This is a genomic window from Kocuria aegyptia (genome assembly GCF_039530085.1).
Taxonomy (GTDB): Bacteria; Actinomycetota; Actinomycetes; order Actinomycetales; family Micrococcaceae; genus Kocuria; species Kocuria aegyptia.
Map to the genome: position 1 here is coordinate 56,796 of NZ_BAAAOA010000019.1, position 56,583 is coordinate 113,378.

A 56,583-nucleotide genomic window follows, 5' to 3' on the forward strand; every position below is an offset into this window, starting at 1 on the left:
CGCGTGGATCGCCGCCAGCAGCCGCCCGAGCTGCACGGCGAGCGTGGGGGGCGGTTCGGCGCTCGGCACGTGCCGGTGGTGCTCGGGGTCGGGTTCGGCGGCCATGCGGGCGAGCGCGTCGATGTCCAGCGGGGCGCCCTCGATGTGGGAGTGCACGAAGGCGTGCAGGTCCCCGTGCGCCACGGAGCCCGCGGCGGTGGGGACCAGGAACGGGAGCCGGGACCGGACGGCCGGGGTGAAGGAGCGGAGCACGAGGTGCTCGGTCTCCAGGCGCACGCTCGCCTCGGGGCTCAACGGGGCACGCACGCGCCAGCGCCGGCCGGAGGCGTCGAGGACCACGGCGGAGCGGAAGTCGGCGTCGTCGTCGGGGGAGGGCCCCACGGCCACGGGCGCGAGTCCGGGGACGCCTGCGGCGGCGACGGCGGCCAGGTGCTCGAGGGACGTGCTCACGGCGTCCACCCTACAAGAGGCCACGCCGGGGGCACGGCAGCCGTCCCCACCCGCCCGGCCCGTGGTCCGCCCGGGTCGCTACAGTGGGAGACGTGCCCGCCTCCACTCCTCCCGAGCCCGTCCCCGGCTCCCGCCCCGTGCCCGCCCCCGAGCGCCTCTCGCCGGCCCGGATGCCGTTCGCAGCGACGGCCTTCGACCGCGACGCGGTCGACCGTGAGCTCCAGGACGTGCGCGTGCTCGCCGCGCAGGACCCCAGCACGCTCGTGCTCGTGCTCGCGGGCGGTCTCGCCCCCGTGGCCGGCGACGCCCTGCTCCTGGTGCCCACGGCCGAGCTCCCGGCCGTGCCGCACGACCCGCGCCGGCCGGAGGTCTACCTCGGCCGGCTGCCCGGCGCCGACGGGGCCCGCGGCCCCCGGGTCCTCCTGCGTGCCGTCGCCGCCCCCGAGCCCGGGGGCGAGGACGCCGCGGCGGAGCCCTTCGCGGTGCCCGAGCCCCTCGTGGCGGCCGTCACCGCGTTCGCCGCCACCCGGAGCGGGCAGGAGTTGCGCTGGGCCGGCCTGCGGGAGCTCGGCCCGGTCCTCCCGGCCGGGGACACCGCGCTGCTCGTCACCGCCCAGTCGGTGGGCCTGTGGCACCGGGACCACCCCCGGTGCCCGCAGTGCGGGGAGCCCACCGAGGTGATCCGCTCCGGGTGGGCCCGGCAGTGCCGCAACGACGACTCCCTGCACTTCCCGCGCACGGATCCCGCGATCATCGTGGCGGTCAGCGACGGCGACCCCGACCCCGCCCGGGAGCGGCTGCTGCTGGGCCGCTCCGCGCTGTGGCAGGGCAACCGGTTCTCGACCCTCGCCGGCTTCGTGGAACCGGGGGAGTCCCTGGAGCAGGCCGTGGTCCGCGAGGTCGCCGAGGAGGCGGGCCTGACCGTGGGGGACGTGCAGTACCTGGGCTCCCAGCCCTGGCCGTTCCCGCGCTCCCTGATGCTCGGCTGCCGGGCCGTGGTGCACTCCGGTGCGGCCGTCCCGGACGGCCAGGAGATCCTGGAGCTGCGCTGGTTCACGCGGGCGCAGCTGCGGGAGGCGGCGAGCACCGGGTCGGTGACCCTCCCCGGCCGCGTCTCCATCGCGCACGCGCTCATCACCCACTGGCTCGGCGAGGACCTCCCGGAGACCGCGTGGTGACCGGGAGCGAGGCCGCCACGGACGTGGAGTCGACGCTCGAGGAGCGCATCCTCGCCGGCCTGGACCCCGAGCAGCGGGAGGTCGCGACCACGCTGCGCGGACCCGTGTGCGTGCTCGCGGGCGCCGGCACGGGCAAGACCCGGGCCATCACCCACCGGATCGCCTACGGCATCGCCACCGGTGTCTACACCCCGCAGAAGGTCCTGGCTCTGACGTTCACGGCCCGGGCCGCCAACGAGATGCGCAACCGGCTGCGCGGCCTCGGGGCCGCCGGGGTGCAGACCCGCACGTTCCACGCCGCGGCGCTGCGCCAGCTGCAGTACTTCTGGCCCCAGGCCGTGGGCGGGCCCCTGCCCGGGCTCGTGGAGCACAAGGCGCGGCTCATCACGGAGGCCGCGCAGAACATGCGCCTGTCCACGGATCGTGCGGCCGTGCGGGACCTCGCCGCCGAGATCGAGTGGGCGAAGGTCTCGATGCTGACTCCCGACACCTATCCGGCCCGGGTCGCCGGGCGGGAGATGCCGCTCAACTACGACGTGCGCACGGTCCAGCGCCTGTACCAGTCCTACGAGGAGCTCAAGACCGACCGCCACCTCATCGACTTCGAGGACGTCCTGCTGCTCACGGTGGCCGTGCTCGAGGAGGACGAGCGCGTCGCCGCGACCGTGCGCGAGCAGTACCGGCACTTCGTGGTCGACGAGTACCAGGACGTCTCCCCGCTCCAGCAGCGCCTGCTGGACGCCTGGCTCGGGGGCCGGGACGACGTGTGCGTGGTCGGTGACGCCTCGCAGACGATCTACTCCTTCACCGGTGCCACCTCCCGGCACCTGCTCGACTTCCCGGCCCGGCACCCGCAGGCGCGGGTGATCGAGCTCGTGCGCGACTACCGCTCCACCCCGCAGGTCGTGGAGACCGCCAACCGCCTGCTCGCCGCCCGCCGGCCCGCGCCGGGGTCGACCCCCGGCGCCTGGGCCACTCCGCTGCGCCTCGTGGCGCAGCGCCCGGACGGGCCGTCCCCGTCCTGGAACGAGTACGCGGACGACGAGGCCGAGGCGGCGGGGACGGCGGCGCGCATCCGGGACCTGATCGACGACGGCGTGCCCGCGGCCGAGATCGCCGTGCTCTTCCGCACCAACGGGCAGTCGCAGGCCTTCGAGACCGCGCTCGCGGAGGCGGGCATCGGCTTCCAGCTGCGGGGCACGGAACGGTTCTTCAACCGGCCCGAGGTCAAGCAGGCGGTGGTGCAGCTGCGCACGGCGGCGCGGGCGGCCGAGGCCACGGACGAGCCCACGCGCCTGGTGCGGGACATCCTCTCCTCCCTGGGCTACTCCGACCGGGCGCCGCGCTCCACGGGGGCGGTGCGGGAGCGGTGGGAGTCGCTGGCCGCGCTCGTCTCCCTCGCGGACCGGATGGCGGCGGAGGCCGGGGCCCGCGAGGAGCGATTCGTGCTCCCCGACTTCGCCGCGGAGCTCGAGCGGCGCATGGCCCAGCAGGACGCCCCCGTGATGAACGGGGTGACCCTGGCGTCCCTGCACTCGGCCAAGGGCCTGGAGTGGGACGCCGTGTTCCTGGCGGGCCTGAGCGAGGGGCTGATGCCGATCGGCTTCGCCGAGACCGCGGACGAGGTCGACGAGGAGCGGCGGCTGCTCTACGTGGGCATCACACGCGCCCGTGAGCACCTGGTGCTGTCCTGGACGCTGTCGCGCACCCCGGGCGGCAGGCCCACGCGCAAGCCCTCACGGTTCCTCGACGCCCTGCGGGAGACGGACGGGCCCCGCACACCCCAGCGCCGCTCCCGCCCGCGGGGCGCCCGCGCTCACTCCTGATCGAGCCCGCACAGGCACCGGCTCCGGTCGAGCCGCAGCCAGGACACCGCGTCCGGCCAGGGCGGGGCGTAGAGGGCGGCGTGCCGGGCACCGTCCCGGGCCGCGGACCCGCCCTCCCGGCCGTCGGCGCCGCACAGCGAGGCCAGGGCCACCGCGAGCACCTCGACGGCCAGGCGGACCGCGACGGCCTCCGCGTGGGCCGGCGCCGCCCACGCCGCGAGGACGGCGGCGCGGCCGCGAGGCGCCTCGCCGGGCTGCCCGCCCCCGAGGGTCGCCCCAACGCAGTCCGGACAGGGCCGGTGCGCCCACGGGACGGTGGGCCACCGCAGCAGCACGCCGTCGGCGTGGTGCAGCGACACCACCGGGTGCCGGGGGTCGATCCCCGCCCACGCCTCCGGGGCCGCCGCGCCGGGCAGGACCCGCCCGGCCGGGGCGGAGGCAGGGTGGGCGGCGCTGTGCACCACGACGGTGCCCGGCAGCAGCGCACCGGGGAACAGCTCCGGCGCGCTGACGGGGGCGCACCGGGGATCGAGTTCGCGCAGCCTCCGGCGCAGAGCCGCCTCCCGGCTCCGGCCGACGTCCGCCGGCCGGTACGCGCCGGTCCCGAGGTCGGCGGTGGTCACGGCAGCGGGGTCGCTGACGTAGAGCCCGAGCACGCCGCAGCGCAGCAGCCGCACGGCGAGCGCCGCCGCGAGGCCGTCCAGGCCCAGGACCAGGACGTGCACCTCGTCCGGGCGGGGGCGTTCGAGGCACGACAGCCCCGGGTCCGGGCCGTGGCCGGGACCCTGACGGGGACCGGGGAGCGGGGTGGTGGGCACAGGGCGCCTTCCGGGAGACGGGCGGGACGTCGTCACTCTCGCCGGAACCGTGCCCTCGGCGCGCGCGTCGAGGGGTCGTCCACAGTCCACGTCGCAGGGCCGTGCACACGGGCGCGGGGCGGCGTTTCGCGGCCCGCGGCCGCGGCGTGTTCAATGGCCCCATGCCCGTACCGTCGCAGCCCGAGGTCGTCGTGCGCCGCTCCGCCCGCCGGCGCAAGACCGTGTCCGCCCACTGGAGCGAGGACACGGTGGTGCTCTCGGTCCCCCAGACGGCCACCCGGCGGGAGATCGAGCACTGGACCCGGGAGCTGGTGCCCCGGGTCGTGGAGCGCCGGCGCCGGGAGGCGGCCAGGGGCGCCGAACGGCGATCCGACGACCGCCTGCTGCGGCGCGCCCAGGAGCTGTCGCGGCGCCACCTCGACGGCCGCGCCCGGCCCTCGGACGTGCGCTGGTCCGGGCGGCAGCACACCCGGTGGGGCTCGGCGACGCCCGCCACCGGCGTCATCCGGATCTCGGCGCAGCTCCAGGAGGCCCCCGAGTGGGTGCTCGACTTCGTGCTGGTGCACGAGCTGGCGCACCTGCTCGAGGCCGACCACAGCCCCCGGTTCCGGGAGCTCGAGGCCCGGTACCCGCTCGCGGAGAAGGCCCGGGCGTTCCTCGACGGCGCCGCGTGGGCGCACCGGAACGCCGGAGGCGCCGCGGCGGATCAGCGGGAGCCGTCCCCGTCCTGAGGCCCCTCGCCCTCCGGCCGCCCGGAACCGCCGTCCGCGCCGGGGCCGCCGTCCACAGCGGGACCGCCGTCCACAGCGGGACCGCCGTCCGCCCCGGGCCCCTCGTAGCCGCCCGAGAGCAGCCGCTGGAGCGCGGCGTCGACCTCGTCCTCGGACGCGGTGAGCAGACCGCGGCGCTCCGAGAAGCCCGCGGGATCGTCCAGGTCCTCGTCGGTGGGCAGCAGCTCCGCGGCGTCCCACAGGCCGTCCCGGTCCTGCACGCCGCGCCGCTCGCCGACGTACTGCCAGAACTGTGCGGCTTCGCGCAGCCGGCGCGGACGCAGCTCCAGTCCCACGAGGGAGCCGAACGCGTGCTCGGCGGGCCCGCCCGAGGCGCGGCGCCGCCGGACGGTCTCGGACAGGGCCTCGGCGGAGGGCAGGTTGGCGGTCGAGTCGACGGTCACCACGTGCACCCAGCCCTCCACGAGGGCGAGCACCGTCTCGAGCCGCTTGAGGGTGACCTCCTGGTCCGGGGTCTGCTGCGGGGCGAAGATCCCGGAGGACAGGGCCTCCTGCATGCTCGACGGGTCCATCGGGTCGATGTCCCGGGCGGCCTCCTCGATGCGGGACATGTCGATGTGGATCCCCGCGGAGAAACGCTTGACGAGGTCCAGGATGTGCTGGCGCAGCCACGGGTTCGCCGCGAACAGGCGGACGTGGGCGGCCTCGCGCACGGCGACGTAGAGCATGATCTCCTGCGCCGGGATGTCCAGGCCCTCGCCGAACGCTCTGATGCTGGCCGGCAGCAGGCCGGAACGGCCTTCCGCCAGCGGCAGGCCGATGTCGGTGGAGCACAGCACCTCGCGGGACAGACCGCCGATGGCCTGGCCGAGCTGGATCCCGAACAGCATCCCGCCGGCGCCGGCGAGCATGCCCGAGGCCCCGCCCATCATGGCGGACAGCTCGGGGGGCAGCTGCTGGGTGAGGGCGTCGGTGAGCGCCTTCGTCACGGACTCCGCGACCGGGCCCGTCATGTCCTTCCAGGTCTCCTGGGTGGCCTCGATCCACTCGGCGCGGGACCACGCCTGGGGTCGGATCGAGGTCTGGCCGAACTCGGTGTGATCGCCCAGCCACAGCTCGGCCAGGCGCATCGCGTCCTCGACCGCGCCGTGCTGGGCCGGGGTCACGGACGGGTCGCCGTCCGCGGAGGCGATCTGCCGGGCGTGGTCGTGGGCGAGCTTCCAGTTGACCGGCCCCTCGGACGCCCCGGCGCCCATCATGGACTGGATCTGCTGGAACATCATGGACATCGCCTGGGGGTCCACCGGCACGCCGGCGCGCCGGAGGTCCTCGGGGCTCATCCCGCTCTGCCCCATGAGGCGCTCGAGCATCTCCTGGAAGGGGTCCTTGGGGCCGTCGCCGGAGTCGTCCCCCGGGGTGTTCCCGGGGCGGTCGCTGGGAGGCTGGGGAGTCATGGGTCCACCGTTCTTCGGTCGGGTCGGGGGATCGGGCGGCGCGGGCGCGCCCGACGTCTCTGCTCCCAGCGTAGCGAGCACCGGACGGGGCCGACCATGAGCCAACTCCCAGTTCGCTGGAAGCTCACGACGGGGTCCCGCACGATAAGCTGGACCGTCCGGACCGGGCGGCTCCGCAGCCCCCGGTCCTCCCGACCACGACGCCGAGGACCGCCCGTGACCGCATCCCCCCGCCCGCGCCGTGCCCTGCGCCGCCGCGGCCTCGAGTCCTGGGCGCTGCTCGGCTCGGCCGGGCTGCTGCTGGCCGGGACGGTGCTGCCCGCGCCCTTCGTGATCGAGGCGCCCGGGCCCACGTTCAACACCGTGGGGGAGCACGACGGCCGGCAGCTGCTGGGGGTCTCCGGGGCCCCGACCTACCCGAGCGAGTCCGTCCTGGACCTGACGACGGTCTACGTCACCGGCGGGCCCAACAAGAACGTCAACGTGCTCACGGTCCTCGGGTCCTGGCTGGACCCGTCCGCCTCCGTCGTGCCGGCCGACACCCTCTACCCCCGGGACGTCTCCGAGGAGGAGGCCGCCCAGCACAGCATGCTCGCCATGAGCAGCTCGCAGGAGGACTCGGTCGCCGCCGCGCTGACGCACCTGGGGCAGGACTTCGACACCCGCCTGTCGGTGCAGGACACCATCCCCGGCGGCCCCGCGGAGGGGGTGCTCGAGCACGGGGACGTCCTGCGCGGCGTGGACGGGGAGCCCGTCCGGTCGCTGCCGTCCCTCAAGGCGGCTCTCGACGCCGCAGGGGAACGCGGCGTCACCCTGCAGGTCGAGCGCGCCGGTACGCCGCGCGACGTCGAGGTGGACACCGTGCGCGACGAGGCGTCGGGGAACTGGCAGCTCGGCGTGTTCCTGCTGGCCGCCTACGACTTCCCGATCGACGTCGCCTTCGAGCTCGACGAGGTCGGCGGGCCCAGCGCGGGGCTGATGTTCGCGCTGGGGATCGTCGACGAGCTGACCCCGGGCTCGATCGCCGGGAACCGGCACGTGGCCGGCACCGGCACCATCACCCCGGAGGGAGAGGTGGGGCCCATCGGCGGCATCCGGCAGAAGCTCGAGGGAGCCGCGGCGGCCGGGGCGGAGGTCTTCCTCGCCCCGGAGGGCAATTGCGCCGAGGCGCAGGGGCACGTGCCCGAGGGGCTGACGGTCGTGTCCGTGCGCACCCTCGACGACGCCGTGGCCACGGCCGAGGCGGTCCGGGACGGCGGGGACCTCTCGGCGCTGCCGGGGTGCACGGCCCGATGACGGCCGCCGCGTGCGCGATTGCACCCCCGAGAAGCCCGCGGGCAGAATGGACGGGGCGCCCCGGTGCCCCGCCGGTGGCGCTCCTCCCCGACGCAGGCCACACCCCACGACTTCACGCACCACACCTGACGAACGACCCCGATTGCAGAGGTAACCAGTGACCGCCGGACCCACCGCCCCCCGACCACCGAGGCAGCAGCCAGCAGGACAGCGGCGGAAACGGGGTGCGCTGTGGCCGACGGTCGTGGTCGTCCTGGTCCTCGTGGCCGCCTTCGTGGGGCTGACCCAGCTCTACACCGACGTCCTGTGGTACGACCAGCTGGGCTACCTCAGCGTGTTCGTCACCGAGAACGTCACGAAGATCGTGATCTTCGTGGTCGCCGCCGTCCTCGTGGCGGCGCTGATGTTCGCCAGCCTCTTCCTCGCCTACCGGAGCCGGCCGATCACGGCCGAGTCCATCGTGGACGACAACCTGCGCCGCTACCAGGAGGCCCTGGAACCGGTCCGCAAGATCGTCATGGTGGTCGTGCCCGTGCTCTTCGGGCTGTTCGCGGCGAGCACGGCGATGACCCAGTGGGACACCGTGCTGCTGTTCCTCAACCAGGAGCCGTTCGGCCAGGAGGACCCGCAGTTCGGTCTCGACATCGGCTTCTACGTCTTCACCCTCCCCTTCCTGCGCTTCCTCATCGGCTTCCTCGTCTCGGCGATCCTGCTGGCCGGCGTGGCGGGGATCCTGATGCACTACGTCTACGGCGGCATCCGGATCACCGAGCGGGGGCTCAGCACCACCCGGGCGTCGCGCGTGCACCTGGGGGTGCTGGCCGCGCTGTTCCTGCTGCTCCAGGCCGCGAACTTCTGGCTGGACCGGTACTCCACGCTGCAGTCCACGTCCGGGACGTGGACGGGCGCCCTGTACACCGACGTCAACGCCGTGATCCCCACCAAGGCGATCCTCGCGGCGGCCGCCCTGATCGTCGCGATCCTGTTCGCCGTCGCGTCCTTCATCGGTCGCTGGCGGCTGCCGGTCATCGGCACCGCCATGCTGCTCGTGGTCGCCGTGGTGGCCGGCGGGATCTACCCGTGGATCGTCCAGCGCTTCCAGGTCACGCCCACCGAGCAGGCCCTGGAGAGCCAGTACATCCAGCGCAACATCGACCTCACCCGATCGGCCTACGGGCTGGACGAGGCGGATGTCATGCCGTACGACGCCACCACGGAGACCGAGCAGGGCGCCCTGCGCCAGGACACCGAGACGACTTCGAACATCCGCCTGCTGGACCCCAACGTGGTCTCCGCGGCGTTCTCCCAGCTGCAGCAGTTCCGCCCCTACTACCAGTTCCCGGACACCCTCAACGTGGACCGCTACGAGATCGACGGCGAGGTCCAGGACACCGTCATCGCGACCCGTGAGCTCAACCCCGACCAGAACCAGGGGTGGTTCAACCAGCACGTGGTCTACACTCACGGCTACGGCGTGGTCGCCGCCTACGGCAACCGGGTCGAGGTGGACGGCAAGCCGCAGTTCATGCAGTCGGGGATCCCGTCCCGGGGTGTCATCTCGGACGACTACGAGCCGCGCATCTACTTCGGCGAGAACTCCCCGCTCTACTCGATCGTCGGCGGCGCGGAGGGCGACGAGCCCCTCGAGCTGGACCGCCCGCAGACGGCCGGCGACGAGGCCGGCGACGCCAAGACGACGTTCGCCGGCAACGGCGGGCCGAGCATCGGCAACTTCTTCAACCGTCTCGCCTACGGCATCAAGTTCCAGTCCTCGGACATGCTGCTCTCGGACGCCGTGCGCCCGGAGTCGCAGATCCTCTACGACCGGGACCCGCGCGAGCGCATCGAGAAGGTCGCCCCGTACCTGACGGTCGACGGCGCCCCGTACCCGGCCATCATCGACGGCCAGGTGCAGTGGATCGTGGACGCCTACACCACCTCGGACGCCTTCCCGTACTCGACGCCGTCGGTGCTGCAGGAGGCGACGCAGGACACGCAGACCGCCCAGGGCGCCGCGGCGGCGCTGCCGCCGGAGCGGGTCAACTACATCCGCAACTCGGTCAAGGCCACGGTCAACGCCTATGACGGCACCGTGAACCTGTACGCGTGGGACGACCAGGACCCGGTGCTGAAGGCGTGGCAGAACGTCTTTCCGAACACGCTGCAGCCCTACTCCGAGATGTCGGCGGAGCTCATGGCGCACGTGCGCTACCCGCAGGACATGTTCAAGGTGCAGCGGGAGCTGCTCAACCGCTACCACGTCACCGACGCGGGCAGCTTCTACCAGAACGACGACGTGTGGTCCGTGCCCAACGACCCGACGCAGGACTCCGACGTGGCGCTGCCCCCGTACTACCTCTCGATGCGGATGCCCGGTGAGGAGGAGGCCAACTTCTCCCTCACCACCTCCTTCATCCCGCAGCAGTCCGAGACGGGCAACACCCGCAACGTGATGTACGGGTACCTCTCCGCCAACTCCGACGCCGGGACCGGCGAGGACGGCGTCAAGAGCGACGAGTACGGCACGCTGCGCCTCCTCGAGCTGCCGCGCTCCTCCGTGGTGCCCGGCCCCGGCCAGGCGCAGAACCTGTTCAACTCGGACACGGACGTCTCGACCGAGCTGAACCTGCTCCGCCAGGGTGCCTCCGAGGTCATCAACGGCAACCTGCTGACCCTGCCCGCGGGCGGCGGCATGCTCTACGTCCAGCCCGTCTACGTCCAGTCCTCGGGCGACGCCGCGTACCCGACGCTGCGGCGCGTGCTCGTCGGCTTCGGCGAGGAGGTGGGCTTCGCGCCCACCCTCGAGGAGGCCCTCGACGAGGTCTTCCAGGGCGACTCCGGCGCCCAGACGTCGACCGGTGCGGGCGTCGACGACGCCGAGGCCGGGACCCCGGACGGGGCCGGTGGGGACGGGGCGCAGCCCCCGGCCGGCGGCGGCAGCCTCGAGGACGCACTCAGCGACGCCAACCAGGCGATCCAGGAGTCCGAGGCGGCCCTGCAGGAGGGCGACTGGAGCGCCTACGGCGAGGCCCAGCAGCGGCTGCAGGACGCCATCGAGCGCGCGCTCGAGGCGGACGGCGTCGCCCCCGAGGCGGAGGGCGAGCCGGCTCCCGAGGAGCCGGCCGAGCAGCCCGCCGGGTAGCCGATTTGCGGGCCCACCCCGCGGCACGTATAGTCGTACATGTCGCCGCGGGGTGGAGCAGTTCGGTAGCTCGCTGGGCTCATAACCCAGAGGTCGCAAGTTCAAATCTTGCCCCCGCAACCACGGAAGGCCCCCGGACCGTCACGGTCCGGGGGCNNCCCCCACGGCCGCGGCCGTGGGGGCTCCTGCGTGCGACGGGAGGAGTGCGGGTCAGACCTCCTCGGAGGAGACGATCCTCTCGGCGTTGCGGGACTTCAGGGCGGCGAGCCGTGCTTCGATCTCCGACTGCTGCCCCAGGGACTCGAGGGACTCGAACTGCGCGTCGAGGGAGGACGCGGCGAGCTCCTGCTGGCCCAGGACGCGGGCCTCCTCGCGGCGGATCTTGTCCTCGAAGCGGGACACCTCGCTCGTCGGGTCCAGCACGTCGAAGGCCTTGAGCGCGTCCTGGACCTGCGCCTGCGCCTGCGCGGTCTTCTGCCGGGCGTTGAGCTCGTCCCGCTTGTTCGACAGCTCCTGGAGCTTGCCCCGCATCCGGTTGAGCCCGTCCTTGAGCTTCTCCACGACCTCCGTCTGGGACTGGATCTGCGGCTCGGCGCCCCGGGCCTCCGTCTCGTACTGGATCTGGCGCTGGAGGGCGACTTTGGCGAGGTTGTCGAACTTCTCGGCCTCGGAGGCCTTGCCGGTCGCCCGGTACTCCTCCGCCTTGTTCGAGGCGGCGAGGGCCTTGTTGCCCCACTCCTGGGACTCGCGCACGTCCTCCGCGTGGTCCTGCTCGAGCAGGCGCAGGCTGCCGATGGTCTGCGCGACGGCGGCCTCCGCCTCGCGGATGTTCTCGGTGTAGTCGCGCACCATCTGGTCCAGCATGCGCTGCGGGTCCTCGGCGGCGTCGATCATGGCGTTGATGTTGGCCTTGGCGAGCTGGGCGATGCGGCCGAAGATGGACTGCTTGATCATGGTTCCTTCTCTCCTGTGGTGCTCCCGGGAGGGGCCTCCCGGGATCGTCGGTCGGTCGGGGATCGAGGGGCGGTCAGGGTTCGTCGGGCGGACAGGGTGGCCGGGGGCCGTCCAGCAACGGCGGGCGCCCGGCGACCGGGGTCAGAAGCTGCCCCCGATGCCGCCGCCGAAGCCGCCGCCACCGCCGAAGCCGCCGCCGAAGCTGCCGCCGAAACCGCCGCCGCCACCGCCGCCGCCACCGCCGAAGCCTCCGCCGCCGTTGAGGATGGAGCCGAGGAGGATGCCGCCCAGCATCGCGCCGCCCAGGCCGCTGTTGGAGCGGCCCCGGTGGCCGCCCATCCCCAGCGGCGTGCCGAACCCGCCGTAGGAGAAGGACTCCACGTCCTGCTGCGCGATGTACTGCGCCTCCCCGGCGAGGCGGACGGCCTCGTTGGCGTAGGTCAGCGCCTCGGAGGGGTCCGACCTCCGGGCCTGCTGGGCGGCCTCCAGGTAGCGCTCGGCCTCCGCGAGGCGGGTGCGCGCCTCCGGGCCGACACCGCCGCGGCGGGCCCAGATGTACTCGCTCGCCGAGCTCAGCTGGGCCTGCGCGGAGACGAGGGTGTGGGCGAGGGTCTCCCGCGCGGAGCGGTCCCGGTCGTTCTGGGAGCGCACCGACGCGAGTCCCTTGTCGAGCTCGTCCTTGGCCACGGCCAGACGCCGGCTCAGGCCGAGCGGATCGATCCGGCCCGCGCCCATCTGGTCCTCGACGGTGCGCAGGACGGCGCTGACGCCGGCGACGGCGCCCGCGAGCTCCGGGTTGGAGCCGCGCCGGACGAGGGCGTCGGCCTCGGCGACGTCCCGCTGGGCGATGGTCACGGCGTCCTTGAGGGACTCCTCGGCGTGGGCGAGCTCGGTGGCCGCGTGCTCCACGGCGTCGAGCAGGCCCTGGGCCTGGCCCACGCCCTCCTCGGCGGCCCGGATGTCCAGCACGGCGTCGCTCGTGCGCCCGGCGGCCAGCTCGGTGCGTGCCTCCTCCACCGCGGTGTCCACGAAGTCGAGCCGGTCCCGGGCCTGGTCGATGTTGTCCTTGACGGGCGCGAGCGCGCTCTCGTGGTAGTGGGCGGTCAGCTCCCGCAGGCGGGTATCGGCCGTGGCGAAGCGGGGGCGCACGGCCTCGGCCTGGCGCTGGACGTCCTCGAGGGCCTGAGGGGCCCGGGACTCCAGCCGGCGCAGTGAGCTGAACGCCTCCTGGTGCTGCTGGAGCGGGCGCTGGGCGTCCTGGGAGCGGGCGATGATCTCGCCCAGCCAGGCCCGCTGCTGCTCCTCGGTGTCGGGGATGTGGTCCTCGAGCTGCTGCTGGAGGGCGAAGGAGGCCTGCATGTGCTTCTTGGCGTCCTGGATGGCGCGGCGGAACGGCTCGACCTGCTCGTCCCCGTACTGCAGCTGCGCGAAGGCCAGCTCCTGCTCGGAGTGCTGGATGGCGTTGTCGGTGGACACGAGCAGCTCCCCGGCCCGCTTGCGCAGCTCCGGCACCGGGACGTCCTGGTAGGGGCCGCCGGGACCCTGCGGGCCGCCCCGGCCGCCGCGCCCGCCCTGCGGGGCGGACTCCTGCTGCCGGCGCTTCTTGTTGCGGGAGGCCATGCCGTAGACGGCGAGCCCGCCCAGCCCGAGCGCCCCGAGGCCGAGCAGGCCGAAGCCCGCACCGCCCCCGTCGGTGCTGTCCTGCGTCCCGGCGGGGGCGCCGGAGAGCTCGGCCTCGATGCCCTCGACCGCGCCCTCGACCGCGCCGTCCCAGTCGTCGGCCGCGAGTGCAGGGGTGATGTACTGCCGGTTGATGCGCTCCTGCTGCTGGGCGCTGAGGGGCCCGGTGGAGTACGCGGAGAAGCGCTGCTGCCGGTCCTCCGTGGCGACCACCAGCACCGCGTCGGAGCTGCCGAGACCGTTGAGCTCGGCGAACTCCTGCAGCCACGCGTCGGGATCCGACGGACTCGTGAAGGAGTCGACGAAGACGGCGGTGAGGGTGATGCCCTCCTGGGTGGCGAGCTCGCGCACGTCCGCGGCCAGCGCGGAGGGGTCCTCCAGGACCCCGGACTCGTCCACGATCCGCTCGCCCGGGGGCACGTCGACGGGCGGCTGGGCGACGGCCGCTCCCGCGGGTACGAACAGGGCGAGCGTGAGCCCGCAGCCGGCGGCGGTCCGGCGGGCAATGGGGCGCCAGTGCATGATCTCCCTCACGTGGTCGGTGCTCCCGATTCTAGGACGGGGCCGCCGCGGCGTGCCGACCGGCACCGGGCCTACGCGCAGGGCGAAACCACAAGGCGGCTGACGACCTGCCGATGGGCGCCCGGCGGACCCACGGGGCCCGTCCGGGCAGCACCCGGGCTGCGGCCAGGGCTCTCAGCGTCGTCTCAGTGCCGTTGTGGATACTGGAGACAGAGCCGCCCGCGCCACCCCGCCCGCACGGGGGTGCCGGGCCCGTCCGTTTCCAGGAGGAGACCCCATGTCCGAGCCCCGCGACCCCCGTTACGGTGCCGATCCGCAGCTCACGCAGCCCCTCCCGTCCGTCGGCGGCCGTCCGGCCCAGGACCCGTGGGCCGCCGGCGCCCAGCAGGACGCGCGCCCCGTCTACGGCGTGCGGCCGGGCGGCGACCAGGACGCGGGCTCCTACCCCGGCGCGTGGCAGGGCGGCGGGGACCCCGTCGGCCGGCACCCGTGGGGGGGCGGCGACGGGAGCGGCACGGGGAGCGGCGCCGGAGGTGGCCGGCAGCGGCGGCGCTTCTCGGGGGGCTCGCTCCTGACGGGAATGGTCCTGGCCGCGCTGGTCGGGGCGGGGGCGGCCGTGGGGACGGACGCCCTGCTGGACGACGGCGGCGCGGCCCCGGCGGCGGGCGGCTCGACGTCCCGCTCGATCATCGTCAACGACCAGGACGAGGTGAACGCGGTCACCGCGGCGGCGTTGAAGGCGTCCCCGTCCGTGGTGACGATCTCCGCGTCCGGCGGCGGCCAGAACGGCTCCGGCTCGGGGGTGATCATCGACGACGAGGGCCACATCCTCACCAACACGCACGTGGTGACCCTCGACGGCAGCACCAGCAGCCCCTCCCTGGAGGTGCAGCTCGACGACGGCAGGGTCCTCCCGGCCGAGATCGTCGGCACCGACCCGCTGTCCGACCTCGCGGTGCTCAAGGTCGAGGCGCAGGGGCTGACCCCCGCGACCCTGGGCTCCCTGGACGACGTGAACGTGGGCGACACGGCCATCGCCATCGGGGCGCCGCTGGGTCTCGCGGGCACGGTGACCGACGGGATCGTCTCCACCCTCAACCGGACCATCACGGTGGCCTCCTCCGCCGCGCCGAGCACGCCCTCGGAGGGCGAGGGCGACGAGCGGGGCAACGGCAACGACTTCTTCTTCAACTTCCCCGACGAGGACGGCGGCTCCGGCGGCCGCTCGCAGGGCTCCTCGTCGTCGGTGTTCCTCAACGTGATCCAGACCGACGCGGCCATCAACCCGGGCAACTCGGGCGGCCCGCTGATCGACACGGACGGCGAGGTGATCGGGATCAACGTGGCCATCGCCTCGGCCGGCTCCACCACGGAGGCCGGCAACATCGGCGTGGGCTTCTCGATCCCCGTCGACACCGCGAGGCGGGTGGCCGAGGAGATCATCGACAACGGCCGGGCGACGCACGGCTACCTCGGCACCAGCGTGAGCGCCGCTCCGGGCGCGGAGGGCCGGAGCCGGGCCTTCTCCGACGGCGCCGCGGTGCAGGAGGTCGTGCCCGGCTCACCGGCCGACGACGCCGGTCTCGAGGTGGGCGACGTCATCAGGGAGTTCAACGGCCACCGCATCCAGGACGCGAGCTCCCTCACGGCGGCCGTGCGCGAGCTGCCCGCCGGCGGCACCGGGACGATGACGGTCGTGCGGGACGGCGAGGAGCGCACCGTGGAGGTGACGGTCGGCGACGCCGACGAGCAGCGGTGAGCGGCGCGACGTGAACCGCCGTGGGCGGCCGGGTGACCGGCCCTAGCTCCTCCCGGCGCCTGCGAAGCCCAGCTGGCGCCAGGCCTCGTAGACGGCGATGGACGCCGAGTTCGCGAGGTTCAGCGACCTGCGGGCCGGCAGCATGGGGATGCGGACCCGCGCGGTGACGTGCGGGTCCGCCTTCACCTCGGCGGGCAGGCCCACCGACTCCGGCCCGAACAGCAGGACGTCCCCGGGGCGGTAGGCCACGTCCGTGTGCGAGACCTCGCCGTCGGTGGTGAACGCCCAGACCCGCTCCGGGGCCAGCGCGGCCCACGCCGCGTCCAGGTCCGGGTGGACGGTCAGCACCGCGAGGTCGTGGTAGTCGAGCCCGGCCCGGCGCAGGTGCGCGGAGCCGAAGTCGAAGCCCAGCGGCTCCACGAGGTGCAGCTCGGCCCCGGTGACCGCGGCGAGGCGGATCGCGTTGCCGGTGTTGCCCGGGATCTCGGGGGTGTGGAAGAGGATGCGGAGCATGACCGCCAGTCTACGGACGCCGGGCCCGGGTCCGGGCCGGGGCCCTAGAATGGCGTGCGTGCCGCACGAGCCCGTCTACCTCGACCACGCCGCCACCGCGCCCCTCCGGCCCTCCGCGCTCGCCGCGGTCGCCGAGCAGCTGGCGCGCGGCGGCAACCCGTCCTCCCTGCACCGGCCCGGCCGCGCGGCGCGCGCCGTCGTCGAGCAGGCCCGTGACGACGTCGCGGCGGCACTGGGCGCGGAGCCCGTCGAGGTCGTCTTCACGTCCGGGGGCACCGAGGCCGACAACCTGGCCGTCCAGGGCCTGTACCGGCACCGGCGCGAGCAGGACCCCCGCCGTCGGCGCGTCCTCGTCTCCGCCGTGGAGCACGCCGCGGTGGCGGACACCGTCGAGTGGCTGGCCGCCCACGAGGACGCCGAGGCCGTCTGGTTGCCCGTCGACGCGGCCGGGCGGGTGGACGCGGAGGCCGTGCGGGAGGAACTGGCCCGGGATCCGGGCGGCACCGCGCTGCTGACCGTGATGTGGGCGAACAACGAGGTGGGCACCGTCCAGCCCGTCGCGGAGCTCGCCGCGCTCGCGGAGGAGTTCGAGGTCCCCTTCCACTGCGACGCCGTGCAGGCCTTCGGCGCCCTGCCCGTGGACGCGCACCTGCCCGGGCTCACCACGCTGGCCGTCTCGGCGCACAAGGTGGGGGGCCCGGTGGGCGCCGGTGCCCTGGTGGCAGGGCGCGCCGTGGGACTGGCGCCCGTCCAGCACGGCGGCGGGCAGGAGCGCGCGGTGCGCTCCGGGACCCTCGACGCCGCCGCGCTCGCCGGGTTCGGCGTGGCGGCACGGGAGGCCGCCGCGGAGCGGGAGTCCGAGGCGCAGCGGCTCGCCGGGCTGCGCGACCGGCTGGTGGAGGGCGTGCGCCGGATCGTGCCGGACGCCGTCCTGCGCGGACCGGAGGACCGGGAGCACACGGGCGCCCGGCTGCCCGGCAACGCCCACTTCACCTTCCCCGGGTGCGAGGGGGACTCCCTGCTGTTCCTGCTGGACGGCGCCGGGATCGCCTCCTCCACCGGCTCGGCCTGCCACGCCGGGGTGCCCCGCGCGTCCGCCGTGCTGCTGGCCATGGGGCTGGACGAGGCCGCCGCGCGCGGCGCGCAGCGCTTCAGCCTGGGCCGCACCAGCACCGGCGCCGACGTCGACGCCCTGCTCGCCGTGCTGCCCGAGGTCCACCGGCGGGCGCTGCGCGCCGGGCTCTCCGGCGCGGCGCCGGTCTGACCCGCGCCGCCGGGACCCGCCGGGGGCACCCCGGCGCGCCGGGAATACCGGCCCGCCGCGCCCCGTTGACGACACGGACCACGACCTCCGACCCCGACCTCTGGAGACGATCTCACCGTGCGAGTACTGGCAGCCATGAGCGGCGGCGTCGACTCGGCCGTGGCGGCGGCCCGCGCCGTCGACGCCGGCCACGACGTGACGGGCGTCCACCTGGCGCTCTCGCGCACGCCCGGCACCCTGCGCACCGGTTCCCGGGGCTGCTGCACGATCGAGGACTCCCGGGACGCCTGGCGTGCCGCCGACGTCCTCGGCATCCCGTACTACGTGTGGGACTTCTCCGAGCGGTTCCAGGCCGACGTCGTCGACGACTTCGTGGCGGAGTACGCGGCCGGGCGCACCCCCAACCCGTGCCTGCGGTGCAACGAGAAGATCAAGTTCGCCGCCCTGCTCGAGAAGGCCCTCGCCCTGGGCTTCGACGCCGTGTGCACCGGCCACTACGCCAAGGTGGTCGAGGACCCCGCCGGCGGCCGGCAGCTGCACCGCGCCGCGGACTGGGCGAAGGACCAGTCCTACGTCCTCGGCGTGCTCACGGCCGAGCAGCTCGAGCACGTGCTGCTCCCGCTGGCCGACACCCCGTCCAAGGCGGAGGTGCGGGCCGAGGCGGCCCGCCGCGGGCTGTCCGTGGCGAGCAAGCCAGACTCCCACGACATCTGCTTCATCCCCGACGGCGACACCCGGGGCTGGCTCGCGGAGCGCATCGAGATGACCGAGGGCGAGATCAAGGACGTCGAGGGCACCGTGGTCGGCACCCACCCCGGCGCCAACGCCTTCACCGTGGGCCAGCGCAAGGGCCTGCGCATCGGCACCCCGGCCCCCGACGGCAGGCCCCGGTTCGTGCTGGAGATCCGGCCCGCGACCAACGAGGTCGTCGTGGGCCCGGAGGCAATGCTGGCGGTCGACGAGCTGCGCGGGATCCGTCCCTCCTGGACCGGGGCGCCCGTGCCCGAGGCGGCACCGCTGCTGCGGCCCGGGGTCGCGGCCGGGACGGCGTCGGCTTCGTTCCCCGTCCTCGCCCAGGTCCGCGCGCACGGGGACCCGGTTCCCGCCCGGGCCCACCTCGAGCTCGTCGCAGGGCCCGACGGCGGCCCGGTGCCCGAGCTCGTGGTCCGCCTCGAGGAGTCCCTGCGCGGCGTGGCCCCCGGCCAGTCCGTCGTGCTCTACCAGGGCACCCGGGTCCTCGGCCAGGCCACGGTCGACCGCGCCCACTCGCTGGCCCGCCCCGACGTCGCGGGCGGTGCGGGCCGGCCAGACCCCGCCCGATAGACTGGCCGGCATGAGCGCACCGCACCCCCACGCCGCCGCCGACGTCCGGGCCCACCAGGACTTCGACGCCACCGCGTCCTCGCTGCAGGAGCAGGCCGACCCCCGCGTGCTCGCCGAGCTGCACTCGATCCGCGGCACCATCGACAACATCGACGCGGCCCTGGTGCACCTGCTCGCCGAACGCTTCAAGGCCACCCAGCGCGTCGGCGTCCTCAAGGCCACCCACGGCCTGCCCGCCGGCGACCCGGACCGCGAGGCCGCCCAGATCGGCCGGCTCCGTGCGCTCGCCGCCTCCGCCCAGCTGGACCCCGAGTTCGCGGAGAAGTTCCTGAACTTCATCATCAGCGAGGTCATCCGCCACCACGTGGCCCTCTCCGAGGACCACCGGCGGCAGGACGACGACCTCTCGTGAGCCGCAGCGCCCCGGCCGGTCCCCGGCGCACCGACCCCGACGTCCCCGGCGTCGTGGGCACGGCCCTCGGCGCGATGCCCGGCACGGACGTCGTCGAGTCGATCACGCTGCTGCGCGGTGAGCTCGGGGCCCCGCACATCTCGTTCCTGCCCGTCCTGCCGGCCCGCGGTGCGGCCGCCGACCCCGTGGCCCGCACGGCCGCGGTGCTCGAGGAGCTGTACGCCGATCAGCAGCCCCACGGGCTGCGCGTGTCCGGGGCGCCGGGCAAGGACTCCCGGTCCGCCCGGGCGCTGCTGGCCGGTGACGTCAACGTGCTCGCCGACGTGATCGGCGCCGAGAGCGGCCCCGACGACGCACCGGTCAAGACGCAGCTGATCGGCCCGCTCAGCCTGGCCGCCCGGCTCCACCTGCACGCGGGGGAGCGGGCGCTCAAGGACCACGGCGCCCGCCGCGACATCGCCGACTCCCTGGCCGCCGGGGTCGTCGAGCACGTCCGGGCCGTGCGCGCCGCGGCACCCGGGCGCGACGTCCTCGTCCAGCTGGACGAGCCCGAGCTCGCCCGGGTGCTCGCGGGCGAGCTGCCCACGATGAGCGGCTACCGGACCCTGCGCGCGGTCCCCCTCGCCGAGGCGCGGCGGTCGCTCGCCGCGGTCGTCGACGCCTGCCGGGGGGCCGGTGCCGCCGGCGTCGCCCTGCGGCTGCCCCCCGAGGTCGATCCCCGGCTCGCCGCGGAGGCCGGTGCGGACGCCGTGCAGGTGCCGGCCCCCGTGGGCCCGGTCCGGGACTGGGAACCGCTCGCGGCGCTCGTCGAGGACGGCATGCAGCTGTGGCTCGGCCTCGTCCCCGTGCCCCGCGCATCGGCCGCCGCCCTCGCCGCCGGCGTGTGGTCCGCCTGGCGGGACGTCGGCCTGCCGCCCGCCGCCCTCGACCAGGTCCGGATCACACCACGCGAGGAGCTCGACGCCCTGGGCCCCGCCGAGCTGCGCGACGTCCTCGCGCGGGTCACCGAGACCGCGTCGACGCTGGCCCGCACCGCCGCCGACGCCTGATCCCGTCCAGCTGGTGGACAGACACACTCCGCGCCGAGGTGCGGGGCGGGCCGGGATCGGCCACAATGCAGGTGGACCCCGGTCCACCACGACGCCCCGGACGCCCCGGGCCACGGCGGTGCCCGCCCCGGCGGGGCCGCCCCACACCACCGGAGAGGCGATGAACGCGCGAATACTGGTCGTCGACGACGACGCCGCCCTGTCCGAGATGATCGGGATCGTCCTGACCGCGGAGGGCTTCGAGCCCGTCTTCTGCTACGACGGTGCCACGGCGGTGGACACCTTCCGGGCCGTGCGCCCGGACCTGCTGCTGCTCGATCTGATGCTCCCCGGCAAGGACGGCATCCAGGTCTGCCGCGAGATCCGCACGATCTCGGACGTCCCGGTCGTCATGCTCACCGCCAAGTCGGACACCGTCGACGTGGTCCGCGGACTCGAGGCCGGAGCCGACGACTACGTGCCCAAGCCGTTCAAGCCCGCCGAGCTCGTGGCCCGGGTCAGGGCCCGGCTGCGCCCCGTCGAGCGCGCCAACTCGCAGGAGCTCCGGATCGGCGACCTCACCATCGACGTGAGCGGGCACAGCGTGCACCGCGGGGACCACGAGATCGGCCTCACCCCCCTGGAGTTCGACCTGCTCACCGCCCTGGCGCGCGCACCGCACCAGGTGTTCTCGCGGGAGATGCTGCTCCGCGACGTCTGGGGCTACCAGCACGCCGCGGACACGCGGCTCGTCAACGTCCACGTGCAGCGGCTGCGCTCCAAGATCGAGCGGGACCCGGAGAGCCCCGAGATCGTGGTCACCGTCCGCGGCGTCGGCTACAAGGCGGGTTCGTCCGCCCGATGACCCCGCCGGACTCCGCCGCCTCCCGCCGGCGCCGCGGGCCGGCCGGGGCCGCGACCCGACGGCTGCGGCTGGGGCGCCTCCTGCTGGCCCGCCGGTGGCGGCAGTCCCTGCAGTTCCGCGCCATCGCCGTGTCCCTGTCCCTCACCGCGCTGGCCTTCTTCGTCACGGGCAGCTTCCTGTCCCACCAGATCGCGGACCGGCTGTTCACCGAACGGCTGGACCAGGTCCTCGCCTCGGCCACCGCGGACTTCGAGCAGGTGCAGGCCAGCTTCGACGCCTCGGACGCCTCCGACCGCGACGAACTGCAGGCGCTCGTGGCCTCGACCCTCGGCTCGCTCTCGGTCGACGGCGCGGAGACGGAGCGCTGGATCCTGCTCCCGATGGACTTCATGAGCGGGCAGACCCTGATCCCCGCGCAGAGCCAGAACCCCTGGATGACCTCGAGCACCGTGCCTCCGGAGCTGCAGGAGCGGCTCGCGGAGCAGGACGGCGTGTTCTGGCAGCCCGCCTCGGTCAGGCTGACGGAGAACGGGGAGGAAGCCCCCGTCATCGTCGTCGGCACCGTGGTGGACCTCTACCAGAACAGCCGCTACGGGCTCTACCTCGTCTACGACTTCTCCGAGCCGCAGCGCACCCTCGACGCGATGCACGCGGTGCTGCTCCTGTCGGTGGTCGTCCTGCTCCTGCTCGTGGGCGCGATCGTCTGGTACGTCACCCGCGAGGTCGTCCGCCCCGTGTCCAGCACCGCCCGCGTGGCCGAGCAGCTCGCGGACGGCGACCTGGGCGTGCGGATGCCGGTCAGCGGCTCGCACGAGGTCGCCCGGCTCGCCCGGTCCTTCAACCGCATGGCGGACAGCCTGCAGGAGCAGATCACCCAGCTCGAGCAGCTCTCCTCGATGCAGCAGACCTTCGTCTCGGACGTCTCCCACGAGCTGCGCACCCCGCTGACCACGGTGCGGATGGCGGCCGAGGTGCTCTTCAACGCCCGGGAGGACTTCGACCCCGTCAACCGGCGCTCCGCCGAGCTGCTCTACCACCAGGTGGACCGCTTCGACTCCCTGCTGGCCGACCTGCTGGAGATCTCCCGCTTCGACGCGGGGGCGGCGCGGCTCGAGGTGGCCAGCGTCGAGCTGTTCTCGGTGGTGCACGACGTCGTGGAGGCCGCCGCCCCGCTCGCCGTCTCCTCCGGCTCGACGGTGCGGGTGCGCTCGGAGCTGTCCCGCTGCACCGTCCAGGGGGACCAGCGCCGGATCGAGCGGATCCTGCGCAACCTCGTGGTCAACGCCCTGGAGCACGGGGAGGGACGGCCCATCGACATCGTCGTCGGGGCCTCCGACGTCGCCGCGGCCGTGGCCGTGCGCGACCACGGCATCGGGATGACCGAGGAGGAGGCCGCCAAGGTGTTCAACCGCTTCTGGCGTGCGGACCCGGCCCGTGCCCGCACGACCGGCGGGACGGGGCTCGGTCTGGCGATCGCCACCGAGGACACGCGGCTGCACGGCGGCCGGCTCGACGTCTGGGGCGCCCCGGGGGAGGGCGCGTGCTTCCGCCTGACCCTGCCCCGCACGCGCGGACGGCGGCTCGTGCCCGACGACGAGAGCCCGCTCGGCCTGCCGCCCGACGCCGACGCGTACCCGGAGACGGCGGTGGTGACGCGGACGGGGACCCTGGCCCTGGCGGCCCCGGCGGAGCAGGCTCGGCCGGCCGCCGCGGCGCACCCGGCCGACCTCGAGGAGGACCGGTCATGAGCGCGACCCGGAGGCTGACCCGCACGGCCGCGCTGGCCGTGGCCGCGGCCGTGGCGATCGGCGGCTGCGGCGCCATTCCCCGCACGGGTCCCGTGCACCGGCACGCCGAGCCCACCCGGTCCGCGGCCCAGCCGACCTACGACGTCGCCCCGGCCGGACCCCGCGAGGGGGCGACGCCCGAACAGATCGTCCGGGGCTTCCTCGCGGCCGGGACCGGCGTGGCCGACGACTACTCCGTGGCCCGGGAGTACCTCACCCCGGAGCTCGCGGGCACCTGGCACCCCGACGCGCGCACCATCGTGCACCGCGGCGACGCCCAGCCCGTGCCCCGGCTCGAGGAGAACGAGTACCGCGTGAACCTCGAGGTGGAGAGCGTGGTGGACGGCAGCGGCGTGATCGAGCGCAAGCCGGCGGGCGCCACCGAGGTGCTCGACTTCGACGTGGCCCAGGTGGACGGCCAGTGGCGGATCTCCGACGCCCCCGACGCGACGGCGCTCACCCCGGCCGACTTCGAGGACATCTTCGAGCCCCACCACCTGTACTTCGCGGACGAGGACCTGTCCAACGTGGTGGTCGACCCCCGGTGGTTCCCGGACCGGGTGCCCGTCTCGACGTCGATCGTGCGGGCCCTGCTCGGCGGCCCCGCGCCCTACCTCCGGGGCGCCGTGACCTCGGCGTTCCCGGCGGGGACCACGCTCGCGCGCTCGTCGGTGCCCGTGCGGGACGGCACCGCCACGGTGGAGCTCAGCGTGCCCGAGTTCGATCCGGCGAACATCGAGATCAACCGCCGGATGCACGACCAGCTCTCGCTGAGCCTGCGGTCCCTCACCGCGGTGAACGACGTGGAGCTGCTCGTCGAGGGAGCACCCGTGGAGCTGGGCGCGGGGTGGACGGACACCGCACCCGTGCAGGACGTCACCGTCCCGTCCCGTCAGGTGGGCCTGCGCGACGGCGGGCTCGTGTTCTACCAGGGCGGCCAGACGGAGGGCGTCGACGGGATCCCCCCGCTGGACGGCCACCACCCGTCCAGCCCCGCGATGGACACCGCCGCCGAGCACTTCGCGTTCGTGGACACGAGCACGGGCTCGCTGGTGACCGTGGCCCGGGGCGAGGAGCCCGTGGAGCGCTTCAGCGGGACCGGCCTGACCCGCCCCAGCTTCGACGAGCACGGGTGGGTGTGGACCGGGGACTCCGCCGGGACCGCCCGGGCCGTGCGCACCGGCCCGGGCGCCGGGGACCCCGTCCGTGTCGAGGCCTCGTGGCTCGCGGCGCGGACCGTCACCTCGCTGCGGATCTCGCGCGGGGGCACGCGCGCGCTCGTCGTCACCGAGGACGACGGGATCTCCCAGATCTGGCTGGCCGGTGTGGTGCGCGAGCCCGACGGGACGCCGCGCCGGCTCAACGAGCCGTTCCGGGTCGCCGCGGACGTCGACGCGGACGTGGCCCTGTGGCTCAGCGACCGGGAGTTCGTCGCGGCCCCGCTCGGGGGCACCGGCTCGGTCCGGCCCCGGGCCTACGACGTGTCCGGGCGCTACCGCGAGCTGCCCGGCCTCGCGGGCCTGACCGGGCTCAGCGGGGGCAACGGCACGTCCTCCGTCTACGCCGTGGCCGGTGGCACCCTGCACATGCTCACCGGCAACGCCTGGGCACCGCAGAGCGAGGACGTGCTGGACCCGGCCTTCGCCGGCTGACGACCCGGCCTCGGTCCACAGCCCCGGCAGTCCGGACCGTCGACCGCGCCCCGTCCGGGGCGGCGGGCACGGGCCATGATGGGCGCATGCCCGCCACCCGGTCCACCGCCCGCGCCCTCGACCGGGCGGCCGCCCTCGTCCTCGAGCGACTGGCCGAGGCCGCCGAGGTGCTGCTGCCCGTGGAGTGCGCCGTGTGCCGTGCCCCGGGGACCGCCCTGTGCCGTGCCTGCCGCCTGCTGCTGCGCCGGTCCTGCGCCCGTCCCTTCGAGGCGTCCTCGGCCGCGACACTGCTCGAGCCGCCCCTGCCGGTCGTCGCCGCCGGGCGCTACGCCCACGGTCTCGCCACGTGCCTGCTCGCGCTCAAGAGCGCCGGACGCACCGACCTGGTCCCCGTGCTGGCCGCGTGCCTGGCCACGGCCCTGCACGCCGCCGCGCCGGACTGGCCGCCCGGACCCGTGCTGCTCGTCCCGGTGCCGACCAGCCCCGCGGCGCTGCGGCGGCGCTGGTTCGACCCCGTCCGGCTGCTCCTGGAGGACTGCGCGCGCCGCGGCGTGCTCCCCGCCGGGGCGGTCGTGAGCCGCGGACTGCGGCACCGCGCGACCGGCACCCTGCCGCCCGGGCCGGCGCAGAAGCGGCTGGGCACCGCGGGCCGGCGGACCCGCCCCTCCGGGTCGATGCGGGCGACAGCGGCCCCTGGCGCCCGGTGCGTCGTCGTCGACGACGTGCTGACCACGGGGGCGACCCTCGGGGAGGCGGCCCGCGCCCTCCGGGCCGGTGGGGCCGAGGTGGTCGGTGCGGTGGTGCTCGCCGCCGTGCGGCCCCCGGCCGTTCCGCTCACCGCTGATTCGGGTCCGGCCCGGGAGGGGCCTGGTGTACATCCCGTGTGATTCAACTAACGTTGAGTCACGGGACGCAACAATCCTCCCGGGTGGGCGGCCCCATCCGCCCACGTCACCCCCGAGATTTGGAGGGCATCATGGAACTGAACGTCATGGGACGCAACGTCGCCGTACCGGAGCGGTTCAAGGAGTACGCCGCCGAGAAGGTCGTCAAGTTCGAGGAGCTGGGCGAGAAGGTCCAGCGCATTGATGTCAAGGTCACCAAGGACCACGCGCTGCCCGGCCACCAGGGCATGGGCGTCGAGATCACGGTCTCCGGCCGTGGCCCCGTCCTGCGGGCCGAGGCGCGCGGCGACGACAAGTTCGCCGCCTTCGACGAGGCCTACAGCAAGCTGCTCGAGCGCCTGCGCCGAGCGCGCGACCGCCGCAAGGTGCACCGCGGCGCCCACCGTCCCACGGCCGTTCACGAGGCCACCGGCGCCCTGCCCGTGGTCCCGAGTTCCGGACCCATCTACACCACCGCCGACGAGCTCGCGACCGCCGAGCAGGAGGCGTTCGACCAGAGCGTGAGCCTCACCGACGCGGTCACCCCCGTCGAGATCCGGCGCAAGCGGTTCCCGGCCTCCGAACTGAGCGTCGACGAGGCCGTCGACCACATGGAGCTCGTCGGCCACGACTTCTACCTCTTCGTCGACAAGGAGACGGGCGAGCCCTCCGCGGTCTACCGCCGCAAGGGCTGGAGCTACGGCGTCATCAGCCTCAGCGACAACGGCGAGGAGTCCGAGGAGAGCGTGCAGGCGTACCAGCCCGAGCCCGCCCGCTGAGCGCACCCCCGTGACGGCGGGGCCCTCCGGCTGGGTGCCGGCCGGGTCCCGCCCCGGAAGAGCCCGGTGGTTGCGTCCACCGGGCTCGTCCGCGCCCGGAGAACGGCACCGGCTCCCGTAGACTGGAGCCGGTGCCGGATACCCCCCCATCAGTCCCAGCACGGCAGTCGAACACGAGGAGCGTGTGCACGTGGCGTCATTCCTGGAGAAAGTCCTCAGGACCGGAGACAAGAAGGTCCTGACGAGGCTGCGGTCCTACACGACCGCCATCAACAGCCTCGAGGACGGCTTCCGGGAGCTCAGCGACGCGGAGCTGCGCGCCGAGACGGACGCGTTCCGTGCCCGGGTCGCCGACGGCGAGTCGCTGGACCGGCTGCTGCCCGAGGCCTTCGCCGTGGTCCGGGAGGCCGCGTCCCGCACCCTGGGCCAGCGCCACTACGACGTCCAGCTCATGGGCGGCGCCGCCCTGCACCTCGGGAACATCGCCGAGATGAAGACCGGTGAGGGCAAGACCCTTGTCGCCACGGCCCCCGCCTACCTCAACGCGCTCACCGGCAAGGGCGTGCACGTCGTCACCGTGAACGACTACCTGGCCGAGTACCAGGCCAACCTGATGGGCCGCGTCTACCGGTTCCTCGGCATGGAGACCGGGGTGGTCCTGGCCAACCAGGACCCCGCGACCCGCCGGCAGCAGTACGTCGCGGACATCACGTACGGCACCAACAACGAGTTCGGCTTCGACTACCTGCGCGACAACATGGCCTGGAGCCCCGACGAGCTCGTCCAGCGCGGGCACAACTTCGCGATCGTCGACGAGGTGGACTCCATCCTCATCGACGAGGCGCGTACCCCGCTGATCATCTCCGGGCCGGCCTCCGGCGAGGCCAACCGGTGGTACACCGAGTTCGGCCGCCTCGTGCAGCGCCTGCAGCCGGAGACGGACTACGAGGTCGACGAGAAGAAGCGCACCGTGGGCGTGCTCGAGTCCGGCATCGAGAAGGTTGAGGACTGGCTGGGCATCGACAACCTCTACGAGGCCCAGAACACGCCCCTCATCGGCTTCCTGAACAACGCGATCAAGGCCAAGGAGCTCTTCCGCGCGAACAAGGACTACGTGGTGCTCAAGGGCGAGGTGATGATCGTCGACGAGCACACCGGCCGCATCCTCGCCGGCCGCCGCTACAACGAGGGCATGCACCAGGCCATCGAGGCGAAGGAGGGCGTGGAGATCAAGGCGGAGAACCAGACCCTCGCCACGGTCACGCTGCAGAACTACTTCCGCCTCTACGACAAGCTCTCGGGCATGACGGGCACGGCCGAGACCGAGGCCGCCGAGTTCATGAACACCTACGGGCTGGGCGTCGTGTCCATCGAGACGCACCGCCCCCTCGCCCGCATCGACCGGCCCGACCTCGTCTACAAGAACGAGGTCGCGAAGTTCGCCGCGGTGGTCAAGGACATCGAGGAGCGCCACGCCAAGGGCCAACCGGTGCTGGTGGGCACGGTGTCGGTCGAGAAGAGCGAGTACCTCTCCAAGCTGCTGGCCCAGCGCGGGGTCCGCCACGAGGTGCTCAACGCGAAGAACCACGCCCGCGAGGCGGCGATCGTCGCCCAGGCCGGTCGCCGGGGTGCCGTCACGGTCGCCACGAACATGGCCGGCCGCGGCACCGACATCATGCTCGGCGGCAACGCCGAGTTCAACGCGGTGGACCGGATGCGCGAGCGGGGCCTGGACCCCCAGCGCGACGCCGAGGAGTACGAGCGCGTCTGGCCCGAGGTGCTGGCCGCCTGCGAGGCCGAGACCAAGGCGGAGCACCAGGAGGTCGTCGAGGTCGGTGGCCTCTATGTCCTGGGCACCGAGCGGCACGAGTCGCGGCGCATCGACAACCAGCTGCGCGGACGCTCCGGGCGCCAGGGGGATCCGGGCGAGTCCCGGTTCTACCTGTCGCTGGCCGACGACCTCATGCGGCTGTTCAACGCCGGTGCCGCCCAGCGGCTCATGGCGGGAGCACCGGACGACACCGCCCTCGAGCACAAGATCGTCTCCCGCGCCATCGCCTCGGCGCAGAGCCAGGTCGAGGGGCGCAACGCCGAGCAGCGCAAGAACGTCCTCAAGTACGACGACGTCCTCAACCGCCAGCGCGAGGCGGTCTACCGCGACCGCCGCCGGGTCCTCGAGGGCGACGACCTCCAAGGGCAGATCGCCCAGTTCGTCGACGAGGTCATCACCTCCACGGTCGAGGACCGCACGGCGGTCGGTCACCCCGAGGACTGGGACCTGGAGGGCCTCTGGGAGTCCCTGCGCACCATCTACCCCGTCACCCTGTCGGTCGACGAGGTCGTGGAGGAGGCCGGGGGGCGCACGCGGCTCACGGCGGAGTTCCTGCGCGAGCAGATCCTCTCCGACGCCCGGCTCGTCTACGACCAGCGGGAGGAGGAGGTCGGCGCGGAGGCCATGCGCAACCTGGAGCGGCGCGTGCTGCTGTCGGTCATCGGGCGCAAGTGGCCCGAGCACCTCTACGAGATGGACTACCTCAAGGAGGGCATTGGCCTGCGCGCCATGGCCCAGCGCGACCCGCTCGTGGAGTACCAGCGCGAGGGCTACGCGATGTTCCAGGAGATGATGGGCGCGATCCGCGAGGAGACGGTCTCGACCCTGTACCGGATGGAGATCCGCCGCCAGCGAGTGGGCGCCGACGGCGGGCCCGTCGACCTGCAGATCCCGCGTCAGCCCAGCTTCCTGCAGTACACGGCGCCCGCGGAGACCGGTGGTACGCAGACCCGCACGGAGCCCACCGCGAGGGGTCGCGCGGAGGACGAGGCGGAGACGGCCGAGGCCTCTCCCAACCGGGCCGGGCGCCGGGCACGGGCCCGGGTCGCCAGCGCCGAGGCCTCCGAGGGCTGAGTGCGCCGGGGCGGGGCGGCGGGTCAGCCGACCTCGAGCTGCGTGACGCTCCAGCCCCGGCCCAGGCGCTCCACGCGCATGGCCACGGCCCGGGTGCGCCGGGGCTCGACCACCACCAGGGCCACCTCGTAGACCCCGCGGTCCACCCGGCACACCCGGCACCGGCGCACGTGGGGATTGCGGTGCAGTTCCTGCAGCGCGGCCTTGCCCTCGAACTGCTCCTGCAGCAGCCGGAGCATGTCGGCGCGCTGCTGGAAGCGTTCGACGATCTCCGGGGTGGTCCAGCGGCTCAGCTGCGCCGCCGGCCTGCTCCCGCCCAGCACCTCCACGGCCGCCTGTCCGATGGACCGGGCCAGCGCCGTGACGCGGCCCAGCTCGTCCTCGGCGTCGTGGCCCAGCACGCGCGTGGCGCCCCACGTGTAGCCGCCCGGGGCCGTGGGCGGTGCGGCCCGCATGCGGCGGGCGGGGGGAGCGGCCACCGGGCGTCCGCGCCCGGGCACGAGCGGACGGGCGACCGGGTCGGAACCGGCGGCGGGAGCAGTCATGACGGGCCTCCTGGGAACGGTGCTGAGCTGTGTCGGTGATCGGGTGCTGCGGAGCGGGGACGGGTCAGGGGCCTCCGGCCCCGGGCACCAGCAGCCGCTGGCCCGGCAGGAGCCGGTGCGGCCCGGCCGCGAGCTGGTGCCGGTTCAGGTCGTACCAGCGGGGCCACGCGCGCGCGACCTCCTCGTCGGTGGCCTCCGGCCCCAGGAGGCCGGCGGCCAGGGACCACAGGGTGTCCCCGCGCACGACCGTGACGGCGCCGTCCACCGTGCGCTCCGCCGTCGACGACCCGGCCCCCGGGGGGCAGGGGCCCGGCGCCGCCGGCGGTGCGGGGGTGAGATCCGCGTCCACGACGCGTCCGGGGCCGGCGTCCGGCTCGGAGGCCGGCCCGGGCGCCTCTCCCCGGGGGGCCGGTGCGCCGGGATCAGGGGCCGTCGCGTCCTCGGCGGGGGCCGCGACCTCCCGGGCGGACGCCCCGGCGTCCCAGAACGGGGAGGGCGTGTCGTCGGCGGCCACCCCCGGGGCCGCGAGGAGCTGCAGGCCCAGGGCCGTGGCCGCGGCGCGGCGCAGCAGGGCGGGGGAGCACCGACCGCAGATCCCCGCCAGGCGCTCCCAGCGGCGGTGGCCGGCCAGCACCGCGAGCACCGCGAGGACGGCGGTGAGGCTCCAGAGGACCACCACGGCGGAGCCGATCGCGGCCGCCGCCAGCCCGATCAGCGCCCCGGTGTCCCTGCCTCCGGCGAGGCCGCCGTCCGCCCCGGCCAGGGTTGCGCCGCAGGTCCCGGTGGCTGCGCCCAGCGCGGGCACCAGCAGCACCGACCACAGCGGAGCGGCGGCGGTGTGCGCGGATCCTGAGATGCCGGTCATGTCGCCTCCCAGAAAAACCACGTTTGATCGAGTTTGCCATCGTTTGATGCAATTTGACGTTGTGAAGCAGTCTTAGCACCGCCGTGTGCCCGATGTAAAGGACGCCGCCGCCGGCGGTGGACATGACGTTGCTTGACGGCCGAGAGGCGGACGCCTACGTTGAGGCCCTGCGCCGCCGGACGGCCCGGGCGCCGGGAGGGGAGGCCCTGCAGTGCGCTGGGAGCATCTGTTCGCGGACCTGGAGGCACAGCTGGCCTCCGCGCACCAGCAGGGTGTGGAGGAGGAGGCCGCGGAGCAGGCCCGCGCGGAGTACTCTCGGGTGCGCCTGGCGGACCGGTTGCGCCTCCGGCAGGACGAACCCGTCCGGGCCCTGCTGGCGGGGTCCGTGCCGGTCGAGGGCCGGGTGCGCACGGTGGGCGCCGGCTGGGTCGCCCTCGAGGACCGGGGCAGCGAGCACATCGTGCCGCTGGGGGCCGTCCTGTGGTGGGAGTCCCTCGGCCGGGGGTGGGCGCCCGGTGACGACCCGGTCGCGCTGCGTCTCGGCCTGGGGCACGCGCTGCGAGCCCTGGCGCGGGCCAGGGCAGGAGTGCGGATCCGGCTCGCGGGGGGAGGACCGCTGGGCGAGCTCGACGGGACGGTCGACCGGGTGGGCGCCGACTTCTTCGACCTGGCTCTGCACCCCGACGACGACTACCGCAGGCGGAGCAGCGTGACCGCCCTGCGCGCCGTGCCGTTCCCCGCGCTGGTCTGCGTCTCCTCGCTCACGGCGGGGTGAGACGGTCGTCGACGACGCCCGGGCGCGTCAGTCGAGTGCGCCCGAGCGCACCGCTTCCGCCGTCCGCTCGTACCCCCGGGCGATGTACTCCTCCAGCTTGGCTGTCTCGACGCGCCACTGGCCGCGTCCGCCCACCTGGATGGCGGGCAGCTCCCCGCTGCGCACGAGAGCCCTCGCCTGCGTCGCCGAGATGTTGAGGATCTCGGCGACGTCCGCCAAGGTCAGGAAGCGCTGCTGCGCCATCCTCCGCCTCCTTGCTCGTGGTTGCTCTCCCGTTCCAGTCTGCCACCCAACGGGCGGCGCGGCTCCCCGTCCACATGCGGCGACACCACCGTCCGGCGGGGACGGGCGCGGAGACCGGAACGGGGCGCCCTGTCCCCAGTTGTGCACCGAGCGGTTCCCGGGGCACCGCGGCGCGGGCAGAATGTGGGCGACGAGCGCGGTCCGCACGGCCGTGCCCAGCATCGAGAGAGGCGGTCGCCGATGAGCGGCACGGTCAGGGGCACGGACGGCTCGTCGGCCCGGTTCCGGAGACCGACCTGGCGGGACCCCAGGCTGCTCACCGGGCTGCTGCTCGTGCTGCTCTCCGTCGCCGGGGTGACCGCCGTGGTCACCGCCACGAACCGGACGGACCCTTACCTGGCGGCCGCCCGGGACATCGAGGTCGGGCAGGGCGTGACCGGCGACGACCTGGTGGCCGTGGACGTCCGGCTGCAGGACGCGGCGGAGCTCTACGTCCCGGCGGACGCCGTGCCCGGACCGGGCACGGTCGCGACGCAACGGATCCCGGCGGGCCAGCTGCTGCCGGGAACCGCGCTGGGCACCGCGGACCGGCTGGACCGCAAGCCGGTCGCCGTCCCGGTGGACCATCCGCTGCCCCAGGACGCCGGGGCGGGATCGCGCGTGGACGTGTGGGTCGCCGCGCAGAAGCCCTCGGGCCGCGGCCACGAGCCGGCGCGCCTGCTGCTCCCTGCCGCCGAGATCGCAGGGGTGCAGGCGGAGGAGACCGCCCTCGGCGCGGGCCGCGGCACCGTGGTGCACGTGCTGGTCGAGGAGGACCCGATGGAGGAGCTCGTGGACGCGCTCGGCAACGACGCCCGCGTCACGCTCGTATGGAACCCCGCGGGCGGCCGGTGATGGCCCTCCCGGTCATGGCCCTCGGCGTCTCGACGTGGCCCCTCGTCGACGGGATCGAACGGCTGCACGGGCCGGTCACGGTGGTCCGCCGCTGCCTCGACCTCACGGAGCTGCTGGCCGCCGCCCGCGCCGGGCTGGGCAGGGCCGCCCTCGTCGCGGAGGGCGCCGAGGATCTCACGGCGAGCCTGCTGGAGCAGATCCGCCTCGGCGGCGCGGCGCTGCTGGTGCTGGAGGGCCACGACCACCGCCGGCTCGCCGGCCTGGGCGCCGTGGTCGTGCCGGAGCGCGCGGCCCCTGAGGGCGCCGCGCGCCTGGTGGAGGAGGCCGTCGCCGCCGCGGCGGGGGCCCCGAGCGCTGTGGGTTACGCCGACGTCGCCGCGGCCGGCCGTGCGGATCCGGCGGACGCCGCGGATACGGCGCCCTCGGCGGCCGGCGCGGAGCCGCCGGGCCCCCGGGGTGCCGGGCGGATCGTGGCGGTGTGGGGGCCTACGGGAGCGCCGGGGCGGACCACGGTGGCCGTCAACCTCGCCGCTGAGCTCGCGCTCCTCGGGCAGGACACGGTTCTCGTCGACGCGGACACCTACGGCCCCTCGGTGGCCGCGGCCCTCGGGATGCTGGACGAGGCCGCGGGCCTGGCCCAGGCGTGCCGTCTCGCCGACCAGGGGCGGCTCGACGGCGCAGCCCTGCGGCGGACGGCCGCCGACGTGGCCGTCGCCGGGCGGACCGTCCGGGTGCTCACGGGGCTGACCCGTCAGGACCGCTGGCCGGAGCTGCGCTCCAGCGCCGTGGCGACGCTGCTCGAACGCTCGGTGCAGGAGTTCGGGACCACGGTGGTGGACTGCGGCTTCGCGCTGGAGGCCGACGAGGAGCTCACCGTCGACAGCATGGTCCCCCGGCGGCACGCGGCGGCCCTCACGGTCCTGGAGCGCGCCGACGTGGTCGTGGCGGTGGGCGCCGCGGACACCATCGGCGTGCCGAGACTGCTCAAGGGCCTGCCGGACGTCGCCGCGGCCGCGCCCGGCGCCCGGCTCGTCGTCGCCGTCAACAAGCTGCGCCGCTCGGCGGCGGGACGCTCCCCGGAACTGGGGATCCGGGAGGCGTGGGCACGGTTCGGCTCCGGTCCGGCGGTCGAGCTGTTCGTGCCGTGGGACCCGGAGACCTGCGACGAGGCGCTGCTGGCGGGGGCCGTCCTCGCGGAGACCGCGGCGGGCTCGGCCGTGCGGGCCGCGCTGCGGGAGCTGGCAGGCCGGGTGCTCACCGGTCCCGGTGAGCCGGCGGAGGGCGGGGAGCCGCTCGTGCACGGTACTAGGCTGGGCGGCAGGATCGGGGCCTGGCTGCGCCGCTGATCACGGGGCCGTCCGGTCCCTCCCCACCTGCGACCACCGGAGGCGATGTGGCGTTCACCGAACCGCTCAGGAACACCAAGGACTTCGGCCCCGGGGACTACGAGTGGCTCCACCTGCTCGTGGGGGACTGGCAGCTCATCTCCGACCTCGCCTTCGGCGACCTGATCCTCAGCTTCCCGGCCGACTACATCCCGGCCGCCGGCAGCGGCAACGGCCGCGGCATGCCGGCCCCCGGCAGCCCGTTCCGGGTGCTCGCCCACGTGCGGCCCGCGACGGGTCCCACGGTCTTCCACAAGGACATGGTGGGCGAGCTGCTCCCCGAGGAGCTGAGCGGGTTCCTGCGCGCCGCCTGGGTCGGCCGGCGGATCGAGCGGAAGCGCCAGGCCGGTGAGGGAGCCGGCTCCTCCGGGTCGGTCAAGGTCGTGCCGCTCGTGCGCAAGGGACGGACGCTGGCCCTGCTGACCCTGCACGCCGGACGGGCGGCCGGGCAGGTGGTCTCCCGGCAGGAGATCGTCTACCGCGAGACCGCCGACGCGCTGCTGCGGATGGCCAACGAGGGGCTGTGGCCGGACTTCTCCGCCCCGACGGGATCGCGCCGCGGCGCTCCGCGGGTCGGGGACGGCGCGATCAGGCTCGACGCCGAGGACCGCGTCACCTACGTCTCGCCCAACGCGGAGTCGGCGCTGCGCCGGCTGGGGATCGACGGCGAGCTGCTCGGGGAGCGGCTCATGGACCTCGTGCCCCCCGTGCTGGTGTCGGGGGCGGACGCGGACGAGACCCTCGCCCCCGTGCTCAGCGGGCGGACCGCGTGGCGCACCGAGGTGGAGGGCGCACGGGTGAGCGTCAACTTCCGGTCCGTCCCGCTGCGGGACCGGTCCGGCCGGCTCGGCGCGGTGCTGCTCTGCCGGGACGTCACCGAACTGCGCCGCCGGGACCTGGAGCTCGTCTCGAAGGACGCGACCGTGCGGGAGATCCACCACCGGGTCAAGAACAACCTGCAGACGGTCTCCGCGCTGCTGCGCCTGCAGGCCCGCCGGATGACGACGGACGAGGCCCGGCACGGGCTCGAGCAGGCCATGCGCCGGGTCGCGACCATCGCGATGGTCCACGAGACGCTCTCCCAGGGGTTCACGCAGAACGTGGACTTCGACGAGCTGATCGCGCGGCAGTTCCGGCTCGCGGCGGAGGTGGCCGCCCCCGAGCAGACGGTGCACACCCGGATGATCGGCGAGTTCGGCGAGCTGCCGACCCGCCTGGCCACCCCGCTGGCGCTCGTGATCAACGAGCTCGTCACGAACGCTGTCGAGCACGGACTCGCCGGACGGACCGGCACGGTCACCCTGGAGGCGTCCCGGGTGCAGGACGAGGACGGCACCGGTCAGCTGCTCGAGGTCGTGGTGAGCGACGACGGCGCAGGGATGGGCGACGTCGTCATCGAGGAGTCCGGGGCCGGTGCCTTCCGCAGGGCCGGCAGCGGTGAGGGGCTCGGGATGCAGATCGTGCGCACCCTGGTCGCGGGCGAGCTCGGGGGCCGGATCCGCTGGGAGCCCCGGCAGGGCGGGGGCACCGAGGTGACGGTGTGCGCCCGGCTCGACGACTAGCCCGGTGCGGCGCGGGAAGCCGCGAGGACCGGGACCCCGTGGGGTTCCCGGTCCTCGCGGCGAGCGGAGCGCTCAGGAAGCGCGGCGGGCGCGGGCGGCGCGGCGCTTGAGGGCGCGGCGCTCGTCCTCGCTCATCCCGCCCCAGACGCCCGCGTCCTGGCCGGACTCGAGGGCCCACTGGAGGCAGGTGTCCATCACCGGGCAGCTGCGGCACACGGCCTTGGCCTCCTCGATCTGGAGGAGAGCAGGTCCCGTGTTGCCCACGGGGAAGAACAGCTCGGGATCCTTCTCCAGGCATGCTGCGCGGCTACGCCAATCCATGGTCAGCGATCGCTCCTTTCAAGGGTGGGTCCCGTCGGCGCAGGGCAGGGGGATCCTGCGGCGGCGGCGTCCGGGACAAGAGAAAAGGCCCATTCGCACGGGCCTTGTGAAGAACTGTCGTCAACCTTCCCACGCCGGCCGGGCGCGGACAAGGGCTTTGGGGGGCGCGTCACACCCGGGGTGATGAGGCGTTGCTCACAGAGCGCCCGGGGGTGGGTCGCCCGCCGGTGCGGCAGCCCGCACCGGCGGGCGGCGCACTAGGGTGACGGAGAGCGCCGGGGCCCGCGCCCGCCGCCCGACCGGAAGGAGAACCCCATGCCCACCCCCTCCCGGGACCCCCGGCCGCGCGAAGTCGTGGTCCTGACCGGCGTGGTGCTGCTCGAGGCCCTGGTCCTCGCGGCAGCCGCGCTGCGGCTGGTCCGGTCCCTCCTGTTCGAGGAGCCCCTGACCGTGGGCGGAACCGTCTTCCTCACGGTGGTGTGCCTCGGGGGCGCCCTGTGGCTGCTGCGCGTGGCCCGAGGTCTGTGGCGGGGCTACCGGTGGCCGCGCGCGGCCGCGCTCGTGGTCCAGCTCTTCCTCCTGGTGCTCGCCCTGCCGCTGCTCCGGTCGGGGCAGTGGGCGGCGGGGCTCGCGCCGGCGGTGCCGGCCGTCGTCGTGCTCGTCCTGCTCTTCCGGCCCGGCGTGCTCGCGTGGACCAGCCGCACCGTGCGGTAGCGGAGCCGGCCCGCGGGTCCGCCGCGGCCCCCGGGGCGCGCCGCCTCGGACGGCGGGCGCGGACCAGTACAGTTGGACCGCCCGTGCCCGCCGACGTCGTGCCCGGTCCCCGTCCCTTCCCTCCCGTCGAGCAGCTCCGAACAGGTGGTCCCGTGACTCCCCGCCGCATCGTCATCGTCAGCCGCATCTTCGCCCCCGAGCCGGCCGCCGCGTCCTTCCGGCTGCGGGCCCTGGCCCGCGGCCTGACGGAGGCGGGGGCGCAGGTCACGGTCCTCACCACGCGCCCGCCCGCCGGGACGGTGATCGAGCCGGAGTCCTACTCGGTGCGCCGGTGGCCCGTCCTGCGCGACCGGTTCGACTACGTGCGCGGGATCGTCCAGTACCTCAGCTTCGACGTCCCCGTCCTCTTCCGGCTGCTGGTCACCCGGGCCGACCTCGTGGTCAGCGAACCGCCCCCCACCACGGGGATCGCGGTGCTCGTGTCCTCGTGGCTCCGGGGCCGGCCCTACGTCTGGTACGCCCCGGACATCTGGACCACGGCTGCCGAGAAGATGGAGGTCGCCGCGCCGGTCAAGCGGGCCATGCGCGTCATGGAGACCCTCGCGGCCCGGCGGGCCGCCGGCGTGCTGACCGTGTCCGAGGCCATGGGCCGCGAGCTGCAGTCCGTCACCGGCGTCGCGTGGGAGAAGGTGCTCGTGGCGGAGAACGGCATCGACACCGAGGTCTTCCGCCCCGACGGGCCCGTGGCCGATCCCGGCGACCCGTACTTCGTCTACGCCGGGTCGATGTCCGAGTGGCAGGGCGCCGACGTCTTCGTCCGTGCCATGCCCCGCGTCCTGGAGGCCCACCCCGACGCCCGGCTGCGCTTCTTCGGCCGCGGCTCCGACATCGACCGGGTCCAGGAGATCGCCGAGCGGCTGGCCCCCGGGCGCGTGCTCTTCGAGGGACTCCGTCCGGCCGCCGAGACGGCGGAGTGGACCCGGGGCGCCGTCGCCGCCCTGGGCGCGGTGCTCCCGGGCATCGGCTACGACTTCACCAAGCCCACCAAGATCTACGCCGCCGCGGCGTGCGGGACGCCGGTCCTGTACGCGGGCGCGGGGGTCGCCGCGGAGCTCGTGCGGGACAACGGTCTGGGCGCGGCCGTCGACCACGACGCCGACGCGGTGGCCGAGGCCATGATCGCCGCCCTCGATCGCCGGCTCGACCCGGCACTGGCCGAGGACAACGAACGGGAGCGGCGCCGGCGGGCCGCGTGGGCGGCCGAGAACGCCTCCCTCGCGGCCTCCGGCCGCCTCGCCGCCGAGTGGCTGCTCCAGGGCTTCCCCGACTGATCAGGTACTTTGGTACGCAGCGCACGCCCGGCGCCCGTGCCGCCCCCTCACCGGCCGGACGCAGGCCGGGCCCACCAGGATCCCAACCCCAGGAGTTAGCCCGTGAACGCAGATCTCGTCGTCGTAGGGTCCGGCCTGTTCGGCCTGACCGTGGCCGAGAGGGCCGCCAACGAGCTCGGCCTCGACGTGGCCATCATCGACCGGCGCCCCCACATCGGTGGCAACGCCTACACGGAGAACGAGCCCCAGACCGGGATCGAGGTGCACCGCTACGGCGCCCACCTGTTCCACACCTCCAACGAGCGGGTCTGGGACTACGTGAACCGGTTCACCGACTTCACGGACTACGTGCACCGCGTCTACACCCGGCACCACGACGAGGTCTTCCCCATGCCGATCAACCTCGGCACGATCAACCAGTTCTTCCGCGCGGCGTACTCGCCGGCCGAGGCCCGGGCGCTGATCCAGGAGCAGGCCGGGGAGCTCGCGGGGACGGACCCGCAGAACCTCAACGACAAGGGCATCCAGCTCATCGGCCGGCCGCTCTACGAGGCGTTCATCAAGCACTACACGGGCAAGCAGTGGCAGACGGACCCCAAGGACCTGCCCGCCTCGATCATCAACCGGCTCCCCGTCCGCTACACCTACGACAACCGGTACTTCAACGACAAGTACGAGGGACTGCCGGTGGACGGCTACACCGCGTGGCTCGAGCGCATGGCGGACCACCCCAGGATCGACGTCCGGCTGGACACCGACTTCTTCGACGAGGGCCACGACTACTCCCGCGCCGCCGTCTCCGGGCAGGTCCCGGTCGTCTACACGGGCCCCGTGGACCGGTACTTCGACTACGCCGAGGGCGACCTCTCCTGGCGGACCATCGACCTGGAGCAGGAGGTCCTGCCGATCGAGGACTTCCAGGGCGCCCCGGTGATCAACTACCCGGACCCCGACGTCCCCTTCACCCGCATCCTGGAGTTCCGCCACTTCTACCCGCAGCGCGACTACACCACGGACGCCACGGTGATCATGCGGGAGTTCTCCCGCTTCGCGGACAAGGGCGACGAGCCGTACTACCCGGTCAACACCTCGGTGGACCGCGAGAAGCTGCTGAAGTACCGGGATCTCGCCCGCGGCGAGGACAAGGTCCTGTTCGGCGGACGCCTCGGCACCTACAAGTACCTGGACATGCACATGGCCATCGGGGCCGCGCTGTCCATGGTCGACAACAAGCTCAAGCCCCACTTCACCGGCGGGGCCACCATCGAGAGCGGGGGAGTGGACGCGTGACCGCGACGACCCAGGACACCGAACGGACCGGCACCGAGGGCACCGCCCACCGGGTGCTGCAGGAGCTCGTCTTCCCGACGGGCGACCGTTCCCCGACCCAGCCCCTCTACCTGGACTCCCGGGCGGACACGGGCACCGCCGCCCAGCAGGAGGACGCGAAGGAGCAGCGGCCCCAGATCGTGGTCAACGTGGCCTCCGACACCGGGGCCGCCAGCGGCGTGGTGATCCTCGGCCGCACGTCCGTGCGCGTGCCGGTCCGCAGCACCGTGTCCTTCGCCACGTACTTCAACGCGTTCCCGGCCAGCTACTGGCGGCACAACACCCACCTGCGCGAGGTCGTGCTCCGGGTGCGCACCACCGGCCGCGGCTCGGTGACCGTGCACAGCTCCAACGCACGCGGCGAATCCGTGCCCGTGTCGGTGCACGAGGTCTCCGGCGCCGACCGGCTGACCGAGGTCGTGCTGCCGCTGAAGGCCTTCGCCGACGGCGGGTGGTACTGGTTCGACGCCACCGCGGGGGACCAGGAGCTCGAGGTGCTGGGCGCCCAGTGGCTGGGCGACGGCACGGGCACCACGGAGGGGTCCGTGACCCTCCAGATCACGACCATGAACAAGCCCTCCTACTGCCTCACCAACGCCCGCCTCCTGGACGAGCAGCGGGACCACCTGCCGCAGGTCGCGCAGGTCGTGATCGTGGACCAGGGCAACCAGAAGGTCGTCGACGAGCCGGGCTTCGGCGAGGTCCAGGCGCGCTTCGGCGACCGCCTGCGCGTCATCGACCAGGGCAACCTGGGCGGGGCCGGTGGCTTCGCCCGCGGCATGTACGAGGCCGTCCGCGCCGACAGCACGTACGTGCTGCTCATGGACGACGACGTCGAGATCGAGCCGGAGGCCGTGCGCCGGATCAGCGTGTTCGCCGACTTCTGCAAGCGGCCCACACTGGTCGGCGGGCACATGATCGACCTGCTCAACCCGACGAAGATCCACAACTTCGGCGAGGCCATGGACCCGTACAGCTTCCAGTACGGTCCCGCCGGGGAGGGCGTGGAGATCGGCCACGACTTCCGGCGCAGCAACCTGCGCGGCACGGCGTGGATGCACCGCCGCGTCGAGGTGGACTACAACGCGTGGTGGATGTGCCTGATCCCCACCCAGGTGGTCCGTGAGATCGGCCTGGCGCTGCCCGTGTTCATCAAGTGGGACGACGTCGAGTACGGCATCCGCGCCAAGGCGGCCGGCTACCGCACCGTGTCCCTGCCCGGCGTGGCCGTGTGGCACCTGGCCTGGGCGGACAAGGACGACACCATCAGCTGGCAGGCGTACTTCCACAAGCGCAACCAGCTCGTGGCCGCCCTGCTGCACTCCCCGTTCGATCGCGGCGGCGAGGTGCTCGGGCGCAACGGGCTCAAGGACCTGCGGCACCTGCTGTCCATGCAGTACTTCGCGGAGGAGGCCCGGGTCCTGGCCCTGCGGGACGTCCTGGAGGGCCCCGAGACCCTGCACGAGCTGCTGCCCCAGCGGATCCGCGACGTGCGCCGGATGATGAGCCAGCACTCCGACGCCGTCTACCAGCCGGACCTGGACGCGTACCCCACGGTCGCCTCGGCCAAGCCCCTCCGGGCGCGGCGGCTCTCCGCCCCGCACGGGCTCAAGGTGCTCACCTCCGCCACCACCGCCGTGGTGCGCCACCTCGCCGTGCGCCCGCAGGAGCAGGCCGAGCAGCACCCGCAGGTGCACCTGCCCTACCAGGACGCCCGGTGGTGGCGGCTCGCCCGCTACGACAGCGCGCTGGTCTCCGCCTCGGACGGCACCGGCTACACCTGGTACAAGCGCTCGCCCCGGGAGGCCCGCGCCCTGATGGCGGAGTCCCTGCGGCTGCACGCCCAGCTGGCCCTGCGCTGGCCGGAGCTGTCCCGCCGCTACCGCGAGGCGCTGCCGGAGGTCACCTCCATGGAGGCGTGGGAGGCGACCTTCCGCGAGCACTCGGAGATCGGCGTCTGATGCCTGCTGCCTCGGTCGTCCGCAGACCGTCCCCCGGGACGGGTCTGCCGGCGGTGTTCCGCCAGCGCTACCTGCTGAAGCTGCTGGTCGACAAGGAGCTGCAGATCCGCTACCGCGGCACGGTCCTCGGGCTGCTGTGGTCCTACGTGAAGCCCGGCATCCAGTTCGTGGTCTTCTACGTGGCGCTGGGGATCTTCCTGGGCCTGGAGCGGGGGATGGAGAACTATGCCGTGTACCTGTTCTCCGGGATCATCCTGATCAACTTCTTCTCGGAGTCCTTCGGCAACGCGGCCCGTTCGATCGTGGCCAACGCGAGCCTGATCAAGAAGATCTACCTGCCCCGGCAGATGTTTCCGGTGGCGTCCGTGTGGGTCGCCGGCGTGCACCTGATGCCGCAGCTCGTGGTCATGCTCCTGGCCGCCCTGATCGTGGGCTGGTCGCCCACGTGGATCTCCCTGCTGGCCGTGCCCGCGGCGCTGCTGATCGTCGGTCTGCTGGGGGCGGGGCTGGGCATGCTCTTCGGCGCGGCGAACGTGTTCTTCCGCGACGCCGAGAACTTCGTGGACCTGATCGTCATGGTCAGCACGTGGTCCGCCCCGGTGCTCTACGCGTGGTCGATGGTCCGCGACGTGCTGGGCCCGGTGTGGTTCGCCGGATTCATGCTCAACCCCCTGACCGTGGCCGTGGAGCTCTCGCACGCGGCGTTCTGGCTGCCCACCACCACCCCCGGGGCCCACGAGGTGCCGCCCCACCTGTTCTCCCTCTGGACACCGGTGGCGCTGCTCGTGGTCACGGTCATCATGTTCCTGGGCGACCTGATGTTCCGTCGCCTCGAGGGCCGATTCGCGCAGGAGCTGTGACGATGAGCACCGACCGCACCACCCCGCCGGCCGAGCCCGCAGTGGTGGCCGAGCACCTGGCCAAGGAGTTCTCGCTCCGCCACGCCCGCTCCCTCAAGGAGACGGTGATGTGGCTCGCGCGGGGGCGACGCCAGGACATCTCCAACCGCTTCCGCGCCCTCGAGGACCTCAGCCTCAGCATCCGCCCGGGCGAGAGCGTGGCGCTCGTGGGGCTCAACGGCTCCGGGAAGTCCACGTTCCTCAAGCTGGTCTCGGGCGTGATGAGCCCCGACGGGGGCTCGCTCGTGGTCAACGGGCGCGTGGCCGGGCTGATCGAGGTCGGCGCGGGCTTCCACCCCGACCTCACCGGCCGTGACAACGTCTACCTCAACGGTGCGATCCTCGGGATGTCCAAGGAGGACATCGACCGGAAGTTCGACCAGATCGTGGCGTTCTCCGAGATCGAGCAGTTCATCGACACCGAGGTGAAGTTCTACTCCTCCGGCATGTACCTGCGCCTGGCGTTCGCCGTGGCGGTGTTCACCGACCCGGACATCTTCATCATCGACGAGATCCTCTCGGTGGGCGACGAACCCTTCCAGCGCAAGAGCCTGGGCCGGGTCAAGGAGCTCTCCGAGGAGGGCAAGACGCTGCTGGTCGTCAGCCACGACTTCGACGTGGTCCGCAAGGTCTGCGACCGCGGGGTGTGGATCGAGCACGGCCGGGTCCGCAGCGACGGGCCCATCGACGAGGTGATCGACCAGTTCCGCGCCGCGGAGAACGCCGGCTGAGGCCTGCACGGACGACGACGGGCCGCCCAGCTCCGCGAGGAGCCGGGCGGCCCGTCGTCCGTCGCAGGCCCGTCGTCCGTCGCAGGCCCGTCGTCCGTCGCGGGGTCGGGGCCCGTCGCAGGGTCAGGGGGCGTCGCAGCCGACGACCTCGTAGAGCGCCGCCTCCCCGTTGCGCTCGACCAGCACCAGGTTCAGGTCGACGGCCGGGTCCACCGCGTTGACCCCGGTGTAGGCGAGGGCGGCCGGATCGTCCGGGATGATGAACTGGGTGCCGAAGTCCAGGACGTAGCGGACGTCGAGCTCCTCCGCGGCCTCGCAGGCAGGACTGCCGGGGACAGCGGCGTCGATGCCCGTGACGACCTCCTGCACCAGCGGATCGGGCGTCCCCACGTGGTACTGGGTCACGGGCCGCTCCGCGACCGCGAAGGCCAGGGAGCCGCCGTTCCACGGGTTGACGGCGATCACGTCATCGGGGTCCGTGAGCTCCTCGAGCTCTTCCAGCAGCTCGTACTCGTCCCGGGTCAGGATGTTCTCGGGACCCTCCCACGCGTAGTACTGCTTGCCCCACCTCGTGGCCTGGGTGAGGGACTCGACCTGGGAGTACGGCACCGCGAGCGCCAGCAGCACGACCGCCGCGACGGGATGTGCGGCGCGGCCGGCCCCGGGCCGGCCGGCGAACGAGGCGAGCGCCGCGGCACCGGCGGCCAGGGCCTCCACCACGTGCGCCGCGCCGAGGGCGGCGAGGGGCACCGCGGTCAGCGGCAGAGTGGCGGCCAGCCGGTAGGAGTCCACGTACCACCCCCCGGTCAGCCACTCCCGCCAGGGGCCCTCCTCGCCGCCGGCGGAGACGGCGTACAGGAGCACGAGCGACAGGTGGCCCAGCACGACCCAGCGCAGCCGGCGGCGGGAGATCGCGGCGTAGACGCCCGCGGCGGTCAGCAGCACGAGCACCCAGGGGACGTCGTCGCGGCCGTTGGCCGTGAACATGACGGCTTCCCCCACGCCCCGGCCGAAGGACGTGAAGGGATCCCACGCGCGGTCCGTGGTCAGGACGTTCCACAGCAGCAGCCATGCCGTCACCACGACCACCGCCACCGCCGCCAGCCCGAGGGCCGGGCCGCGCCGCCGGGCGCCCGCGGCCGCGCGCAGGCCGAGCCACCACGCCGTGGCCGCCAGGGGAACCGCGACCACGAGCAGGGCCAGGAACGCGTTGGGCTGGGAGACGAACAGCGCGCCGAGGGTGACCGCCAGGCTGGCGGCCAGCCGGACCCGGCCGGCGGCGTCCGGGGTGCGGGCGGTCCGGTCCGCGGTCACGCCGGGGCCGAGCAGCCGCACGAGCAGGCCCAGGGACACGGGGGCTAGCGCCAGGGCGAGGATGTTCGGGAAGAGCGGGCCCCAGGCCATCAGGCCGAGCGGGAAGACGCTGAACCCGGCGGCGGCCGTGCCGGCGACCACGGCCGCCACGGGGGACGGGCCGACGAGGCAGCGCACCAGGAAGATGCACGAGGCGGGCCAGACGAGTCCCGCCACCGCGAGCAGCGTCAGGTTGTGGGCCACGAGCACGCTGTCGCCGGTCAGCGGCACCACGAGGGACGCCAGCTGGTGCCACGCCGCCGGGTACAGGGCGATGGCGCTCTCCGGGCTCACCATCCGGTTCAGGGTCAGGGTCGAGCCGTTGCCGGTCTCCAGGACGTAGCGGATGGCGTTGAGGTGGAAGATGTTGTCCCAGCGCTGGGCCAACGCCTCCGGGTGGCCGATCACGGACGCCATCCGGCGCACCAGGAGCACCGCCCCGATCGCCAGACCGGCGGCCGCGCCCGCCGGGAACAGCCAGCGGCGACCGTCGCCGGGGGTTGCTCCCGGCTCCGCCCCGGCGGCGTACGAGCCGGGCACGTGGCCGCCCCGGGGGAGCAGCCTGCCGACCAGCCATGCCAGCGCCGCCAGCACCACGGCGGCGACCACCTGGGCGAGCGCGCCGTAGGGAATCCCCACCAGGTCCAGGACCACGCCCGTGAGCCCGACGACGGCGACGCTGAACGCCGGCGCCGTCAGCAGGATCCGCCCCCCGCGCTGCCCGAAGGCCCACAGCAGGGCCAGCCCGGGCAGCCACAGGTAGGCGAGCAGGACCAGGAAGGCCGGCAGATGGGGGCCCCAGTCCGTCAGCACGTCGGTCCTGCGGGGCTCGGCCGGGCAGCGGGCACGGTGTCGTCCTTACGGTGGGGGAAGGGGCCGGGACGATCATAGCGGCCGCCCCGGGGCCGGCCTCCGACCTGACGGGCGGGTCCGGCGCGCTGTGCGAGAATGTCCGGGTGAGTCGTTCGTGGATCGTCATGCCCGTGTACAACGAGGCGGCAGTCGTGGGAGAGGTGCTGAGGGAGCTCCGGAGGACCTTCCCGCACGTCGTCTGCGTCGACGACGGATCCTCCGACGACTCCGCCCGGATCTGCGCCGAGGCCGGCGCCGTCGTCGTCCAGCACCCCATCAACCTGGGCCAGGGCGCGGCGCTGCAGACCGGTTTCGAGTACGCCCTGCAGGACCCCGGGATGGACTGCGTGGTGACCTTCGACTCCGACGGCCAACACCGGGTGGTGGACGCGTGGGACATGGTCGGGCGGATCCGCTCGGGCGAGGCCGAGGTCGTGCTCGGCTCCCGCTTCCTCGACCGGCGCACCAGGGTCTCCGCCCTCAAGCGGATCGTGCTGCGCACCGCCGCGTTCTTCTCCAAGCTGTCCACCGGAATGGACCTCTCCGACGCCCACAACGGGCTGCGCGCCATCGACCGGGGCACCCTGTCCCGGATCCGGCTGACCCAGAACCGGATGGCGCACGCCTCGGAGATCGTCAACCAGCTCGCCGACATCCGGCCCCGGTGGGTCGAGCACCCGGTGGAGATCATCTACACGGACTACTCGAAGTCCAAGGGGCAGTCGCTGCTCAACGGCGTGAACATCCTCGCCGAGCTGTTCGTCAAGTAGTCCGCACCCAGTCCACAGCCAGTCCGCACCGTTGAGGGGAAGAGCCGTCCGATGATCTACGCCGTGCAGATCCTGCTGGTCCTGGCCGTGGGCTACGGCGCGCTCGCCCTGATCCGCGGCGGGGCCAACGCCAAGCACCAGGCGATCCGCCGCGTGGTGGCCCTGGCGTTCTTCGTCTTCGCGGCGCTGTCCATCTTCTTCCCCGACCTGCTCACGGGGGTCGCCCACTTCTTCGGGATCGGGCGCGGCACGGACCTCGTCCTGTACGGCTTCGTGGTGATCTTCATGATCACCCAGGCCACCTCCGCGCTGCGCAACCGCCAGCAGGAGGTCAACGTGACCCGGCTGGCCCGGCACATCGCCGTCGCCGAGGCGGAGCGGCCCTGGGCACCGGACCCGGCGCACGCGGAACGGGCCTCGGTCCGGCAGTTCGCGGCGACCTCACCGGCCGAGCGCCCCGCGGCCTGACCGGCCCCGCTGCGGGTCAGGCCTCCCGGACCACCCGGGAGAGCAGGTCCGGCCGGTCCGTCATGACCCCGTCCACGCCCCACTCCAGCAGGCGGCGCATGTCGTCCTCCCGGTCGATCGTCCACACGTCGACCCGGAGTCCGGCCCGCTGGGCGCTCCGCACGAGCCCGGGTGTGAGCACGCGCAGGCCCAGGAGGGAGTCCGGTGGCTGCAGGCCCTCGAACGGCAGCGGATGGCGGTCGTGCCGGCCCAGCAGGCACAGCAGCCGGAAGGCCGCGAACTCCGTCACGGAGGCCGCTGTGGGGACCGCCCCGTCCGAGGCCCGGCGGAACCGCCGGATCGAGGCCGTGCGGTTCGTGGCGACGAGCGTGCGCCCCTGGGCGCCCGCCGCCCGGATGGTGCGCCAGACGATCTCCTCGGCGCCGGGACGGTTGCCCTTGAGCTCGATCGCCACGCGGTGCTCGGGGAACGCCTCGTAGACCTCCGAGAGCGTGGGGACGCGGACCCCGCGCCCCCGCCACGGGAAGGTCCTGCCGTCGCGGGTGAACGCGTGCCCGGCGTCCAGCCGCTGCAGCTGCGCGGCGGACATCAGTGCGACGGCTCCGGTCCCGTCCGTCGTCCGGTCCACCGTGAGGTCGTGCATCAGCACGGCCGTGCCGTCGGCGGAGGCCTGCACGTCGAGCTCCAGCACGACGTCCCCGAGGGCCTCGGCCGCCCGGAACGCCTCGAGGGTGTTCTCCGGCGCGACCTCGGCGCCTCCCCGGTGGGCGAAGGTGGTCGGCCATCCCCGGGGCACGGCGGCCCTCGCACCCGGTGAGGGAGCCACCAGGTGCCGGCCGAGAGCCGCGCCGGCCGCGCCGGTCAGCAGATTTCCGGTGAGCGGGACGGCCGCGCGGAGCAGCGCCCGGGCACGGGCGGTGACATGGGGGCGGTTGCCGCCCTGCTCGGAGGTCACATGGGTCACGGCAGTCCTCGGGGTCGGCGGCGGCTTGCGCCACGGGCGGTGCCGTGGCGCGCACACCCGGTGCGGGGCGTGCTCGCCCGCCCACACTACGGTCCGGCGGCTCGTCGCGCACGCCCTCGCGGGCAAGCGGCAGCGTGCCGCCGCCGAGCAAATTTCATGCGCCCGCATCCTGTGACACTCCATGTGTTTCCGGACGGGAACAACATCGCAGGTCAGCGACGGCTGTCCACAGGAGTCCAGGACGGGGTTGTGGGCACGACGGTGGATCGGCCTATGTTCCTGTGCATGCGCTCCGCAGGGGAGCCGCCGGCACGGATCCCGCGCCGGGCGACGCGCAGGGGGACGGATGACGGCACTGCTCTCCGAGGACGCGCTCGGGCTGGTCGAGGCCGAGGTGCGGGAGCTGATCCGGCGCCGGGGCCTGGACCCGGTGCTCGAGTTGGAACGCACCCGCGAACTGGTGGACGCCGCGGTGCGCGACTACGACCAGCGCTCGGCGCGCGGGGTGCTGCCGGCCCTGGCGGACCTGGACGCCGCCCGCCGGGTGCTGCTGGACCTGGTGGCCGGGTTCGGCCCGCTGCAGCCGCTGCTCGACGACCCGCGGATCGAGGAGATCTGGATCAACGGTCCGGCGGAGGTCTACGCCGCCCGCGGAGGGGCGTCCGAGCTGACGAGCCTGGTGCTGACCGAGGCCCAGATCCGCAACCTCGTGGAGCGCATGCTCAAGTCCTCGGGCCGCCGCCTGGACCTGTCCTCCCCGTTCGTGGACGCGGCGCTGCCGGACGGGTCCCGGTTGCACGTGGTGATCCCTGACGTGACGCGCCGGCACTGGGCCGTGAACATCCGCAAGTTCGTGGCCCGGGCCCGACGGCTGGACGACCTCGTGGAGCTGGGCTCGCTGCCGCCGCGCGCGGCGCGCTTCCTCGACGCCGCGGTGGCCAGCGGGCTCAACATCCTCGTCTCCGGCGCCACGCAGGCGGGCAAGACGACGCTCCTGAACTGTCTGTGCGCCTCCATCGGGCCACGCGAGCGCGTGGTGACGGTCGAGGAGATCTTCGAGCTGCAGGTGCCCCTGCGCGACGTCGTGGGGATGCAGTGCCGTCAGCCCAACCTCGAGGGCACGGGAGAGATCCCCCTGCGCCGACTCGTGAAGGAGGCGCTGCGGATGCGCCCGGACCGGCTCGTGGTCGGGGAGGTGCGGGAGGCGGAGAGCCTGGACATGCTCATCGCGCTGAACAGCGGGCTGCCGGGGATGTGCAGCCTGCACGCCAACTCCGCGCGCGACGCCGTGACCAAGATCTGCACGCTGCCGCTGCTGGCAGGAGAGAACATCAGCACCGGCTTCGTGGTGCCCACGGTGGCCTCCTGCTTCGACCTCGTGGTGCACTGCCACCGCGACCGGCACGGGCGGCGCCGGGTGAGCGAGATCCTCGCGATCGGCAACCGGGTCGAGAACGGCGTGATCGAGACGTACCCCGTCTTCGCGGAGGCGGACGGCGCTCTGCTGGCGGTGGCCGCCGAGGCGCCGGCGGCGTGGAAGTTCGAGCGGGCCGGGCACCGGGTGAGCGACCTGTTGGCGGACGACGGCCCGGTGGGAGCGGTGCGGTGAGCGCGGCGCTGGGCGTGCTGCTGGGAGCGGGCGTGTTCCTGCTCTGGTGGTCCTGCTGGGCCGAGGAGGCGCCACGCCCGGTGGTCGCGCGCCGGCTCGGTCGGCTGCGCGAGCTGCTGCTGCGTGCGGACCTGGCCCGGGTCGGCCCGGCGGGACTGCTGGCCGCCTGCGCCGCGGCCGGGACACTGGGCGGGCTGATCGTCGCCGCGGTCACCGGCGCCGCCGTCCTCGGGCTGTGCGCCGCCGTCCTGGGCGGCTGGGTTCCCCTGGCGGTGGTGCAGCACCGGGCCCGGCGCCGGGCGGCCGCCCTGCGCGAGGTGTGGCCCGACGTCGTCGACCACCTGCGCTCGGCGATCCGGGCCGGGATGTCCCTGCCCGAGGCGCTGATCCAGCTGCAGTACCGCGGACCCGAGCCGGTGCGCCCGGCCTTCGCCCGGTTCGCCGCCGACTACCGCGCGTCCGGGCAGCTGCAGGGCGCCCTCACCCTGCTCAAGGACCGGCTGGCCGACCCCGTGGCGGACAACATCGTCGAGGCCCTGCGGGTGACCAGGGAGGTCGGCGGGACCGATCTCGGCCGGCTGCTCGGGACGCTGTCGGAGTTCCTGCGGGAGAACGCCCGCACCCGCGGAGAGCTGGAGGCCCGCCAGTCCTGGACGGTCAACGCCGCCCGCCTGGCGGTGGCCGCACCGTGGATCGTGCTGGCGCTGATGGCCACCCAGCCCGCCGCGATCCGGGCCTACGACACCCCGTCGGGTGCGCTCGTGCTCATCGGCGGGCTGCTCGTGTCCACGATCGCCTACCGCCTCATGCTGCGCATCGGGGCGCTGCCCGAGCCCGAGCGGGTACTGCGGTGAGCGCTTCCCCCGCCCTCCTGGTGCTCCTCGGCCTGGTGCTCGCCGCCGGACTGTGGCTGCTGCTGACCGGGGCCCGGATCACCGGTGGGCCGTCCTTCGCGGCCCGGATCTCTCCGCAGCTGCGTTCGGTGGAGGTCGAGTCGGCCCTGCTCGCCCGGCCCGGGAACCGTTCGGCCCGGGTTCCCGGCCGGCCCGCGGTGAGGCTGGACCCGCTCGTGCGCGGGCTGGCCCACCGGGTGTTCCGGCACGCCGCCCCGTCGGCGGCCCTGGACAGGCGGCTGGCCCGGGCCGGGGTCACCACCACGGCGGCGGACTTCCGCGCCGAGCAGCTCCTGTGCGCGACCGGGGGGCTGCTGCTGGGCGTCCTGCTCGGCGTGGCCGCCGCGGCTCGCTGGGGCACGGGTCCCGGCGGGGTGCTGCTGGCCGTGGGCACGGCTACGGCCGCCGGACACCTGCTGCGCGGGCACCAGCTGGGCCGGCGGATCCGGGTCCGGGAGGCGCGGATGCTGGCCGAGTTCCCCGCCGTGGCCGAACTGATGGCGCTGTCGGTCGGGGCGGGGGAGAGCGCGGTGGGTTCGCTCGAGCGGGTGTGCCGGGTCGCCGAGGGAGAGCTCACCGCCGAGTTCCGCGCGGTGCTCGCGCAGACCCGGTCCGGCGCCGGGCTCGTGCACGCCCTCCAGGACTTCTCCGCCCGCACCCCGGTGGCCCCGATCGGGCGGTTCGTGGACGGCATCGTCGTGGCCATCGAGCGCGGCACGCCCCTGGCGGACGTGCTGCGGGCGCAGGCGCAGGACGTGCGGGACAACGACAAGCGGGAACTGATGGAGGCGGCCGGGCGCAAGGAGATCGCCATGATGGTCCCTCTCGTGTTCTTCGTGCTGCCGCTGACGGTCGTGTTCGCCGTGTACCCCGGGCTCGCCGTGCTCGAGCTGGGCTTCTGACCGCTCATCCGGGCGGCGCGGGACCGGCCGCCTCCCAGGAAAGGACACTCCTCATGACACACCTCCACCGGCTCGCCGCCCTGCTCGGCGTCCTTCCCCTCCTCCTGTCCGCGCTGCGCGGCCGGCTCGCCGCCGGCGATCCCGACCGCGGGGACGTCCCCGGCTGGGTGATGCTGACCCTGATGTCCGCGGTGCTCGTGGCCGGCCTACTGCTGGTGGCGCAGCCGGCCCTGGAGGGGCTCTTCCAGGACGCGATGGCCCGCGTGAGCCAGAACTGAGGATGGGCGGGAACCGGGCCCGGCCGCGCTCCGGGCCGCAGGAGGCCGACCGGGGCAGCGCGGTGGTCGAGTACGTGATGGTGGCCGGCCTCGTGGCGGTGATCTTCGCGGCCACGCTGCAGCTCGCCCTGGCCCTGCACGTGCGCAACACGCTGATCGACGCCGCCGCGGCCGGCGCCCGGTACGGCACCCTGGCCGACCGCTCGCCCGAGGACGGGGTCGAGCGGACCCGCCGGATCGTCTCCGGTGCCCTGGGACCCCGGTACGCCCAGGACGTCGCCGCCACCTCCGTCACGGTGGGCGAGCTGCGGACCCTGGAGGTCACGGTGGTGGCGCCGTTGCCCGTGGTGGCCCTGTTCGGACCACCCGACTCCCTGGAGGTGCGCGGCCATGCCGTCCTCGGTGACTGAGGCACCCGGAGCGATCGGGGAACGCGCGGACGACGACGAGGGCAGCGCGGTCGTGGAGTTCGTCGCGCTGGGCACGCTGCTGCTCGTTCCCGTGGTCTACTTCGTGCTCGCGGTGGCCCAGGTCCAGGCAGGGGCGTTCGCCGTCGTGGCCGCCGTGCAGCAGGCCTCCCAGGTGCTGGCCCGCGCCCAGCCGGGCGAGCTGTCCGAGGCCGGACTGAGCGCCGCGGCGCAGCTGGCGGCGGCGGACCAGGGCTTCGCCCCCGACCGGCTGGCGATCCGGCTCGAGTGCTCCGACGGCGCCTGCGCGGCGCCCGGCGCGGTGGCCACGGTGCACGCCGTCCTGGAGGTCCCGCTCCCGCTGGTGCCCGGGTTCACCGATCTGGACGTCGCCGTGCTGACGTCCTCGGCCACGGTCGTGCTCGGGCGCTACGGATGAGCGCGCGGACCGCGCGCCCGGAGCCGCGCCCGGACGACGACGGACACCGGGTCCGGGACGTGTCCAGGGGCCGGCACGCCGACCGAGGCCACGGCCGGGACGAGGGCCAGGTCACCATCCTGGTCATCGGCTTCGCGGTCGTGCTGCTCCTGCTCACGGTCGTGGTCATGGGCGTCACCGCGGTGTACCTGGGGGAGCGCAAGCTCCAGATGCTGGCCGACAACGCCGCGCTCGCCGCGGCCGACACGTTCGTGGCGCTGGACCCGGGGGAGGGCGGCGCCCCGCCCGCGACCGTCCTGGACGACGACGCCGTGGCGGGGGCCGCGGCCGCCTATCTCGACACGGTCCGTGCCTGGTCCGGCACCCCGGGGCTGGCCCTGGCCACGCCCACGGGGAGCCCGGACGGGCGGACTGCGGAGGTGACGCTGTCCGCCGTCGTGCACCCGCCGGTGGTCAACCTCCTGGTGCCCGACGGCATCCCGATCACCGCCACCAGCGAGGCCCGCGCGCAGCTCGGCAGGTAGCAGCGGGCCCCGGCGCCGGACCCACCGGTTCCGCCCGAGGGGCCCGAGAGGCTCGCGACAATGCCCGGACCTCGGGCGACGGAGCCGAGGCCGGCGGACGGGGTGGGGGCTCAGACGCCGTCCGGGAGCACCGCGGAGCGGTCGAACTCCTCCGTGGTGCGCGCCCTGCCGTCCTCGCCGATGAGCGTCACGCCCTGGTCGGAGCCGCGGCGGCCGCCGCCGGAGATGTCGGCGCCCATGTCGGCCACGACGTTCTCGAGGGTCACGCCGGCGCCCACCCGCACGCCGTCCAGCAGCACCGAGTCGCGCACCGTGGCGCCCTCCTCGACGAGGACCCCGGGGCCGAGCACCGAGTGCGCCACGGCGCCGCGCACGATCGCGCCGGCGGCGACCATCGATCCGCGCAGCTCGGCGCTGCCCGCGATCCGGGCGGGCACCCGCTGCGGCTGGGCCGAGAGGATCGGCCAGGACGGGTCGTCCAGGGTGACGCCGTCGCCGTCGAGCATCTGCATGTGGGCGGTCCAGTAGGACTGGAGGGTGCCCATGTCCATCCAGTACCCGTCCAGGCGGTGCTCCACCACCGTGCGGTGCGCCACGAACCACGGGACCAGGTCGTTGCCGTAGTCCTCGAGCCGGCCCTCCTGCTCGTGCAGGACGTCGAGGGCCTCCAGGAGCCGGCCCGCGTCGTAGAGGAACATCTCGCCGGCGACCAGCCGCCCCCGGGGCTCGTCCGGCTTGTAGTCGAAGCCGGTGACGCGGCCGTCGTCGTCGGCCTGCACCACGCCGTAGCGGGAGGGTTCCTCGTCGACGAGCGTGGTGACCACGGTCAGGTCGGCGCCCCGCGCGAGGTGGGTGTCGATCACGTCGAGGAAGTTCAGCGTGTAGAGGTGGTCGGCGCTGAGCACGAGGACCAGGTCCGGGGCGAAGTCGCGGATCAGGTCCTTCTGCCGGTAGATCGAGTCCGCGTTGCCCTCGGCGAAGCCCTCGTCCTCGGTTCCCTGGTACGGGGGCAGGACCTGGAGGCCGCCGTGGGTGCGGTCGAGGTCCCAGGGGCGCCCGTTGGCCAGGTGCTGGTTGAGGCTGTGCGGAAGGAACTGCTCGACGACCCACACGTCCGAGATGTGGGAGTGGGCGAGGTTGGACAGGGCGACGTCGATGAGCCGGTAGGTGCCCGCGACGGGCAGGGCGGGCTTGGCCTTCTTCTCGGTCAGGGCGCCGAGGCGGGCGCCCTTCCCGCCGGCGAGGACCAGGGCCAGCGTGCGGGGGATGCGCATCGTGCTTCCTTCCTGTCGGCACCATCCTGCCAGAGCGGGGGCCGATGGCACCGGGTGGGGCCGGGCTGATTTGCCCCCATGGGATAATCTTGACTTCCATGGCCTCCCTTGACTTCCCGGCAGAGATCTCCGCCCTCCGTTCCACGTTCGCGTCCATCGAGGCCGTGAGCGACGTCGACGCCATTAAGCGGGACATCGCCGAGCTCTCCCAGCAGGCGACGGCCCCGGACCTCTGGGACGACCCCGCCGCGGCGCAGAAGATCACCTCCAAGCTCTCTCACAAGCAGTCCGACCTCGAGCGGCTCGAGAAGCTGGGCGGTCGCATCGACGACATCGAGGTCATGGTGCAGCTGGCCGCCGAGGAGGACGACGCGGAGACCCTCGAGCTGGCCGTCGAGGAGCTCGCGTCGGTGAAGAAGGCGCTCTCCCAGCTCGAGGTGCAGACCCTGCTCTCCGGCGAGTACGACGAGCGCGAGGCCGTGGTCACGATCCGCTCCGGCGCCGGCGGCGTGGACGCCGCCGACTTCGCCGAGATGCTCATGCGCATGTACCTGCGCTGGGCCGAGCGCCACGGCTACCCGACCACCGTGCTGGACACCTCCTACGCGGAGGAGGCGGGCCTGAAGTCCGCGACCTTCGAGGTCAAGGCGCCCTACGCCTTCGGCACCCTGTCCGTCGAGGCCGGCACCCACCGGCTCGTGCGGATCTCCCCGTTCGACAACCAGGGGCGGCGCCAGACCTCGTTCGCGGCCGTGGAGGTCATTCCGCTCATCGAGCAGGACGACTCGATCGAGATCCCCGAGTCCGAGATCAAGGTGGACGTCTTCCGCTCCTCGGGCCCCGGCGGCCAGTCCGTGAACACCACCGACTCCGCGGTGCGGATGACCCACATCCCCACGGGCATCGTCGTGTCCATGCAGAACGAGAAGTCCCAGATCCAGAACCGGGCGGCCGCGCTGCGCGTGCTCCAGTCCCGTCTGCTGCTGCAGCGGCAGGAGGAGGAGAGCGCCAAGAAGAAGGAGCTGGCGGGGGACGTTAAGGCGTCCTGGGGCGACCAGATGCGCTCCTACGTCCTGAACCCGTACCAGATGGTCAAGGACCTGCGGACCAACCACGAGGAGGGCAACCCCTCCGCCATCTTCGACGGCGCGATCGACGGTTTCGTCGACGCCGGGATCCGCTGGCGCGCCGACCAGCGCCACGCCCCGGCCGACGCCTGAGCCCCCTCCGGGAGACCCGCACGGGCCCCGGCCGGTTCCGGGCCCGGCCGGGGCCCTGCGCTCAGCGGCGCAGGAGGCGCGCCACCGCCCGCCCCGGCAGGGTGCGGGACTCGGGACCGGCCGGGATGCCCTCGGGGGCCCCGGCAACCGGGTACAGCTCCTCCGCCTCCCGCAGCTTGGTGCGGTGCAGGCGCGCGGCCGTGGCCGGGAAGTCGTGGGACCGGGTGGGCGGCGCCGGTGCCGTGCTGCCGGTCGGCGTGACGGACCACCCCGTTCCCGCCTCGAGCAGGGACTGGTGCTTGACGCGGTAGTAGTCGGGGCTGACCTCCAGTGCGGTGCCCGCCGCGCCGCACGCGGCGGCGAGCAGGTGGAAGTGGAACCGCGAGGTGAGCCACGTCTGGCCCGGGCGGGCCGGGAAGCCCTCCTGCCAGAGCCGGGTGAAGGGCACGAAGTTCTCCTCGGGCACGAGGTCGGCGAGCCGGTCGAAGGCTGCACGGTCCGCGCCGGGGATCGCCTCGAGGTACCGCACGGTCCGTCCGGCCAGCGCCGGTCCCGTCAGCGCGGCCCGCACGGCGGCGACGGCGTCGTCGAGCACCCCGGGCTCGGACATGTCGCTCTGCAGGCACACCCACACGTCGTCGTCGGCTGCTTCTCCGGCCGGGGCCCCGGTGAAGCCCGCGAGACCGGGCAGGCCGAGGAAGGCGTCGTCGGGGGCGCGGTCGGCCCGGGAGAGCTGGGCGCTCGGCGCGTCGCGGACCGTGGCGTGGTCGAAGGCGCCGAGCGCGGCGCGCAGCTCCTCGGCCTTGGCGGCGGGGGCCAGGCCCAGGCCGGTGGCGACGAGCCGCGCCCCGGAGACTTCGCGCAGCCGCAGCGCCGCGCGCAGCAGGCGCCCGTGGTGCGGCCAGATGGAGTTCAGGTATCCACCCCCGAGGAAGTGCACCGTGCCGGCCCGGCGGGCCCCGAGCAGGCCGAGGTCGTAGCGGGGGGTCCCCAGGTGCGTCACCACCCGGTCCACGTGGGCGTCCGCCGCGACCGGGTCCGTCCCCGCCGTCTCGACGGCGAGACGCCACAGGGTGTCGGTGGTCCGCAGTCCGGGGTGCAGGCCCGCGAACAGGTGGGACGCGAGCCCCGGGTTCGGGCAGTCGAGCCACACCTCGGCGCCGGGCCGGGCGCGGGCGAGGAAGCGCAGCCACGCGGCGGCGATGAACTCGTCGCCGAAGTTCGGGTGACCGCTCGTGCCGACGAGGTACAGGACGTCCGCGGCGGGCGGGCGCTCGGTGGGGGCTGGCTCCAGCATCCGTTCAGCCTACCCGGTAGGGACCGGTGACCTGGGACGACGCCCCTGCACCGGGGGCCGCCGGATCCGGGTGCCGGCCGTCGGCCCCGCGCGACCGCCGTGGCGGCGGCGTGGCGTAGGATGGGGGATCCGCCGCGTGCCCCGGTGCGCGGTGCATCCCCGTCCGCAGCGTCCCGAGGGAGGAGGCCCATGGCCAAGAAGGACACCGGCCGTCAGGTCATCGCCAACAACAAGAAGGCCCGGCACGACTACCACATCCTCGACACCTACGAGGCCGGTCTCGCCCTCATGGGCACCGAGGTGAAGTCCCTGCGCATGGGGCGCGCCTCGCTGGTGGACGGGTTCTGCCAGTTCACCGACGGCGAGCTGTGGCTCGAGGGCGTCCACATCCCCGAGTACCTGCAGGGCTCGTGGACCAACCACTCCGCCCGCCGCCGCCGGAAGCTGCTGCTGCACCGCAGCGAGATGGACAAGATCCAGCAGAGGACCCGGGAGTCCGGCTTCACGATCGTGCCGCTGTCCCTCTACTTCCTGGACGGGAAGAAGGCCAAGGTCG

51 protein-coding genes and 1 tRNA gene (2 of these 52 running past the window's edge) are annotated in these 56,583 nt (G+C 74.0%); 38 read left to right on the forward strand and 14 right to left on the reverse strand.

Annotated features, from left to right (window positions below):
* Positions 1-450, reverse strand: the start of a protein-coding gene (locus ABD220_RS09105) for a phosphotransferase (RefSeq protein ID WP_344121833.1). It extends 708 nt beyond the left edge of the window; the window shows 450 of its 1,158 coding nt (coding positions 1-450); its start codon is at positions 448-450; the stop codon falls past the left edge of the window.
* 92 nt (positions 451-542) lie between these two features.
* Here ABD220_RS09105 and nudC point away from each other — a divergent pair, with 92 nt between their 5' ends.
* Together nudC and ABD220_RS09115 are read left to right on the forward strand one after the other, a co-directional pair.
* On the forward strand, positions 543-1,628 hold the full coding sequence (gene nudC / locus ABD220_RS09110; protein WP_344121835.1) for an NAD(+) diphosphatase: 1,086 nt from the start codon (positions 543-545) through the stop codon (positions 1,626-1,628).
* On the forward strand, positions 1,622-3,454 hold the full coding sequence (locus ABD220_RS09115) for an ATP-dependent helicase (RefSeq protein ID WP_344121837.1): 1,833 nt from the start codon (positions 1,622-1,624) through the stop codon (positions 3,452-3,454). Before nudC ends, ABD220_RS09115 begins: the two co-directional genes overlap by 7 nt.
* Here ABD220_RS09115 and ABD220_RS09120 read toward each other — a convergent pair.
* Positions 3,445-4,272, reverse strand: a complete 828-nt coding sequence (locus ABD220_RS09120) for a ThiF family adenylyltransferase (RefSeq protein WP_344121839.1) — start codon at positions 4,270-4,272, stop codon at positions 3,445-3,447. The genes ABD220_RS09115 and ABD220_RS09120 overlap by 10 nt on opposite strands.
* Positions 4,273-4,433: 161 nt before the next feature.
* Between ABD220_RS09120 and ABD220_RS09125 the strand changes: the two genes are divergently transcribed.
* The gene (locus tag ABD220_RS09125) at positions 4,434-5,003 is read left to right on the forward strand and encodes a M48 metallopeptidase family protein (protein ID WP_344121840.1); all 570 of its coding nucleotides are present in this window, start codon (positions 4,434-4,436) and stop codon (positions 5,001-5,003) included.
* On the opposite strand, the gene ABD220_RS09130 is transcribed toward ABD220_RS09125, so the two are convergent.
* Positions 4,979-6,457 carry a zinc-dependent metalloprotease gene (locus ABD220_RS09130; RefSeq protein ID WP_344121842.1) on the reverse strand — a complete coding sequence of 493 codons (1,479 nt, stop codon included), beginning with the start codon at positions 6,455-6,457 and terminating at the stop codon, positions 4,979-4,981. The two genes, ABD220_RS09125 and ABD220_RS09130, sit on opposite strands and share 25 nt — an antisense overlap.
* 216 nt (positions 6,458-6,673) lie before the next feature.
* Between ABD220_RS09130 and ABD220_RS09135 the strand changes: the two genes are divergently transcribed.
* The 3 genes from ABD220_RS09135 (at position 6,674) to ABD220_RS09145 (ending at position 11,018) form a co-directional block, all read left to right on the forward strand.
* Positions 6,674-7,753 carry a YlbL family protein gene (locus ABD220_RS09135; RefSeq protein WP_344121843.1) on the forward strand — a complete coding sequence of 360 codons (1,080 nt, stop codon included), beginning with the start codon at positions 6,674-6,676 and terminating at the stop codon, positions 7,751-7,753.
* Between the two features lie 157 nt (positions 7,754-7,910).
* A complete protein-coding gene (locus ABD220_RS09140; protein ID WP_344121845.1) occupies positions 7,911-10,895 on the forward strand; it encodes a UPF0182 family membrane protein in 2,985 nt (994 codons plus the stop codon).
* A 46-nt stretch (positions 10,896-10,941) separates the two neighbouring features.
* A tRNA-Met gene (locus ABD220_RS09145) sits at positions 10,942-11,018 on the forward strand.
* Between the two features lie 87 nt (positions 11,019-11,105).
* On the opposite strand, the gene ABD220_RS09150 is transcribed toward ABD220_RS09145, so the two are convergent.
* Entirely contained in the window at positions 11,106-11,849 is a 744-nt protein-coding gene (locus ABD220_RS09150; RefSeq protein ID WP_344121847.1) for a PspA/IM30 family protein, read from the reverse strand.
* Positions 11,850-11,990: 141 nt separating this feature from the next.
* Positions 11,991-14,051 (reverse strand): TPM domain-containing protein, encoded by a 2,061-nt coding sequence (locus ABD220_RS09155; RefSeq protein WP_344121849.1) that lies wholly within the window; start codon positions 14,049-14,051, stop codon positions 11,991-11,993.
* A gap of 277 nt (positions 14,052-14,328) precedes the next feature.
* Here ABD220_RS09155 and ABD220_RS09160 point away from each other — a divergent pair, with 277 nt between their 5' ends.
* Positions 14,329-15,810: a S1C family serine protease gene (locus ABD220_RS09160; protein ID WP_344121851.1), complete on the forward strand. Its 1,482-nt coding sequence runs from the start codon at positions 14,329-14,331 to the stop codon at positions 15,808-15,810.
* A 42-nt stretch (positions 15,811-15,852) separates the two neighbouring features.
* Here ABD220_RS09160 and ABD220_RS09165 read toward each other — a convergent pair whose 3' ends face one another.
* On the reverse strand, positions 15,853-16,323 hold the full coding sequence (locus tag ABD220_RS09165) for a tRNA (cytidine(34)-2'-O)-methyltransferase (RefSeq protein WP_344121853.1): 471 nt from the start codon (positions 16,321-16,323) through the stop codon (positions 15,853-15,855).
* 49 nt (positions 16,324-16,372) lie between these two features.
* On the opposite strand from ABD220_RS09165, the gene ABD220_RS09170 reads away from it, so the two are divergent.
* From ABD220_RS09170 to secA, 10 genes are all read left to right on the forward strand, one after another.
* Positions 16,373-17,587, forward strand: a complete 1,215-nt coding sequence (locus ABD220_RS09170) for a cysteine desulfurase family protein (RefSeq protein WP_344122075.1) — start codon at positions 16,373-16,375, stop codon at positions 17,585-17,587.
* Between the two features lie 117 nt (positions 17,588-17,704).
* On the forward strand, positions 17,705-18,910 hold the full coding sequence (mnmA, locus tag ABD220_RS09175; RefSeq protein WP_344121855.1) for a tRNA 2-thiouridine(34) synthase MnmA: 1,206 nt from the start codon (positions 17,705-17,707) through the stop codon (positions 18,908-18,910).
* Positions 18,911-18,920: 10 nt separating this feature from the next.
* Positions 18,921-19,322 (forward strand): chorismate mutase, encoded by a 402-nt coding sequence (locus ABD220_RS09180; protein ID WP_344121857.1) that lies wholly within the window; start codon positions 18,921-18,923, stop codon positions 19,320-19,322.
* A complete protein-coding gene (locus tag ABD220_RS09185; protein ID WP_344121859.1) occupies positions 19,319-20,371 on the forward strand; it encodes a uroporphyrinogen decarboxylase/cobalamine-independent methonine synthase family protein in 1,053 nt (350 codons plus the stop codon). The genes ABD220_RS09180 and ABD220_RS09185 overlap by 4 nt, the downstream gene beginning before the upstream one ends.
* A gap of 160 nt (positions 20,372-20,531) precedes the next feature.
* The gene (gene mtrA, locus ABD220_RS09190) at positions 20,532-21,215 is read left to right on the forward strand and encodes an MtrAB system response regulator MtrA (RefSeq protein WP_344121861.1); all 684 of its coding nucleotides are present in this window, start codon (positions 20,532-20,534) and stop codon (positions 21,213-21,215) included.
* On the forward strand, positions 21,212-22,963 hold the full coding sequence (gene mtrB, locus ABD220_RS09195; RefSeq protein WP_344121863.1) for an MtrAB system histidine kinase MtrB: 1,752 nt from the start codon (positions 21,212-21,214) through the stop codon (positions 22,961-22,963). The genes mtrA and mtrB overlap by 4 nt, the downstream gene beginning before the upstream one ends.
* The gene (locus ABD220_RS09200; protein ID WP_344121865.1) at positions 22,960-24,654 is read left to right on the forward strand and encodes an LpqB family beta-propeller domain-containing protein; all 1,695 of its coding nucleotides are present in this window, start codon (positions 22,960-22,962) and stop codon (positions 24,652-24,654) included. Before mtrB ends, ABD220_RS09200 begins: the two co-directional genes overlap by 4 nt.
* 86 nt (positions 24,655-24,740) lie before the next feature.
* Positions 24,741-25,541 carry a ComF family protein gene (locus tag ABD220_RS09205; RefSeq protein WP_344121867.1) on the forward strand — a complete coding sequence of 267 codons (801 nt, stop codon included), beginning with the start codon at positions 24,741-24,743 and terminating at the stop codon, positions 25,539-25,541.
* 89 nt (positions 25,542-25,630) lie between these two features.
* Entirely contained in the window at positions 25,631-26,317 is a 687-nt protein-coding gene (gene hpf / locus ABD220_RS09210; protein ID WP_344121869.1) for a ribosome hibernation-promoting factor, HPF/YfiA family, read from the forward strand.
* A gap of 190 nt (positions 26,318-26,507) precedes the next feature.
* Positions 26,508-29,222 (forward strand): preprotein translocase subunit SecA, encoded by a 2,715-nt coding sequence (gene secA / locus ABD220_RS09215; protein ID WP_344121872.1) that lies wholly within the window; start codon positions 26,508-26,510, stop codon positions 29,220-29,222.
* Between the two features lie 23 nt (positions 29,223-29,245).
* Here the strand turns inward: secA and ABD220_RS09220 are convergent, their stop codons facing one another.
* Both ABD220_RS09220 and ABD220_RS09225 read right to left on the reverse strand, forming a co-directional pair.
* Positions 29,246-29,767: an Rv3235 family protein gene (locus ABD220_RS09220; protein ID WP_344121874.1), complete on the reverse strand. Its 522-nt coding sequence runs from the start codon at positions 29,765-29,767 to the stop codon at positions 29,246-29,248.
* Between the two features lie 64 nt (positions 29,768-29,831).
* Positions 29,832-30,632 carry a LysM peptidoglycan-binding domain-containing protein gene (locus ABD220_RS09225; RefSeq protein WP_344121876.1) on the reverse strand — a complete coding sequence of 267 codons (801 nt, stop codon included), beginning with the start codon at positions 30,630-30,632 and terminating at the stop codon, positions 29,832-29,834.
* A 211-nt stretch (positions 30,633-30,843) separates the two neighbouring features.
* Here ABD220_RS09225 and ABD220_RS09230 point away from each other — a divergent pair, with 211 nt between their 5' ends.
* The gene (locus ABD220_RS09230; RefSeq protein WP_344121878.1) at positions 30,844-31,407 is read left to right on the forward strand and encodes a hypothetical protein; all 564 of its coding nucleotides are present in this window, start codon (positions 30,844-30,846) and stop codon (positions 31,405-31,407) included.
* A 27-nt stretch (positions 31,408-31,434) separates the two neighbouring features.
* On the opposite strand, the gene ABD220_RS09235 is transcribed toward ABD220_RS09230, so the two are convergent.
* Positions 31,435-31,650, reverse strand: a complete 216-nt coding sequence (locus ABD220_RS09235; RefSeq protein ID WP_017833632.1) for a helix-turn-helix domain-containing protein — start codon at positions 31,648-31,650, stop codon at positions 31,435-31,437.
* A gap of 240 nt (positions 31,651-31,890) precedes the next feature.
* Between ABD220_RS09235 and ABD220_RS09240 the strand changes: the two genes are divergently transcribed.
* Genes ABD220_RS09240 through ABD220_RS09250 form a run of 3 tightly spaced genes read left to right on the forward strand, consistent with a single transcriptional unit; the run spans position 31,891 to position 35,491 of the window.
* A complete protein-coding gene (locus tag ABD220_RS09240) occupies positions 31,891-32,544 on the forward strand; it encodes an SAF domain-containing protein (protein WP_344121881.1) in 654 nt (217 codons plus the stop codon).
* A complete protein-coding gene (locus ABD220_RS09245; RefSeq protein ID WP_344121883.1) occupies positions 32,544-33,890 on the forward strand; it encodes a CpaE/TadZ family protein in 1,347 nt (448 codons plus the stop codon). Before ABD220_RS09240 ends, ABD220_RS09245 begins: the two co-directional genes overlap by 1 nt.
* A 47-nt stretch (positions 33,891-33,937) precedes the next feature.
* Positions 33,938-35,491 (forward strand): sensor histidine kinase, encoded by a 1,554-nt coding sequence (locus tag ABD220_RS09250; RefSeq protein WP_344121884.1) that lies wholly within the window; start codon positions 33,938-33,940, stop codon positions 35,489-35,491.
* 72 nt (positions 35,492-35,563) lie between these two features.
* Here ABD220_RS09250 and ABD220_RS09255 read toward each other — a convergent pair whose 3' ends face one another.
* Positions 35,564-35,812, reverse strand: coding sequence for a WhiB family transcriptional regulator (locus tag ABD220_RS09255; RefSeq protein ID WP_017833636.1), 249 nt, complete (start codon positions 35,810-35,812; stop codon positions 35,564-35,566).
* Positions 35,813-36,127: 315 nt separating this feature from the next.
* Here ABD220_RS09255 and ABD220_RS09260 point away from each other — a divergent pair, with 315 nt between their 5' ends.
* The 6 genes from ABD220_RS09260 (at position 36,128) to ABD220_RS09285 (ending at position 42,777) form a co-directional block, all read left to right on the forward strand.
* Positions 36,128-36,526, forward strand: coding sequence for a hypothetical protein (locus ABD220_RS09260; protein WP_344121889.1), 399 nt, complete (start codon positions 36,128-36,130; stop codon positions 36,524-36,526).
* A 152-nt stretch (positions 36,527-36,678) separates the two neighbouring features.
* A complete protein-coding gene (locus ABD220_RS09265; protein ID WP_344121891.1) occupies positions 36,679-37,857 on the forward strand; it encodes a glycosyltransferase family 4 protein in 1,179 nt (392 codons plus the stop codon).
* 102 nt (positions 37,858-37,959) lie between these two features.
* Positions 37,960-39,147 (forward strand): UDP-galactopyranose mutase, encoded by a 1,188-nt coding sequence (gene glf / locus ABD220_RS09270; protein WP_344121892.1) that lies wholly within the window; start codon positions 37,960-37,962, stop codon positions 39,145-39,147.
* Complete coding sequence (locus ABD220_RS09275) at positions 39,144-41,147, forward strand: glycosyltransferase (RefSeq protein ID WP_344121893.1); 2,004 nt, start codon at positions 39,144-39,146, stop codon at positions 41,145-41,147. The genes glf and ABD220_RS09275 overlap by 4 nt, the downstream gene beginning before the upstream one ends.
* A complete protein-coding gene (locus ABD220_RS09280; protein ID WP_344121894.1) occupies positions 41,147-42,007 on the forward strand; it encodes an ABC transporter permease in 861 nt (286 codons plus the stop codon). Before ABD220_RS09275 ends, ABD220_RS09280 begins: the two co-directional genes overlap by 1 nt.
* A 2-nt stretch (positions 42,008-42,009) precedes the next feature.
* Positions 42,010-42,777, forward strand: coding sequence for an ABC transporter ATP-binding protein (locus ABD220_RS09285; protein WP_344121896.1), 768 nt, complete (start codon positions 42,010-42,012; stop codon positions 42,775-42,777).
* 123 nt (positions 42,778-42,900) lie between these two features.
* On the opposite strand, the gene ABD220_RS09290 is transcribed toward ABD220_RS09285, so the two are convergent.
* Positions 42,901-44,943: a DUF6541 family protein gene (locus ABD220_RS09290; RefSeq protein ID WP_344121898.1), complete on the reverse strand. Its 2,043-nt coding sequence runs from the start codon at positions 44,941-44,943 to the stop codon at positions 42,901-42,903.
* 164 nt (positions 44,944-45,107) lie between these two features.
* Here ABD220_RS09290 and ABD220_RS09295 point away from each other — a divergent pair, with 164 nt between their 5' ends.
* Complete coding sequence (locus ABD220_RS09295) at positions 45,108-45,752, forward strand: glycosyltransferase family 2 protein (RefSeq protein WP_344121900.1); 645 nt, start codon at positions 45,108-45,110, stop codon at positions 45,750-45,752.
* Positions 45,753-45,803: 51 nt separating this feature from the next.
* Positions 45,804-46,220 carry a DUF2304 domain-containing protein gene (locus ABD220_RS09300; protein WP_344121901.1) on the forward strand — a complete coding sequence of 139 codons (417 nt, stop codon included), beginning with the start codon at positions 45,804-45,806 and terminating at the stop codon, positions 46,218-46,220.
* A gap of 16 nt (positions 46,221-46,236) precedes the next feature.
* On the opposite strand, the gene ABD220_RS09305 is transcribed toward ABD220_RS09300, so the two are convergent.
* A complete protein-coding gene (locus tag ABD220_RS09305) occupies positions 46,237-47,184 on the reverse strand; it encodes a glycerophosphodiester phosphodiesterase family protein (protein WP_344121902.1) in 948 nt (315 codons plus the stop codon).
* A 346-nt stretch (positions 47,185-47,530) separates the two neighbouring features.
* Between ABD220_RS09305 and ABD220_RS09310 the strand changes: the two genes are divergently transcribed.
* Genes ABD220_RS09310 through ABD220_RS09340 form a run of 7 tightly spaced genes read left to right on the forward strand, consistent with a single transcriptional unit; the run spans position 47,531 to position 52,236 of the window.
* Entirely contained in the window at positions 47,531-48,793 is a 1,263-nt protein-coding gene (locus tag ABD220_RS09310) for a TadA family conjugal transfer-associated ATPase (protein ID WP_344121904.1), read from the forward strand.
* A complete protein-coding gene (locus ABD220_RS09315; RefSeq protein ID WP_344121906.1) occupies positions 48,790-49,647 on the forward strand; it encodes a type II secretion system F family protein in 858 nt (285 codons plus the stop codon). Before ABD220_RS09310 ends, ABD220_RS09315 begins: the two co-directional genes overlap by 4 nt.
* Positions 49,644-50,588, forward strand: coding sequence for a type II secretion system F family protein (locus ABD220_RS09320; protein ID WP_344121909.1), 945 nt, complete (start codon positions 49,644-49,646; stop codon positions 50,586-50,588). The genes ABD220_RS09315 and ABD220_RS09320 overlap by 4 nt, the downstream gene beginning before the upstream one ends.
* A 53-nt stretch (positions 50,589-50,641) precedes the next feature.
* Positions 50,642-50,866, forward strand: coding sequence for a hypothetical protein (locus ABD220_RS09325; protein WP_344121910.1), 225 nt, complete (start codon positions 50,642-50,644; stop codon positions 50,864-50,866).
* 2 nt (positions 50,867-50,868) lie between these two features.
* Positions 50,869-51,276, forward strand: a complete 408-nt coding sequence (locus tag ABD220_RS09330; RefSeq protein WP_344121912.1) for a TadE/TadG family type IV pilus assembly protein — start codon at positions 50,869-50,871, stop codon at positions 51,274-51,276.
* Positions 51,269-51,712 carry a hypothetical protein gene (locus tag ABD220_RS09335; protein ID WP_344121914.1) on the forward strand — a complete coding sequence of 148 codons (444 nt, stop codon included), beginning with the start codon at positions 51,269-51,271 and terminating at the stop codon, positions 51,710-51,712. The genes ABD220_RS09330 and ABD220_RS09335 overlap by 8 nt, the downstream gene beginning before the upstream one ends.
* Entirely contained in the window at positions 51,709-52,236 is a 528-nt protein-coding gene (locus tag ABD220_RS09340) for a pilus assembly protein TadG-related protein (protein WP_344121916.1), read from the forward strand. Before ABD220_RS09335 ends, ABD220_RS09340 begins: the two co-directional genes overlap by 4 nt.
* A gap of 110 nt (positions 52,237-52,346) precedes the next feature.
* On the opposite strand, the gene ABD220_RS09345 is transcribed toward ABD220_RS09340, so the two are convergent.
* The gene (locus ABD220_RS09345) at positions 52,347-53,510 is read right to left on the reverse strand and encodes a glucose-1-phosphate adenylyltransferase family protein (protein WP_344121918.1); all 1,164 of its coding nucleotides are present in this window, start codon (positions 53,508-53,510) and stop codon (positions 52,347-52,349) included.
* A gap of 98 nt (positions 53,511-53,608) precedes the next feature.
* Between ABD220_RS09345 and prfB the strand changes: the two genes are divergently transcribed.
* On the forward strand, positions 53,609-54,730 hold the full coding sequence (gene prfB / locus ABD220_RS09350) for a peptide chain release factor 2 (protein ID WP_344121920.1): 1,122 nt from the start codon (positions 53,609-53,611) through the stop codon (positions 54,728-54,730).
* A 61-nt stretch (positions 54,731-54,791) separates the two neighbouring features.
* Here the strand turns inward: prfB and ABD220_RS09355 are convergent, their stop codons facing one another.
* Positions 54,792-56,027: a polysaccharide pyruvyl transferase family protein gene (locus ABD220_RS09355; protein WP_344121922.1), complete on the reverse strand. Its 1,236-nt coding sequence runs from the start codon at positions 56,025-56,027 to the stop codon at positions 54,792-54,794.
* A 189-nt stretch (positions 56,028-56,216) separates the two neighbouring features.
* On the opposite strand from ABD220_RS09355, the gene smpB reads away from it, so the two are divergent.
* Positions 56,217-56,583: the 5' portion of an SsrA-binding protein SmpB gene (smpB, locus tag ABD220_RS09360; protein WP_344121924.1), read on the forward strand. It continues 110 nt past the right edge of the window; only the first 367 of its 477 coding nucleotides appear in the window; its start codon is at positions 56,217-56,219; its stop codon lies beyond the right edge, outside the window.

Coding starts and splice junctions, on each gene's coding strand:
- ABD220_RS09125 (WP_344121840.1), top strand. CDS start 4,434: ATGCCCGTACCGTCGCAGCCCGAGGTCGTCGTGCGCCGCTCCGCCCGC.
- ABD220_RS09130 (WP_344121842.1), bottom strand. CDS start 6,457: ATGACTCCCCAGCCTCCCAGCGACCGCCCCGGGAACACCCCGGGGGAC.
- ABD220_RS09150 (WP_344121847.1), bottom strand. CDS start 11,849: ATGATCAAGCAGTCCATCTTCGGCCGCATCGCCCAGCTCGCCAAGGCC.
- ABD220_RS09155 (WP_344121849.1), bottom strand. CDS start 14,051: ATGCACTGGCGCCCCATTGCCCGCCGGACCGCCGCCGGCTGCGGGCTC.
- ABD220_RS09160 (WP_344121851.1), top strand. CDS start 14,329: ATGTCCGAGCCCCGCGACCCCCGTTACGGTGCCGATCCGCAGCTCACG.
- ABD220_RS09165 (WP_344121853.1), bottom strand. CDS start 16,323: ATGCTCCGCATCCTCTTCCACACCCCCGAGATCCCGGGCAACACCGGC.
- ABD220_RS09170 (WP_344122075.1), top strand. CDS start 16,373: ATGGCGTGCGTGCCGCACGAGCCCGTCTACCTCGACCACGCCGCCACC.
- ABD220_RS09180 (WP_344121857.1), top strand. CDS start 18,921: ATGAGCGCACCGCACCCCCACGCCGCCGCCGACGTCCGGGCCCACCAG.
- mtrA (WP_344121861.1), top strand. CDS start 20,532: ATGAACGCGCGAATACTGGTCGTCGACGACGACGCCGCCCTGTCCGAG.
- mtrB (WP_344121863.1), top strand. CDS start 21,212: ATGACCCCGCCGGACTCCGCCGCCTCCCGCCGGCGCCGCGGGCCGGCC.
- ABD220_RS09200 (WP_344121865.1), top strand. CDS start 22,960: ATGAGCGCGACCCGGAGGCTGACCCGCACGGCCGCGCTGGCCGTGGCC.
- ABD220_RS09205 (WP_344121867.1), top strand. CDS start 24,741: ATGCCCGCCACCCGGTCCACCGCCCGCGCCCTCGACCGGGCGGCCGCC.
- hpf (WP_344121869.1), top strand. CDS start 25,631: ATGGAACTGAACGTCATGGGACGCAACGTCGCCGTACCGGAGCGGTTC.
- ABD220_RS09220 (WP_344121874.1), bottom strand. CDS start 29,767: ATGACTGCTCCCGCCGCCGGTTCCGACCCGGTCGCCCGTCCGCTCGTG.
- ABD220_RS09225 (WP_344121876.1), bottom strand. CDS start 30,632: ATGACCGGCATCTCAGGATCCGCGCACACCGCCGCCGCTCCGCTGTGG.
- ABD220_RS09235 (WP_017833632.1), bottom strand. CDS start 31,650: ATGGCGCAGCAGCGCTTCCTGACCTTGGCGGACGTCGCCGAGATCCTC.
- ABD220_RS09240 (WP_344121881.1), top strand. CDS start 31,891: ATGAGCGGCACGGTCAGGGGCACGGACGGCTCGTCGGCCCGGTTCCGG.
- ABD220_RS09245 (WP_344121883.1), top strand. CDS start 32,544: ATGGCCCTCCCGGTCATGGCCCTCGGCGTCTCGACGTGGCCCCTCGTC.
- ABD220_RS09255 (WP_017833636.1), bottom strand. CDS start 35,812: ATGGATTGGCGTAGCCGCGCAGCATGCCTGGAGAAGGATCCCGAGCTG.
- ABD220_RS09260 (WP_344121889.1), top strand. CDS start 36,128: ATGCCCACCCCCTCCCGGGACCCCCGGCCGCGCGAAGTCGTGGTCCTG.
- ABD220_RS09280 (WP_344121894.1), top strand. CDS start 41,147: ATGCCTGCTGCCTCGGTCGTCCGCAGACCGTCCCCCGGGACGGGTCTG.
- ABD220_RS09285 (WP_344121896.1), top strand. CDS start 42,010: ATGAGCACCGACCGCACCACCCCGCCGGCCGAGCCCGCAGTGGTGGCC.
- ABD220_RS09295 (WP_344121900.1), top strand. CDS start 45,108: ATGCCCGTGTACAACGAGGCGGCAGTCGTGGGAGAGGTGCTGAGGGAG.
- ABD220_RS09300 (WP_344121901.1), top strand. CDS start 45,804: ATGATCTACGCCGTGCAGATCCTGCTGGTCCTGGCCGTGGGCTACGGC.
- ABD220_RS09310 (WP_344121904.1), top strand. CDS start 47,531: ATGACGGCACTGCTCTCCGAGGACGCGCTCGGGCTGGTCGAGGCCGAG.
- ABD220_RS09325 (WP_344121910.1), top strand. CDS start 50,642: ATGACACACCTCCACCGGCTCGCCGCCCTGCTCGGCGTCCTTCCCCTC.
- ABD220_RS09330 (WP_344121912.1), top strand. CDS start 50,869: ATGGGCGGGAACCGGGCCCGGCCGCGCTCCGGGCCGCAGGAGGCCGAC.
- ABD220_RS09340 (WP_344121916.1), top strand. CDS start 51,709: ATGAGCGCGCGGACCGCGCGCCCGGAGCCGCGCCCGGACGACGACGGA.
- ABD220_RS09345 (WP_344121918.1), bottom strand. CDS start 53,510: ATGCGCATCCCCCGCACGCTGGCCCTGGTCCTCGCCGGCGGGAAGGGC.
- prfB (WP_344121920.1), top strand. CDS start 53,609: ATGGCCTCCCTTGACTTCCCGGCAGAGATCTCCGCCCTCCGTTCCACG.
- ABD220_RS09355 (WP_344121922.1), bottom strand. CDS start 56,027: ATGCTGGAGCCAGCCCCCACCGAGCGCCCGCCCGCCGCGGACGTCCTG.